This window comes from Mesorhizobium sp. WSM4307 (assembly GCF_007003945.1).
In the GTDB taxonomy this organism is placed as follows: domain Bacteria; phylum Pseudomonadota; class Alphaproteobacteria; order Rhizobiales; family Rhizobiaceae; genus Mesorhizobium.
The window spans coordinates 53,716-107,833 of sequence record NZ_VFTB01000012.1 but is presented as its reverse complement, the minus strand read 5'-3'; the positions used below and the strand labels follow the sequence as shown (position 1 = coordinate 107,833).

Here is a 54,118-nt window from a genome sequence, read left to right as displayed (position 1 = left end):
GGCATAGAACACGGTCTGCAGCGCGGCCTCGGCAAACCAGATCGCCAGGCCGGCGAACACGGTGCCTGCGATTGTGAAGGCCGCGTCGCTGACGGAGACGATCACCTGCTGGCGGCGCGCGAAGAATGCCGTGCGCATATGGCTGCGCAGCGACCAGGCACCGACGAAGCAGCCGGCCGCAATGCCGCTCGGGTCGCCAAGGAGGCGCATCAGGACAGCCGTGCCGATGGCCATCAGCAGCGACACCACCAGCGCCGCGGATCCGAAGGCCACGTCATGGGCATCGACGCCGGCGCTGTTGCTGCTCTTGCCCATCCATATCGAGGCCGGAACCGCGGTGAGCGACCTGATGTAGGACAGGCCGACGCCGCCCATCACCATGGCGATGGCGAAAAGGCCGTAGCCTTGCGCCGACAGCATGTGCAGCAGCGCGATGTTGAGGGCGAAATGAAAGCCGCTCTGCATCGCCTCGCCACCGATCATCAGCACGAGGCGCCGCACCAGATGGAGGGGGAACTTCACGGCCTTGTCTCCACCTGGCGGGTGCTGGCCGTCCGGCCCGGCCTTGCGATGGCAGCCTTCAGCTTGTCGGCGGCGATCGCCGCGATCGCGGCCGCGGCGACCGGTTCGCTGAACACCGTCTCGTAGCGCTTGCGCCCGGCGGCGACGAAACCGCACCACGTTTCAGGGGCGAGGATGATCTCCTGCAACTTCGCGGCCAACGCCGCGGCATTGCCTGGCGGAACATGCCAGCCGGTCTCGCCGTCGGCGACCACTTCGACCAGCCCGCCGATCGCCGACACCAGTGGCGGCCGGCCATAGGCCATCGCCTCGATGGCGACACGGCCGAGCGATTCCGGACGCCGCGACGGCACGGTGACGATGTCGGCCCAGCGATAATGCTCCGAAGGGTCAGGGATGAAGGGCAAGGCGCTGACCTGTCGGGCCAACCCCATGGTTTCGACCAGTTCCGCCAGGGCACGTTCGCGCTCGACGCTTTCGAAGGCGCCGCCAACCAGCCGCACCTCGATCCTTGACCTGAGTTCAGCCGGCAGCGAGGCGATCGCCTGCAGAAGCACTTCCTGGCCCTTGATCCGGTTGACGCGGCCGAGCAGCAGCACCCGCAGTGGGCGCTTGCCGTCATAGGTCATCGCCTCCGCCGCCGCCGGACCGGCAACGCCGTTATAGACGACGTAGGAGCGCGCCGATCGCGGCTCGCCGAACGTGTCGCGCGTCGCTTTCGAGTTGAAGATGAGATCGGCATGGCTCCAGTGCATGAGCCCGACGAGGATCCGGCGCAGCACGCCTTCGGGAATTTCATGGATGTGCAGCAGAGCCTTGGAAGGCAGCAGGCGCGAGGCCAGCGCATAATCGGCGACGATCGAGGTGTTGACATAGACGAGGTCGCAAACGCTGAGGCGCCGCCATGCCCGCCACAGCGCGACCGGCAGCCGCGCCATCTCGATGGTCGCCAGCCTCAGCATCGCCTGGCGCCTGAGCACCCAGAGCGGCTCGAAGACGATGCGGCTGGCATGGGGCTGAAGGATTTCGACGATCGGTCCGCTGCGCGGCAGGACCACTTCGATGTCGGCCGACGGAAACGCGGCGCGCAGCGCCGCCACGCTCTCCGCGAAGCTGCGGTCGGAGCCGTAGAGTTCGTAGCCCTGATGGATGCAGGCAATCCGCATCTTCACGCGCATCTTTCTGCCAGGGGTGGTGTGACGATTCCGCCGCCTGACCATACCGGCGACCGGAAACGTCAAGCCCAACACCCCTTTGGACTTCACTGGTTTTAGTGCGGTCATGAAACGGATCTGGATCCGGTTCACCACACCAACGCTGCACGCCTTCCGCCGATTCCGGCGCGCAGAAGTCCATCAGCAAGGTTCATGCCGGGCTAATATATCCATTCGCGGGCCGACTGGCCCCGGCATCGCCTCGTTTCGGTACACATACGTTCGGAAAGTTGACCGATAGTGAAACAACGCCGGCGGCTGGAACAAATATTTTACAACCCGAATGCGACAATGGCTGGAATCGGGCCTGGCAGGCATTTTGCAGGGCCGGGTTTTGAGACGGGACAGCCTTCCATAGCGGGTCGGACGGATTTGAAAGCGCCAGCAGCCATGAAACCGGAACAGCCTTCCATCCTGATCCTGGGAACGCGCGGCATCCCCGCGGCCCATGGCGGCTTCGAGACCTTCGCCGAGAGGCTGGCGCTTTTTCTGGTCGCACGCGGCTGGAAGGTCGGCGTCTACTGCCAGGAAGAGGTCGAGCGGGTCGACCAGAGGGTGCGCCTCGACAGCTGGCGCGGCATCGACCTCATCCACGTCCAGGTCGCGTCGAAAGGCCCGCGCGCGACGCTGGAATTCGACTGGCAATGCGTGCTCGACGCCGCGCGCCGGCCCGGCGTCTGCCTGGTGCTCGGCTATAATGGCGCGGTCTTCCTGAGCTGGCTCAGGCTGATGCGGCGCAAGGTCATCACCAATATGGACGGCATCGAGTGGCGCCGCCCCAAATGGGGGCGCGCGGCGCGCACCTGGTTCTGGCTCAATGAGTGGATCGGCGCCTGGGCTTCGCACAGGCTGGTCGCCGACCATCCGGTCATTGCCGATCACCTGGCGACGCGCCGGCCGCGCAGCGCAATTTCCACCATCGCCTATGGCGCCGATCCGGTGACATCGGCACCCGAGGCGCCGGTGCGCGCGCTCGGCCTCGAGCCTGGAAAATACCTGATCTCGATCGCGCGCATCGAGCCCGACAACAGCATCCTGCCGATCGTCGAAGCCTTCTGCAGCCGCAAGCGCGACATGAAGCTGGTGGTGCTGGGCACGCTGTCCGACCAGATCCCCTATCACGTCGCGGTCCGCAAGGCAGCGAACGCCTCCGTGGTGCTACCCGGCGCCATCTACGACCAGGCGGCGGTGAAGGCGCTGCGATACCATGCGCGCGCCTATATGCATGGCCACACGGTCGGCGGCACCAACCCGTCGCTGGTCGAGGCGCTGGCCGCCGGCAACATGGTGATCGCGCACGATAATCCCTACAACAGATGGGTCGCCGGAGCCGCCGCCATCTATTTCACCGACACGCAAGGCTGCGCCGAGCGGATGCAGCAGGCGATGGAGGACGACGCGCTGGTCAAGGCCTGCGGCGAAGCCGCCAGGACACGCGCCCGCGAAGCGTTCCGCTGGGAGGATGTGTTGCTGGCCTACGAGAATGAGGCCTACCGGCTTCTCGGCGTGAGCGCCGCGAGAACGGCCGCGATCGAACGCCCCTCGCCCGGCGCGGTATGACGGGCTGGTCGCGCCGGCGGCTTCTCACCACCGCGCTGTCGACGGCGCTGGTGCCTGCCGCCGCATCGCTGGCGCCACTTTCCGCCTCGTCCGCCCTTGCCGCCAATGGCGCATGGCGTTTCCGCCGTGGCGTCAACGCCTGGCCCTGGTTCTCGCTGACACGCGAATTTCCCGCGCCGCGCACCGATTATGACTGGCCGCCCTTCCAGTCGCAGCGGCCGGTGCCGACCCCGGACGACCTTGGTCGGCTACGCCAAACCGGGCTCGATTTCATCCGCCTGCCGGTCGATCCCGGCCCGTTCCTGGCCGCCGACACCGCCACGCGCGGCAAGCTGCTGGACATGCTGGATGCTGCCGTCGCCGCCACGCTCGACGCCGGTCTCGGCATCATCGTCAACGTCCAGGCCAATGGCGCCACCCATTACTGGAACCCCGACCGTATGACCTCCAGCACCGAGGCACCGGCCTTCGAGCTCTACCGGGCGCTGGTCGGCGAGCTTGCCGGCAGGCTGGCGCGGTTCACACCGGGCATGGTGGCGCTGGAACCAGTCAACGAACCGGCGCAATCCTGCGATTCCAACGTCTGGTCGCAGGTCCAGGCATCCCTGCTGACCGCGGCCCGGGCGTCATCCCGGACCTTGCCGCTGGTCGTCACCGGCGGCTGCGGCTCGATGGTGAGCGGGCTGGCGGCACTCGATCCGGCGCCGCTGGCGGCCTTCGAGCCGATCCTGTTCACCTTCCACTTCTACGAGCCCTATCTGTTCAGCCACCAGGGCGCGCCCTGGATGCGCGAGCCGGTCTACCGTTCGCTGAACAATGTGCCGTGGCCGGCCTCCGCCGGTTCGCTCGAACAGACGCTCGCCTCCGTCAGGGCGCGCATGGCGCAGGATGCCGAGACCCCGGAAGCGGACAAGCAGGCCGCCTATGCCGAAACCGAGCGCGTGCTGAAAGTCTATTTCGACGCCCGGCCCGACCGCTGGTTCATCGACAAATATCTCAGCCAGGCGCGCGACTGGGCCGACAGGAACGGCATCGCCCCGGAGCGCGTCATCATGGGCGAATTCGGCGCCCTGCGCACCGACGCCCGCTACACCGCCGCCCCCAACCCCGACCGCGCCCGCTACATTTCCGACGTCCGCCAGAGCGCCGAGGCGGCCGGCTTCCCCTGGGCCTTCTGGGACCTCTTCGACGGCATGGGCATGATGGACGACACCACGCGGGCGCTGGATCCGGCGATGGTCGAGGCGCTGGGGTTGAGGATGCCGCAGTAGACATCACGTTCTACACAGGCAATCGTCGCGTTCTGTCGTAGAGCGCTACCTTGGCGCCCTTTGCGCCGTTCGCGGCATCACCGCCGGCCGGTACAGCACCAGCGCGATCACCACGAATTTGGTCATCAGCGTCGTCTTCGACGCCAGGCTTTCGGAGGTGTTGAGCAGGATCAGCCAGCCCAGCATCAGCAGCCAGATGCCGGCATGGCAGCGGCGCGCCACTTCGTGCATGAACAGCGCGAAGCCGACAAACAACAGCAAGGTGAAGAAGGCGCCCTGGTAGAGCACCATGCGGATGACCGGGTTCTCGATGCCCTGTTCGAGGCCGCTGATGCGGCGCAGGCTTTCGATGAGGTCGATATCGGGCCCCACGATCAGGTCGCGCAGTTCGAAATGTTTGAACAGTTCGAACATCTCGACCCGGGCATTGGCACTGCCGGAGTCCGACACGAAGCGCTCGAGCAGCGCATCGAAAAAGCCATATGCCGCCGCGACCGCGATGACCACCGGCACCAGCGCGGCAAGGATCAGGCCGAGCGCCGCGCCAAGCAGGTTGACGCGCCCCGAGCGCAAGCCGCGCAGCCCCTGGATGAGCAGGTAGCAGCCGCCGAGCACGATGGTCAGCACCATAGCGGAGCGGCCGCCAAAGGCGACGAGGGCCGCAAATTGCAGGCCGATCAGTCCGAGCCGCAGCGGCATGGACAGGGATCTCGAACCGGAGAGCAGCGCCAGCACATAGATCGAGGTGACCGTGGCATTGGACAGCGGATGACCCTGAAGCGCCGTCGAGCGCAGGTCGCTCATGAACACCTCGCCGTCGAGGCGATAGGGGAAGAGCAGCGTCTTGGTGGCGAACTCGAATAGAGCGAGCAGCGCGTTCACGGTCATGATGGCGTGAACGACGGTCTGCATCCGGGCGAATGTCTTCTCGTCGTCCTCGGCCAGCATCATCACCAGCAGCGCCGGCGCCACGAAAGTGTCGATCATGCCGGCCATACCGGGACGCTGCCTGGCGACGACGACCACCAGCAGCACGATCGAGATGACCGCCATCAGCGTGCTGGCCGGCCGCCGGTCGGCGACGGCCACCATATAGCCGACCGGGTTGCCGAAGGTGCAGGCGCGCCAGGCAAACACCAGCACGAGCAGATAGGTCGACGGATGGATCTTGGTCGCCGGGTTCCCGGTCAGGCCATCGTAATTGTAGCCCACCAGCCAGAGCATGCCGCCGGAGATGGCGAACAGCAAAGCCACCGTCATGACCAGGCCGAAGCGCGTCACCCAGTCGACGGTATCGCCGGCGCGGCCTTGACCCGAACCGGCCCAGCCGGCTGCCGGGTTGGCCGTCCGGGTGGCGGTCCCGGTCGCGGCCATGTCAGGCCGCCTCGTCGACCAGCAAGGCGCCGGTCGGCAGCCGCCCCATGACGGAAATGGCCTGCGAGGCTGCCGTGACGTCGCGCATCGGTGTCGAGTTCAGCGTCGCGACCATCACGATCTCGTCGACCATGGCGACCAGCGGCGAGGCGTTGAGATTGTCGGCCAGCGCGCCACCGTCGACGACGACGAGGTCGAAGTTGCGGCCCGCCTGGGCCAGCATGTGCTGCGTGAAATACACGCCCTGCGCCTCGGAGAAGACGGCCTTTTGCCGGCCCCTGCCCAGCACAGCGACATTGCTGCCCGGGGTGTGCTGGCTAAGTGCCTCGAAGGCATATTCGCCGCGCAGCACGTCGAGCAGGCCGGGCTGCGGCTCCTTCTTGCCGCTGCCGGCATTGGTGTCGATGAACAGGACGCGGCTGCCCCTGGCGGCCGCGGCATTGGCGAGCAGCCGCGCCACCCGGCCGCGATGCGCGGCGTCTTCCGGCGGCGACGTCAGCAGGATGGACGGCACCAGCGGCCAGTTCGGCGGGCGCCGGCTGGAGGCGAACAGCCGCCTCAGCGCCAGGCCCGCGACCGCATCCGTCTTCTGGCCGGCCGCGGCGGCGCCGCCGCCGAAAGGCCACCAGCGGCGGCCACTGCCCGCCTTTGCCGGCAGCACGCCGAACACCGGCGCGTCGATGGCCGATTGCATCTGTGCGCTGGAAAGCACGGTCGGCGAGGAATATTCCGCGATCAGCGCCAGCGCGGTGCCCAGCCCCAGCCCGCCGAAGAGGGCGCCGAGAACCAGCAGCGGCAAGGGCGGCCAGCTCTTCTTCAAGGCGGGCATGGCGTTGGAGATGATGCGCGCATTGGTGCTGTCGACATTGATCTGCTCGCGCGTTTCCTGCGCCCGCTGCAGATAGGTGGCGTAGACCGAGCGCACCGCCTCGAGGTCGCGCTGCAATTCGCGCAGCCTGACCGAGGCCTGGTCGGTGTCGAGCGACTTGCTCTTCATGCCGGCGACCTTGGCCTCCAGTGCCTGCTGGTTGGCCAGCGCCCGCTCGTAGTCGGTTTCGGCGGCAGCGCTGATGCGGCCGAGTTCGCGCGCGATGAGGGCGCGCGTGTCGCGCAGCTGCTGCTGGGCGGCGATCATCGAGGGGTGGCGCGGCCCAAGTTCAGTGCCGAGCTGCGAGACCTGGTCGACAAGCGTCGCCTCCTGCGCCCGCAGGCTCGAGATGACCGACGAGCGCATGGCTTCCGAAGTGGCGTCCGGCGCACCGCCGGAGCGGCGCAACTGGTCGACCTGCGCCTTCAGCGCCGCGGTGCGGCTCTGCGCCGCCGAAAGCTGCGTGTTGATCTCGGTCAGTTCCTGGTCGCTGACCAGATTGCCCGCCGCCATCACCATGTTGTGGGCGGATTTGTAGGCCTCGACGGCGTTCTCGGCCTGCTGCACGCGCTTGCGCTGCTCCTCCAGCCGCGCGGTGATGGAATCGGAAGCGTCCGTGGCCATCTTCGCGCGCGCGCTCGCCTGGTCGGCCAGGTAGGCCTGCGCGATGGCGTTGGCGAGCTTCGCCGCCTTGTCGGCGCTCTTGGCGGTGACGATCACGTCGAGCACCAGCACCTTGTCGGCACGCTTCACCGCCAGCCGCCGGCGCAGCGCGTCGAGCGTCTTGCCTGTACTGTCGGTTTCGGCCGACCCCGAGCCCAGCACGCCGCCGAGCAGGCGGCCCAGCAATCCGCCCTGCCCGTTGAATTCCGGATCCTCGGTCAGGTTGGTCGCCTCGATGGCCCGCAGCAGCACGCCCGTCGACTGGACGACGCTGACCTGGCTTTCCACCATGGTGATGCCGCCATCGGGCGGAACGCGGCTCGGATTGACGTCGTTGGTGACCACCTGCAGGTCTTGCGGATCGATGAGGATTTCCGCCACCGAGCTGTAGAGCGCCGGCGTCATCAATCCATAGACCAGCGCCCCGAGTGTCAGCAGCGCGGCGGTCAGCAAGATGAGGAAACGGCGGCGCACCAATATGCGCTTCACGTCACCCAGCTCGACGGTCGAGGATGCATAGGGCGCCGTCGTCACTGGCTCCGGCGCATATTGCATCGCCTCCGGAGCGGGTTGTTGCGGCAACGAGAGCAGGGATGATTGCAAAGGTCGCTCCGACAACACTCCGTGTGCCTGCAAGTGTAAATTGCAGCTTCGACCTAGCTATTCCTCCAACTGTTAAAACACTGTTAATTATGTTGAGAGCTCTTCTGATTTTTGGCACGGAGTTTGCCTAATAAAGGCACGTGCATGTCGACACGGGCGCTGGTGAGCAGGAGACGGATGGAAATGGGGCAGCAGATCAGTCCAGACCATCCGCGCGGCCATCTCTCCTGCCCTATTTTCGAACATCGGCCAGACACCGATGAAGATTCTAGGGGTGCGACATGCAAGTGAGCCTGCGCCTGGACAGCGAATGCGTCCGTGCTTTTCATCTGCTGCTGGCGCAGCGCCTGGCGGCACTGGCCCAGGTCGAGGTGTCCGTCGATGCCAGGCCGGCCGGAAGCGGCATTCCAGGCAGCGCCGCGGCATTGTTCCAGCTTGAGACAGCCATCCATGGCCTGCCGGCGGACGGGCTGGCCAAGCGCCAGCCGCTGTCGGCGCTGGCACCCTATCGGACGCAGCCGCCCGCCTCTGCCGATCTGGTGATCGACCTCTGCGGCGACGTGAAGCTGGAAGGAACGCGGGTCTGGCGCGTCACCTATGACGGCGCCGCCGGCGAAGCAGCCTTGCTGGCGCTGATCCTGGACGGACGTACGCCGATTGCCCGCATCGAGGAGAGCGGCGCCACCGTCGCCGAAGGACGCCTGGGCACCGAATATGGCGGCATCGCGTTGGCCTCTTTCCAGGACATGCTGGCGCGCACCGCAAGCCTGATCCTCGCGGCAATGCCCCCCTCGGCAGTGAATGGTGCGGCGCGGGCCGCCCTGCCGGTGCTGCCCGAACCGGCGCAGACCGGTGGCCCGCCACCGATACCCTCCACCACCAAGCTCGGCATCAGGGCGGGCAAGGCGCTGGCGCGGCGCATCGTCCAGAAGATCTACCATCTCTGCTACAACGCCCCCCACTGGAAGGTCGGCTGGCGCGAGACCAAGGGGCAGGATCTGTTCGATCTGCGCGCGCATCCGGCAACCGGCTGGCAGGTGCTGCCCGACGACGGCAGCCGCTTCTACGCCGATCCGTTCCCGATCCTGTACCAGGGACAAGTGACCCTGTTCGTCGAGGACTATATCCATCGTCTCGGCCGGGCCATCATCTCCGCCGTGCCGTTCGGTCCGTCGGGGCCGATCGGGCATCCCGAGCCTGTGCTCGACCTGCCCTACCACCTCTCCTACCCCTTCGTCTTCGAGCGCGACGGCGAGGTCTGGATGGTGCCGGAAAGCTGCGCAAACCGCACCGTCGATCTCTACCGCGCCACCGCCTTCCCCGGCGGATGGGTCAAGGAAGCGACGCTCTTGTCCGACGTCGTCGCCAGCGACGCCACTCTGGTCGAGCATGGCGGGCGCTGGTGGCTGTTCGCCACTGTCCGGGACGGCGGCGGCGGCGCCTTCTCCGATGCGCTGCATCTGTGGTCGGCGCCCGACTTCCGCGGCCCCTGGACACCACATCCCAAAAACCCCGTGCTGGTCGACATCGCCTCGGCGCGGCCGGCCGGCCGCATGGTCAGGCGCGGCAACGACCTGCTGCGTCCGGTGCAGGATTGCCGCAGGAGCTACGGCGCCGCCCTTGGCATCGCACGCGTCGCTCACCTTGATTTGAACGGCATGGAGCAAGTCGTCGAGACCATCTTAACTCCTGGCGCGCTATGGAATGGGCGCAAGCTGCACACGCTCAACGAAGCGGGCGGCCTGGAGTTCATCGATGGCTCGGCGATCGCGCCGCGCTGGAAACAGAAGCGTTCGCCGTTAACGTAAACAATCGTTACTACCAGCCACCCGCGCTGGTTGCTTGAGGTTGATATGGGGCCGGAAGATATTTCCACTGCGGACTATGACAGGCGCTAGATGACCAGCAGAAAGGCAAAGACATGACCACCGCCGCGGCTGGCCCGACCGAAGTCGACGTAGCGATCATCGGCGCCGGAATGGCCGGCACCACCCTGGCAACGCTGTTGGCAAACGCCGGCCGCAAGGTGGCGCTGATCGATCCGCACCGCGTTCATCATGACGAGTTCCGGGCCGAGAAGATCGGCGCGGACCAAATGCAGCTGTTCGAGAAGCTCGGGCTCGACAAGATGGTCATGCCGCTCGTCACCCCGTTTACCGGCGTCGATGTCTTCCGCCTCGGCCAATTCTTCGCCCGCGAAAAGAAGTGGGAGTACGCATTTTCCTATGGCAGGTTGATCAACGGCCTGCGCGACGCACTGCCGCCGCAAGTGCCGATCACCGTCGGCAAGGTGGCCGAGGTCTCGACCGGACCTGACCGGCAGCGGCTTGTGCTGGCCGACGGCGCCGTCATCGATGCCCGCCTGCTGGTGGTGGCCACCGGCCACAGCGAATCGGTGCGGCGCACCATCGGCGTCGAGCGCATCGAATTGTCGAAGGCGCATTCGCTGTCGATGGGATTCGACCTCGCTCTTGCGCGGCGTGACTGCGCCTTTGGGGCGATCACCTGCTACGGCAAGCGAGCCTCTGACCGTGTCGCCTATCTCACCGTCTTTCCCATCGGCGACAAGATGCGCGCCAACATGTTCGTCTATCGCACCGTCGCCGAACAATGGACGCGGGACTTCCGTGCCGATCCGCAGACAATGCTCCGCGAGCTCATGCCCGAGATCGCGGCGCAATGCGGTAACTTCGAGGTGGCGAGCCCGGTCGAGGTCAGGCAGGTCAGTCTGACCACGACACAAGGCCATCGCCGCGACGGGGTCGTCTTCATCGGCGACGCATTCAGCACGACATGCCCGACGCCCGGCGTCGGCATCGGGCGGGTCATGATCGATGTCGATCAGCTCCATTCCGTTCACATTCCGCGCTGGCTGGAGACACCGGGCATGGCGGCCGACAAGATCGGCGCTTTCTATGACGACCCGGTCAAGGTGGCCTCCGATAAGGCAGGCATGCGGGTAAGCTTCTACGCCAAGCAGATCACCACCGAGACCGGACTGGAATGGCGCGTGCGGCGCCTGCGCAACAACACGGCGCGTCAGCTGATGATCATCGGCCGCAAGATGCGCCATTTGGGACCGCGGCGGGAGCCCGGAATGGCGTGAGGGTCCTCCGCTTTCTCCCGCCATCGAAGGCAGAGGCGTCTTGCCTTCTGCTTTCCCTCGGGAGAAAGGGAAGCGCGCCGGCCTTGTGATCGCGGGCGCAGCAACGGTAGCAAACGAGCGCTAAGAGGCCGAAGGGGGCTGTCCCGCCAGCCTCAAAGGCCTACAACGCGCGAACGCTTTGATGCTGTTGCTTGCATCCGCCGCCCTACGCGGCGGGCCACATAATCCGAGGAAACCCTCACCCCAATTGCAGCCCAGCCTTCCTCGCCGCCTCGCGCAGGAACGGCAGGCCGACACCGATCACATCGTCCGGGTTCTCCGCCACCGGCCGCCAGACGGCGAGCCCGCCGGCGATGTCGACATCGACATGATTCATGCTTTCGAGCGTGATAGCGCCGGAGTAGCCGATGTCAGCGATAGCCTTCATGCATGCCGACCAGTCGAGCATGCCCCGTCCCGGCACGCCGCGATTGGCTTCCGAGACGTGGACATAGCCGAGATAGGGCGCCGCGGCCCTGAAGCCGCCCTCGAAACTCTCCTCCTCGATATGCATGTGATAGGTGTCGAGATGGATGAAGATGTTGTCGGCGCCGACGCGTTCGATGATGCGCGCGGCGTCGATGCCGCGGTTGATCAGATGCGTCTCGTAGCGGTTGCAGGGCTCGATGCCGAGCCTGAGCCCATGCGCCTTGGCGGCCTTGGCCGCGCGCACCAGGAACCGGCACATGCCGTCGATCTCGCCTTCGGTTGGCGCCCGTCCCGACGTCTTGCCAATCGTGCCATAGGTGACGCCGCCAAGGGCGCTGCTGCCGACCGCCTGGCAGACGCCGAAGGCCGGTTCGAGAAAGGCCAAAGCCTCGTCCGGCCGTGCCACAACGTCAAGTGAAGCCGGCAGGCCAAGCGATGGAATAAGCTCGACATTCCAGCGTTCGGCAAACGCGCGGGTGCGTCTGGTGTCGATCTCTTCGGGACGCAGCAACGGGATTTCGAGCAGGCCGATGCCGAGGCCCTTCAGCCGCTCCATCCGCGGCTCGATCAGGTCGAGGTCCCAGACCGGGGCGATGGCGAAAGTGTGCAGTCCAAAAGTGTTCATCTCAGCCTCTGTGATCGTGCGCGGTCGCGATGCTGTTGTCGCCGAGCGGCTATTGCGGGTTTGCGGAATGCGGGCCGTTGGCTGGCGAGCCAACGGATTCCCGCATCAGAACCTTGCAAGGTTCGAGCCGCGCCGTCGGCGGCCCCTCCTCGCCTTCGATCCGGGCAAACAGCGCCTCGATGGCATGGCCGGCGATCTGGCGCACCGGCTGCACCACGGCGGCGATGGCCGGCCATGTCACCTGCATCCATTCGGCATCGTCGAAGCCGACCAGCGAAATGTCGTTGGGGCAGTGCCAGCCGCGCCGCCGGAACTCCGACAGCGCCACCAGCGTGCCCTTGAGGAACAGCGAATAGACGGCCGTCGGCCGCTTGCCCCGGCCTTCGCCCCTGTCGAATTCGCCCTTGTCGAAATAGTCACGCAGCTGCGCCCTGAGCGGCTCGACATCGGTTTCGGCAAGCACGACATCGATGCGCACATCCGGCGCCAGGTGCAGCGCGGTGGTGCGAAATCCGTCGAGACGGGCGCGCACCGTCGCCGCCTGCTCGCCGAGGCCGACGACAAGGATGTGACGGTGGCCCTTGCCGATCAGTTCGCGCGCCACATCGGCGCTGGCCGCGGCGCTGTCGGCCGACACCGTGTCGAAGGCGTCGTCGCAGAGCACCCGGTCGACCAGCACGCCGGTCATGCCGTTGGCCTTCATGAAGGCGGCGGCCGGGCCATGCTCGTTGCGCACCGGCGCCAGCACCACGCCGGCGACCCGCCAGTCATGCATGCGGGCGAGGATTTCCGTTTCGCGCGCTTCGGATTCGCGGCTCGACGCCGCCACCAGCGTGTAGCCGCGCTGCTCGGCGAGGCTTTCGAGCTGGGTGACCATCTGGCCGAAGAACTCGCTTTCGAATTCCGGCATGATGGCGCCGATGATGCGGCGCTTGGCGCGGCGCATGTCGGAGGCCAGCGGATCGACGCGGTAACCAAGCTGTTCGATGGCGTCGAAGACGCGCTGCGCATTCTCGGGCTTCACCGTGGTGACGCCGGCCATGACCTTGGAGACGGTGGCCGCCGACACGCCGGCGCGGCTGGCCACGTCGTGGATCGACGCACGCCGTTGCTGGTCCTGCCTGTGCGCCATTGCTCCTCCTCCCGAGGCGCAGACAGAGGCATTTCTGTCCGCTGGAGAAACGAGTAAATCGATTTTTCTCGGTTGTAAATCGGTTCATCGGCGGTATTTTAGCGGCAGAGCCACATGTCGCCCAAAATGTAATACGGCTTTGGGACAATGACTTGGGCAAAGCAAGAATGCGCGGCGTCGGGATCGCGTCGGGAGGAATCGTCGTGCCAAACAAGGATTTGCCGCTGGTGATCAGCGCGCCGGAACCGCGCTCGCTGGAGCTGATCTTTACGCCGCCGCAGCTGGCGCGCTTTCGGGCGAAATACCGCATCGTCGAGACCACGGCCGAAGACGTCGCCGAACTGCCGGCCGACGTGCTGGCGCAGGCCCGCTATATTGTCGGCCAGCCGCCGATCTCTTCCGAGACGCTGGGGCGGATGACGGCTCTGCGCTGCGTCTTCAATGTCGAATCCAACCTCCTCGACAACATGCCTTACGAGACGCTGTTCGTGCGCGGCATCCATGTCGTCACCACCGGCCTGGTCTTCGCCGAGCCGGTGGCCGAGCTTGGCCTTGCCATGGCGCTCAACCTTGCCCGCGATATCGTCGATGCCGACCTCGCCTTCCGCCGGGGCGAGGAGCTGTGGGGCGGCGACGGCAATCAGACGGCGCGGCTGCTCTCCGGCGCCAATATCGGCATCATCGGCTTCGGCGATCTCGGCCGCGCGCTGAACCGGCTGCTGACGGGTTTCCGCACCCGCACCAAAGTCTTCGATCCCTGGCTGCCGCCGTCGATCCTGATCGACAATGGCGTCGAGCCGGCCTCGCTGGACGAGGTGCTGACATCGAGCGACTTCGTCTTCGTCGTTGCCTCGGTGACCTCCGAGAACCAGGGCTTTCTCGGCGCGGACGCTTTCGCCAGCATGCGCAAGGGCGCCGCCTTCATCCTGCTCAGCCGCGCCGGCGTCGTCGATTTCCCCGCCTTGATGGCGGCGGTGAAGAGCGGCCACATCGTCGCCGCCAGCGACGTCTTCCCGGAAGAGCCGCTGGCGAGCGACCATCCGGTCCGCACCCTGCCCGGCTTCCTGCGCTCGGCCCACCGCGCCGGCGCGCTCGACGTCGCCTTCAAGCGCATGGGCGACATGGTGCTGGAGGACATGGACCTGATCGACCGCGGCCTGCCGCCGCTGCGCTCCAAGCGCGCCGAGCGCGAAACGGTCTCGCGCATGCGCTCCAAGCCGGTGGACCGGAACTGACGGGGCGGGCGCACCAGCTTGGTGGCGGGAGATTTGACTGATCCGGAAAGCCCACAAGCCGACGCGCGTCTCGTCGTGATGGAACAATCGTCCCCCTGACAGGTTTTGCAATAGGCCGGGCGGTGGGACGCCCGACCTACTCCAGAAGGCCCGTCACGATTCGCGTCGGTGGCGGGCCTTTTCGTTTTGCTGCGCACTCCATGGCATGAGGAACCTTCGCAACAAAGCGACGTTGGTCCTCGCCGGTCAGGCAGACAATTCGCAAAAAGGAACATTCCATGGGAAGCACAAGTGACAAGGCCTCTGGTCTCGCCAATCAGGCCGTAGGCAAGGCCAAGGAAGGCGTCGGCAAGGCCGTCGGCAATGACCGCCTGCGCGCCGAAGGCGCCGCACAGGAGGCCAAGGGTAAAGTCCAAAAGGCTGTCGGCGACGCCAAGTCCGCCGTCAAGGACGCGACCAACAAGACGGCCGCCGCCATCAACAAGAACCTCTAAGGTTCTTCGCTTTTCCAAAGACAATTGGAGGCCGCCGTTCGAACCGGCGGCCTATTCATTTGCGGCCGGATATCGCGCCCTACCACAATCGCCAGGTCGTGGTTCTTCAGCCCGCGGACTGGGCGGCCTGGATCAACCTGGCAAAGCCGGAGGCCGAACTGTTGCGTCCACTTCCGGCTGGAGCGCTTCTGGTGGAGACAGTGCGCTCCGAAAGTGCGTAACCGCCCGCAAAGCGAAGGCCGGCAAAGTCTACTTGCGTACGATCCAGTCCAGAATGTCCGGATCGATATCGTCAAGCCCGGTCAATTCACGCGCCAGCAGCTTGGCGTGCATGCGCCATTCGCGTTCCGCGATGCGATTTTCCGCGACCGATTTTCGGAAGGCGCCGCGAAGGATCTCGCAGTCCAAGGCGGTTACCCTACTGTCTGAGTGGACCTCAGCCATTTCAGTCTCCGCGTCGAGGGCGGGAGCACCTGAGTTGGCTACCAAGCATCCGTATGCCGTGTAGAACGGACGACGCCGTAAGCCTACGCTTTCCTATGGAAATAGCGAGTCGAATCGCGGCGCGCCTGGCTTGGCCACCCCTTCACATTTGATGTTGAAAACGGCTTCGGACGAGCGTTATAAAAATCGACGTTCCCCATTGCTTTCTAGGGAGGTTGCGATGGATAACGCAATGCCGAACGGCAAGGTTTGCCCTTGTGTGGAAGTGGTCGAGGCCTGCGGCGAATGGTTCGTCCGCGTGGTCGAGGAAGACCAGGACCTAACCCGATCTTTTGATATTGAATCCTCTGCCTTGGCCTTCGCGGAAGGCCAGAGGATGCGCTTGGGCCTTGCCGACTTCATACGGCTTTAGGGCCCTTCGGCTTCAATATCCGCGCTTCGCGCAACAGCGATGTCCAATTGTTCGGCCCGAGAAAGGCGACAAGCTCGCGGGCCTGCGCGTCGGTGATTCCGGTTTTGTCGACCAAACGGCGAACAACCTCGTCTGTCGCGGCCGGTGGTTTCTCTTGCTTGTCAGTCATTTTCGGATGTCCCTTCCGTGCGCCCCAACGGCCGGCCGCACGCAATGGTTCCTGACCTGAATAAGGATTATCCCGTTGCTCCGCGCCGCTGCGCACTATTGGCCGAAGGTCCCATTCGCGGCGCCGCGATGTTGTGCGAGATTGTCGCAATATAAGCGATTGCTTGAATAATGGTTCGAACGGCTGTCGAGGGGCGGTGTCGTGCCAATTCGCAAGTATCTTGCCGCGAATCTGCGACGGCTGGTCAGCAGCCATGCGTCGGTGGCAGCGGTATGTCGCGGATTGAACATGAACCGCACGCAGTTCGAACGCTATCTGCAAGGCAAGAGCGTGCCCAACCGGGCCACGGCCAGGCTGATCTGCGCCTATTTCCGCATCGACGAGGATGAATTGTACCGCGCGCCGGAAGTCCTCGCGCCTGGACACAAAGCCCTGTTGCCAATCCACCAGGCGCTCTACGAGAACATGGTGCGCGGCCCGGCTCCGGCCATCGCCGGCGGCACCTACTTCACCTACTTCATGGTTCCGGACCGTCCCGACCTTGTCATGCGGTCGGTCACCTTCGTGCGGCGCGAGGCCGAGCTGGTGACCTTCAGGCGCGTCACCCGCTGGGCCGAGGGCCTCCGCCGGAGCGGAGCGCGGGCGCCGGGCTGGCACTATGGCGTGGCGATCTCGCAGCTGAACTGGATCTATTTCGCCGGCATCAACCGCCGCCAGACCGGCGAGCCATCCATCGTTGCCGTGCAGTGGGCGCCGTTCTCGGAGCCGGTCCTGGTCGGCAACGCCTTCGTCCTGACCGGAACGAGGCCGGTCTGCGTAAAGGTCATCATGCGCCGGGAGGTCGGCAGGATCAGCCTGAGGCAGACGTTGCGGATGACCGGGCTCGTCAGCCTCGATGACCCGCGCCTCGACCAGCTTGTGGCCAGCCTTGCGCGCGAAGGCTAGAGTGCCGTCCGAACCAACGGACGTTGACCCGGGTCAACGGACGTTGACCCGGGCTAACAGGGATTCGCGATGCTCAACAGCTTCGACTATGGCGGCAAGGAAGCCGATACCGTGCATGCGCTGGAGGAGGACATCATCTTCGGCCGGCTGGCGCCCGGCACGCGCCTTGTCGAGGATGTCCTTTTGGCCCGCTTCCCGGTCTCGCGCCACACCATCCGCCAGGCGCTGTACCAGCTGGAAAAGCTCGGCATCGTCACGCGCGAGCGCAACAAGGGGGCCATGGTGCGCCGGCTCTCGCCGGAGGAAGTGCGGCAGATCTACGAAGTGCGCGAAATGCTGCAGCGCCAGGCGGCGCTGATGATCCCCCTGCCGGTCAGCGAGGTGCTGATCGCGCAATTGGAGGAGATCCACCGCATCTACAGCGGCCATGTCGATGCAGGCTATCTCAGGGGCATCCACGAGGCCAATGACCGCTTCCACCTGACCATGTTCTCGGCCTGCGGCAACGCCTATCTCGTCGCCTCGATCGAACACTATATGCGCCTCAGCCTGCCGGTGCGGGCCAATTCGCTGGCCGACAGGGAAAAGCTCGACATCTCGCGCCAGCACCACGCGATGATGATCCAGGCGCTGAAGCGTCGGGACAATTGGGTGCTGGCGCAGCTCTGCGTCGACCATCTGCAGCCGAGCAAGGTGTTTTATCTCCAGGAGATCGAGACGGCGCCGGCTGGCTGAAGCAACGACCGTCCATCCGTAATGGCGCAAAAGAACAAGGAGATAGTCGCCGAACGCTGTCTCTACCTGATCTTGACGACGACCTTGCCCTTGGCACGCCCCGCTTCGACATAGGCCAATGCCTCGTTGGTCTTCTCGAACGGAAAGGTCCGATCGATGACGGGGCGTATGATGCCGGATTCGATGAGCGACGTGATCTTGCCCAGCTGATCGCCTTGCGCCCACATCAACAGGAAAGAATAGCCGACACCGGCGCGTCTGGCCTTGCTGCGTATGCCGCGGCTCAGCAAGCGCAGGATCAGCTTCAGGACTATGTTCAGCTTCTGCTTTCCCGCAAATTCGGGATCCGGCGGGCCGGAAATGGAGATGAGTTTCCCGCCCGGCTTCAGCACATGCAGGGATTTTTCGAGCGTTTTGGCGTCCTGGCTGTTCAGGACGACGTCGTAGCCTTGCAGGATTTTCTCGAAATCGTCTTTCTTGTAGTCGATGACGATATCGGCTCCCAGACCTTTCACCAGATCGGCATTCGCCGCGCTCGCCGTCGTCGCGACGGTCGCGCCGAGATGCTTCGCCAGTTGGATGGCGAAGGTCCCCACTCCGCCCGAGCCGGCCTGGATGAACACCTTCTGGCCCTTCTTCAGCCCGGCTGTCTCGACCAGCACCTGCCAGGCGGTCAGGCCCACCAGCGGAATCGAGGCGGCTTCTTCCATGCTGAGGTTTTTTGGCTTCAGCGCCACATCGGCTTCATCCATGGCGATGGATTGGGCGAACGTGCCGATCCGCCCGTCGCGCGACCGCGCATAGACTTCGTCACCGAGCTTGAATTTGCGGACTTTCGATCCGGCCCGCACGACGATCCCCGCCACGTCATGGCCCAGGATGAACGGCGGGCGATAGGGCAATATCAGCTTGAACTCCCCGTCCCGAAGCTTGGAATCGAGAAGGTTCACCCCGGCGGCGTGAATTTCGACCAGGACATCATTGTCCCGCAACTCGGGTTCCGGCATCTCGGCGAGCCGCAGGGCGCCCTTCTTTTGATACTTGTCGACAACAAAGGCTTTCATCATGGTCGCTTTCTAAAAATGATTTTCTGTGGCCGGCACGAACGGCCAAGCCGCAAGGCGTCGTCGATCGCCGGACAAGATCGGCGATGTTGCTGTTAAATCCGCGGCTTCGTTCAGACAGGCAGGCGAAATTGCTTGCGCAAGATTTTGTCGAACATCGCTGTCGGCGCGAACCGGCGCAGCATGCTTACCTGCCGTGCTGCCTTGCCGGCGGTGTAGCGCCGCAGCGGATGCCGGTCGGTCGCAGCGCGCAGAACCACCTTCGCCACCACCTCCGGCAGATCGGCCTTGGGCATCACGTCGCGAAGCAATGCCTCGACACCGGCCCGCGCCTCATCATATTCCTTCTTGACGGAATCGGGCTCGAATCCGTTCTGGTCAAAGACGGTGCGCACGAATGCCGGTTCGATGACCGAGACGCGAATATTGAAAGCGCGAACCTCATGGTCGAGCGATTCCGAATAGCCTTCAAGCGCGTGCTTGACGGCTGAATAATGGGCCGAATATGGCGCCGGGACCAGCCCCAGGATCGAGCCGATATTGACGATGCGCCCCTCGCCCAGCCGGCGCATCGACGGCAGCACCGCGTGGGTCATCCGCATGACGCCAAACAGGTTGACGTCGAACAGCGCCTGCGACTGCGAGATCGAGGACTCTTCCGCGCCTCCCAGCAGCCCGATACCGGCATTGTTGACCAACAGGTCTATCCGGCCGGTCTTGCCGAGGACAGTTGAGACGAGGGACGCGACGGACGCGTCGTCGGTCACGTCGCAAACCAGCATCGATATCCCGTTCGAGGCCTGGTTGGATGCCTTGCGGCTGGTGCCGAAGACAGTGAAGCCGGCGCGTGCCAAAATCTCCGCGCTGGCACGGCCAATGCCCGACGAGGCGCCGGTCACGATCGCGGTCTTTTCCGAATTCCGGTTCATTCTGAAGGCTCCAAACGTAAGAGGTCTTGCCTGTGGTCGGCGATTGCATTATGGTTGTAATATCACATTATGATCATAATGCAATAGTGAAATGAGAAGGAACCATCATGCGCTATGACAAGGGCCGGAAGGACGCATCACGCAGCCGGATCATGGAGGTCGCCGCCAACCGTTTTCGCGGTGACGGCATCGCTGCGTCCGGATTGGCAACCATCATGAAAGACGCCGGGCTGACCAACGGGGCTTTCTATCCGCACTTCCAGTCAAAGGCCGACCTCGTCCGCGAGAGCATGGCATCGGCACTGGAAACCCAGTCGCAGCAATTGCAGCAGGCACTGGCCTTAGGCGGCCTGGAACTGGCGATGGCGATGTATCTGTCGCCCGAGCACCGGGATCATCCGCCGACCGGCTGTGCGTCCGCCGCGCTGTTGCCGGAAATCGCGCGTCAATCGCCCGAGACGCGCGCCCTCTACACCGAAAAGCTGCTGACCCTGGTGCACCAGTTGGCCAAGGACCTGCCGCCGCGCACCCGCGATCGCGAAGGCGTGGCGTTGGGCGTATTCGCCGCGCTTATCGGCACCCTTCAATTGGCCCGTGCAGTGGAAGGAACGGATTTGTCGGACCGCATCCTGGCCGCGGGCGCGGATGCGGCGCGTGCGCTGATCCAGCCGAGGCAGAAGCATGAAGCATCCTAAAGCCATCGACGATCAGCTATTGCCTCGAAATGTCGAGGGCGGAAGGTCAGAACCGGCCGGCGGCGAAAGGCGCAAGTCTTTCGCTGTTGGCCCGCCGGTCGGCGATGAGGTCGCCAACCAGCCGCGCGGTGACGGCCGAGAGCGTCAGCCCGAGATGGCCATGGCCGAAGGCGTAGATCACGTTCGCATTGCCGGGCGACGGGCCGATGACGGGCCTGGAATCCGGCAGCGAAGGGCGGAAGCCCAGCCATTTTGACGACGGCCGGCCGAGCGCGGGGAAGAATTGGCGCACGCCGCGATCGAGCAGGGCCAGCCGGCGCGGATTGGGCGGCGAGGCCAGGCGGCCGAGTTCGACGGTGCCGGCAACGCGCAGCCGGCCGGCCATCGGCGTCATGTAGAAGCCGAGATCTACCGGGCACACCGGGCGCGTCAGCAGCGGCATTTCGGTCGGAAATTCCAGGTGATAGCCGCGCTCCGTTTCCAGCGGGATGCGGTCGCCGGCCCGCGCCGCCAGCGGGCGCGAGAAGGCACCGGCGGCGATCACCACCTTGTGGGCGCGCAGCCGCAGCCCGGGACCGCTGAGGTCGACACCACTGGCATCGGCTCGCAGCCCTGTCACCTCGCCCCGCAGCAAGGTGGTGCCCCGGTCCGTCGCCGCCTTGAGCAGCCGCGCCATCATCGTTGGGGGATCGGTCAGGTTCATCGATTGCGGAAAGAACAGCCCGCCGCCCCGCACCGCCGGCAGGTTCGGTTCCAGCGCCGCCACTTCTTGGGGGTTCAGCACCGCCTGGTCGATGCCGAATTCGGCGCGCAACGCCCGGCTCGACGCGCCGCCGGCAAGATCGCCCGGGCGACGATAGAGATAAAGGCAGCCATTGCGGCGCAGCAGATCGGCGGCATCGGCCTCGTCAGCCATCTCCTCCCAGGCCGGCAGGGAATCGGCCAGCAGCCCGGCCATCGCGACCGCATTGGCATGAGTGGCGGCCGGCAGCGATTGCCTGACGAACCGCAGTAGCCACGGCGCCAGATGCATGAGCGCGCTCAAGCGCAGCGAGAAGGGACTGTCGGCGTCAAGAAGCAGTTTCGGCAGCGCGCGCAGCACAGCGGGATTGCCTACCGGCATGCAGGCATATCCGGCCAGCGTGCCGGCATTGCCAAACGAGGCGCCCGAGCCCGGTTCGTTGCGATCGATGAGCAGGACTTCGCGGCCGTCGCTGGCCAGCCGCAGCGCCGTCGCCAGCCCGACCACGCCGGCGCCGATCACCGCGATCTCGACACTCTTCGAAACTGTCACTTGTTGTTCCCCCATGCCTGTCCTTGTTCCAAAACCGCAGCGCGCTTTCAGGCGGCGGGCATCAGACAAAGCCCGGCAATTGCAGATGCCCGGCCGACAGCAGCTCGGCCATGGTGGTCAGCGCGGTGCGCAGATCGTCCTGTGAGCGCGCCGCCCCGACATTGATGCGCACGCCGTGCTGGACCGGCTCGCGGCCGACGGCGAAGGCATCGCCCGGCAGCAAGGCGACGCCGCGTTCCAGGCAGGCGCGGGCAAAGCCGGCGCCGCGCCACGGCTCGGGCAGGCGCAGCCAGGCATGGGTGGCGCTCGGCTGGCTCTGCACATCGTAGCGGCCGAGGATTTCGCTCAGGATCGCCTGGCGCTGGCGCAGTTCCTGTTTCTGCACCTCGATGATGCGCACTGCTGCCCCGTCCTCGATCATGCGCGCACCGATCAGCGCGGTCAGCGGGCTGATGCTCCAGCAATTGATGCGCAAAGCCGCCGCCACCTGGCCGGCAATGGCGCGCGGCGCGACGACGAAGCCGAGCCGCAAGCCGGGCGCCAGGCATTTCGACAGAGCGCCGATATGCACCGTCAGCTCCGGCTCCAGGCTGGCGAAGGAAGGCAAGGCCTCGTCGGCCAGCGGCCGGTAGACGTCATCCTCGATGATCAGCACATTGTGGCGGCGCGCCACGGCCGCAAGCTCGTGGCGGCGCGCTTCGCTGAGCGTAATCGTCGTCGGATTGTGCAGCGTCGGCACCAGGAATACCGCGCGGGGGCGCAGCTGCGCGCAGGCGGCGTCGAAAGCATCCGGCCGCATGCCGCCGCGATCCATGGCGACGCCCCTGAGATCGAGCCCATGCACCCGGCAGAGCGCGTTGATGCCCTGATAGGTCACCTCGTCTGCAAGCATCACCTCGCCCTGCCGCGTCACCGCGCCAAGCAGGCAGTCGAGCCCATGCTGGGCACCGGCCGCCAGCACCACCCGGCCGGGATCGCCGTCGCCGGCAACGGGCTTCAGCCAGTCAGCGATCGCCGCGCGTGCCCAGAGCGGCCCTTCCGGCGGATGGTAATCCTGCAGCGAGGCATAGTGCGGATCCCTGGGCAGACGCGGCAAGAGAGCCGCCAGCGCGTCAAGATAGGCCGAGGTGGCCGGCCGGTTGACCGAGAGGTCGATGATGCCGCTTTCGTCGCTCGGCGCCGAGACGAAGCCGGGCCGTTCGCCGGCCTGCCTGGCGGCGACCGTGGTGCCCCGCCCCGGCCGCGCTTCCAGCAGGCCGCGCTGCTGCAGCGTCGCCAGCGCCCGCGTCACCGTGGTGACGTTGATGCCGAGCGCCCGTGCTATGTCGCGCTGCGGCGGCAGCCGGTCGCCAACCGCGAGCGTGCCGGCGGCAATGCGCTCGGCGATCGCGTCGGCGAGACGGCGATAGACCGGATTTTCATCCTCGGTAAGGCGGAGATCGCTGAGCATGCTGGATGGATTCGGGCCTTCGGCTTTGTCGAGGGATTAGCATAAGACAATTCGCCGGACAATAGCACTTGTGTGACATCAATCCGGCTTTGTCGGTTAGGAAATATCACACAATCGCAACAAATATCGGCTTGACGCCCAAAGTTGTATGCATCTATGCTCGAATTCAGATTGATTGTGTGAGCATACAAGTTTGGACGACCCGCCGAGATGCGGGCTTCCAATGGGACGGAAACATGCATCACAAGCCGCATAGTGCTTCAGCAGCCACGTTTCGGAATCGCGCACGATGAGCGCCGCCCGTCAGGCCGCTTTGCCCTCATCGCCAGCCTCGGCCTTCGTCGATTTCGTCGATGTCGAGAAATCCTATGACGGCCGCGCCTTCGCGGTGACCAGACTGAACCTCGGCGTGGCGCGCGGCGAATTCCTGACGCTGCTTGGCCCTTCGGGTTCGGGCAAGACGACGACGCTCAACATGCTGGCCGGCTTCGAACGGCCGACCAGCGGCACCATCACGCTGGAAGGCAGGCCGGTCGACCGGCTGCCGCCCTACCAGCGCAACATCGGCATGGTGTTCCAGAACTACGCGCTGTTCCCGCATATGAGTGTAGAGGAGAACGTCGCCTTCCCGCTCTCCGTCCGCCAGGTGAGCAAGGCCGACATTGCCGGCCGCGTCGGCCGCGCGCTGGACATGGTGCGGCTGAAGCAATTCGGCGACCGCAAGCCGGCGCAGCTTTCCGGCGGCCAGCAACAGCGCGTGGCGCTGGCACGCGCGCTGGTGTTCGAGCCGAGCCTGGTGCTGATGGACGAGCCGCTCGGCGCGCTCGACAAGAAATTGCGCGAGCACATGCAGCTCGAAATCAAGCAGATCCACACCATGCTCGGTGTCACCATCGTCTACGTCACCCATGACCAGAGCGAGGCGCTGACCATGTCGGACCGTGTCGCCGTCTTCAACAATGGCGCCATCGCCCAGCTCGGTTCGCCCGACGATCTCTACAACGCCCCGCAAAGCTCCTTCGTGGCGAGCTTCATCGGCGAGAACAACACGCTGGAAGGCGTCGTCGACCGCGTTTCGGGCAAGGAATGCCGTGTGCGGCTCACCGGCGGCGGCGAGCTGACCGCGCTCGCCATCGGCGTGGCGCAGGGAGCCGCCTGCCATGTCGCCATCCGCCCCGAGCGGCTGAGCCTTATGCCGACGGGCGCCAACGCCCTGCCCGCGACGGTCGACGGCCGCATCTATCTCGGCGACCACCTGCGGCTTCTGGCCAGGCTCGGCAACGACCAGGTGCTGACCGTCAAGGTTGGCCCCGAGGCGACCATGGCCAATGGCGAGGCCGTCACGGTCTCCTGCGCGCCCCAGGACTGCCGCGCCTTTCCCACCGATGCCGGAACGGGCGCCGCCAGGATAGGTCCATCCTGAACCAAGCCAAGAACAGATCCATCTCAAAAACAGGGGAAGAAAAATGAAAATCGCAAAGACCCGGATGCTCGCTTTCGCCGCGGCCACCGCACTGTTCAGCATCGGCCACGCGGCACTCGCCGATGAATTGTCGATCATGGCCAGCGGCGGCGCCTGGCAGGATGCCCAGCGCAAGGCCTGGTTCGAGCCGTTCAGCAAGGAAACTGGCGCCAAGATCCTCGAGCAGGAATATCTCGGCGATCTCGGCAAGGTCAAAGCCATGGTCGACACCGGCAACGTGCCGATCGACCTGGTGACGGTCGAAACCGCGACCGTGCTACAGGGCTGCGACGCCGGCATTCTGGAGCGTCTCGACTATTCCAAGATCGGTCCGCGCGACAAATTCATCGAGGGTTCGGCGCTCGATTGTGGTGTCGGCCTCGATGCTTACGGCGACATCCTCGCCTATGACCCGACCGTGCTGAAGGAGGCGCCGACCTCGGTGCTCGACCTCTTCGACACCAAGAAATTCCCGGGAAAACGCGCCATGCGCAAATTCCCGGCGCAGAACCTGGAATGGGCATTGATGGCCGACGGCGTGGCGCCCGCCGACGTCTACAAGGTGCTGGCGACGCCCGAAGGCGTCGACCGCGCCTTCAAGAAGCTCGACACCATCAAGAAGGACATCGTCTGGTGGGATGCCGGCGCGCAGCCGTCGCAGTTGCTCGCCTCCAAGGAAGTGGTGATGACCACCGCCTGGAACGGCCGCATCCAGAACGCCATCGACACCGACAAGAAGCCCTTCAAGATCGTCTGGAACAACCAGATCCTCGAATATGACATGATCGCCATTCCGAAGGGCGCCAAGAACCCGGATCTCGCCTACAAATACCTGGCCTATATCTCCAAGCCGGAAAACAATGCCAAGCTCGCCAGCTACATCACCTATGGGCCGGTGCGCACCGACGCGGCCTCCTTCGTGGCGGCCGACGCCTTGCCGAAACTGCCCAACGCGCCCGACCATCTGGCCGGCGCCTACCTCGTCGCCGACACCGAGTTCTGGGGCGACTATGGCGAGGACCTGGTCAAGCGCTTCAACGCCTGGCTGGCGCAGTAAGCATGTCGGCGCTGCAGCCCAGCGAACTCGACCGGCCCGCGCTGGCCCGCGGCCAGCCGGCCGCCGGCGCGGATCCCGGAACCGCGTCGGCGGCGCTGCACCGCGCCGAATTCGGCGACCGGCTGCGTTCGCTGGCGCTGGCAGCGCCCCTGCTCCTGCTGCTAGCCCTGAGCTTCGGCATCCCGATCGTGCTGCTGCTGTCGCGCGCCGTCTACGACCCGACCATCGCCGACGCACTGCCGCGCACTAGCGTGGCCCTCGCCGGCTGGAACGGCCAGGGCCTGCCTGCGGACGCCGCCTTCACAGCACTCGCCGCCGATCTCAGTGAAAGCCAGGCCAAGGGCACCGCCTATGAACTGGCCAAGGCGCTGAACGCCCGGCTGCCCGGCGCCCGCAGCCAGGCGCTGAAGACCGTGCGCCAGCTCGAAGGCGCCGCCGGAAAGTCGCCGCTCGAGATCATGAAAGCCGTGCCTTTCTGGTCGGCGCCCGCCACATGGCCGACCATTGCCAACGGCACCCACGCCATCACCTCGTTTTACCTGTTGAGCGCCCTCGACCTCCGATGGAACGCCGATGGCGGCATTGAGCGGGTGCCGCCCGAACAGGCGATCTTCCTGCAGGTGTTCCTGCGCACCTTTTTCGTCGCCGCCGCCGTCACGATTGCCACTCTGCTGCTCGGCTTTCCTCTCGCCTATCTCATTGCGAGCGTGCCGAAGGGGCTGGCGGCGATCCTTATCGTGGCGGTGCTGTTGCCGTTCTGGACCTCGATCCTGGTGCGCACGGCCGCCTGGACGGTGCTCTTGCAGAAATTCGGCCTGGTCAACGACCTGCTCCTATGGCTCGGCTTCGCCTCCGAGCGGCTCGATTTGATGTACAGCCGCATCGGCCTGATCATCGCCATGACGCATATCCAGCTGCCGTTCACGCTGCTGCCGATCTACTCCGTCATGCGCACCATCGCGCCCTCGCAGATGAAGGCCGCCTATTCGCTCGGCGCCAAACCCTTCACCGCCTTCCGCCGCGTCTACCTCCCGCAGGTCTTTCCCGGCGTCATGGCCGGCTGCCTGCTCACCTTCATCCTGTGCCTCGGCTACTACATCACCCCAGCGCTGATCGGCGGCGCCAGCGACCAGCTGATCAGCAATTTCATCGCCAATTACGTCAATGTCGAACTGAACTGGGAGATGGCGGCGGCGCTCTCCTTCATCCTCTTGGTCTTCACCCTGGCCCTGTTCGGCATCTTCGCCCGCATCCTCGGCCTCGAGCGCCTGAAGATGGTGTAGCCATGCTGCTCTCGCCTTACCCCACTCCTGGTGAACGCATCCGCGTGGCGCTGCTCTGGCTATGGTGCGGGCTGGTCATCCTGTTCCTGCTGGTGCCGATCCTCATCCCCGTGCCGCTCTCGTTCAACAGCGGCGCCTTCTTCGTCTTCCCGCTCGAGGGCCTGTCGACGCGCTGGTATGAGGTGGTGGTGGGCACGCAGCGCTGGCAATCGGCGATCGGCAACAGCCTGATCGTCGCCTTCGGCACGACGCTGATCGCCACCACGCTGGGCACGCTGACGGCGATTGCGCTGTCGAACGAAAAATTTCCCGGCCGCCGCATCGTCATGCCGCTGCTTCTGTCACCATTGATCGTGCCCGTGGTGATCACCGCCGTCGGCTCGTACCTGTTCTACGCCCGCATTGGGCTGGCCAGCACCTATACCGGCATTATCCTGGCGCATACCGCGCTTGCCAGTCCCTTCGTCGTCGTCACCGTCGGCGCCAGCCTCACCGGCTTCGACCGCAATCTGATGCGCGCCGCGGCCATTTCCGGCGCGAAACCGCTGGCCGCCTTCTTCCGCGTGATGCTGCCGCTGATCCTGCCCGGCGTGCTTTCGGGCGCCGCCTTCGCCTTCGTCACCTCCTTCGACGAGGTGGTGGTGGTGCAGTTCCTGGCCAGCGCCGGCCAGCGCACCATGCCGCTCGAAATGTTCATCGGCCTGCGCGAAAAACTCTCGCCCGCCATCACTGCCGCCGCGACGCTGATGATGGCGCTGTCGATCGTGCTTTTGGTGGTGGCGAACCTTCTGGCCCGGCGCGGCCAGGGCCGCCGGGCAGCAAGCGGCTGAGACCCGCATCGGCGACAGCCGGCGCCGGAACGGTGAAACTTTTCGCATGCCTTTCCCGTTGCTTTAGCGATCGCCTCGCGGGCGATCGCAGACCTCCGATCAATGCCCCGCCGGTCCTGCCGGTGGGGCCTTTTTGGGGCTGACGGCGCGGAACAATCCCAGAGCCGGGAAGTTTTGAAATCGCTGGACGCTGCGACGTCCGACCGACCTTCGACGCCGGCCACGGTCCACGGGGGGGGGGGGCAGGTTACTGCGTGGCTATTCGACAACAAAATGGGCTTTCGCTTGTGCGTATGAGTGAAAACTCGACAATTTTCAAGCTTTCGTATGACATATTCAAGCTTTCGTATAATATATTTTAGAAAAGTAGAGCTCATTTTGCCCGGAAATTTGGAACTTTTACCCAAATCCTGCCGTTACGCTCTTGATCGTTGCTTAGACGATCACAAAGCAACAGGGAAGGATCCTATCATGAAAATCAAGATGATCTGCCTTGGCGCCATAGCGCTTTCGATGGTCGCCGGCTCGGCTCTCGCCGCATCGGGCGGCAGCGGCACGTCCGCTCTCGACGATCCGGCCAAGATGCAGCCCTTCTACACGGACTCCACCATGAAGAAGATGCGCAGCGATGACGAGTTCACCAAGGCCTGGAAAGCACTGACACCCGAAGACCAGAAGATGATGATGACGGCCTGCGCCGACGAGGTCAAGAACGCCAACCCCACCAACACCCATCCGGAATTCTGCAGCAACGTGAAAAAGATCGGCGGCAGCAAGTAGACGATGCCTCCATACCGTTGAAAAGCAGCCCCGTTCGCGGGGCTGTTTTGTGGACGGCGGATTTGAGCGGTCGCCGCCGCAAACCCTTGCCGCCTCAACGCCCCCTCGGCGATAATCCGCCATCTCGCGGAGAACACCGATGTCGCTCAGCCCTTTATTCAACGCCTCGCCCGTCATCCAGCTCCACGCGCTGATCGCCATCGCCGCATTGCTGCTCGGCGCCGCGCAGCTCTGGCGCACCAAGGGCGACCGGCTGCACCGCGCGCTTGGCAGCGTCTGGGTGGCGCTGATGGCGACGGTCGCCGGCTCCGGCCTGTTCATCTGGACGATCCGGCTGTGGGGGCCGTTCAGCCCGATCCACCTTCTGTCGCTGCTGGTGCTGGTGATGCTGTGGCGTGGCGTGCGCGCGGCGCGCGGCGGCAACATTGCCGCCCACCGCCGCATCATGCAGGGCACCTACATTTTCGGCCTCATCATCACCGGGCTTTTGACCTTCATTCCCGGCCGCACCATGTATGCCGTCGCCTTCGGCCCGCAGGGCGCGACAGCACAGAAGCTGGCGATTTTCTCCGCTTTGGTTATCCTCGCGGCAGCGGCAGGCCTCTACGCCGCGCGCAGAGCGCGGGTGCCGGGCTGAGTGTCGGTCGGCGAAGCCGCCGTCCTCTCCAATCCTTTCCTTGTTCTGGCCATGTTGCACTGCGAAAAGCATATTGCATTGCGATATCGGCCGACCAGGCCGCGATGCGGGGCGGGCTTGAAGTAACGAAGGAGCTGTCGTGGCGGCATCGTTTCGGCCTGATATACAAGGATTGCGCGCGCTGGCGGTCGGCGGCGTCGTGGCCTATCATTTCGGCCTCTCGGCCCTCCCCGGCGGCTTTGCCGGCGTCGACATCTTCTTCGTCATCTCCGGCTGGCTGATCACCACGCACCTTATGGGCGAGATCACCGAGACCGGCCGGCTTGACCTCTGGCGCTTCTATGCGCGGCGCGCCCGGCGCCTCTTGCCGGCGGCCCTGTTCGTGATCCTGGCGACGCTTGGCCTCGGCTATTTCATCCTGGCGCCGCAAGAGCAGGCGCTCTATTCGCGCGGCGCCATGTTCGCCTCGGCCTATGCCATCAATCTGTGGCTGCTGCGCTGGTCGTTCGATTATTTCGCCGCGGACGCCTTGAGCAACCCCTTCATCCACTTCTGGTCGCTGTCGGTGGAAGAGCAGTTCTATCTCGTCTGGCCGGCGCTGCTGCTGTTGGCCGCCTGGCTGCGCCCGGGTCGGCGCATGGCTGTCGTGGTGATCGGCGTCGCCGGCCTCGCCTCCTTCGCCGCCTGCCTGTGGCTGACCAGCCTCTCGCCGGCCTGGGCCTTCTACTTCTCGCCGCTGCGCGCCTGGGAGTTCGCCGCCGGCGGCATGGCGACGCTGGCCCCGGCGGCCTTGTGGCAACAGCGGCCATGGCTGCGAACAGCGCAGGGCTGGCTCGGCCTGGCGCTGATCGCGACGGCCTATCTCTGCTTGAGCGAAGACCTGCCCTTCCCCGGCTGGTACGCGCTGCTGCCGGTGGCCGGCACGGTGCTGCTGCTGCTGAGCGGCGCCGGCGAAGAACACAACCAGCAGGCAGCGGGCCCGGCCCGTCGGCAGGCCCTGACGCCCGCCGCCGCGCTGTCGCTGCCGCCTCTGCAATGGGTCGGCACGCTCTCTTATTCGCTCTATCTCTGGCACTGGCCGGTCATCGTCTATGCCGGCATGCTGGTGCCGGATCTCAGCGTCCTCCAGCGCCTCGGCTGCGGCGCGCTGGCGCTGGCGCTGGCATTCCTCACCTATCATTTGATCGAGAACCCGGCGCGGCGCGGCGGCTGGCTGACGGCGGGCGCGCGTGCGGTTCGTTTTGCCGCAATTCCCCAGGGAAAACCGCTTCACACTTTTCCCGGAATTGCTCTGGTTCCCGCGCTGGCGCTGACCGGCGTGGGCGTGGCGGCGGCCTATGCCAATGCGCATCTGGCGACTCGCAACATCGACCCCGCCCAGCGCGGCATCGAACAGGCCGCCGAACAGCCCTCCATCGCGCGTTCCGTGGACAAGAACTGCCTGCTCGACTTCCACACGGTGAAGCCGAAACCCTGCACCTTCGGCCCGGCCGACGCCGCCCACACCATCGTGCTGTTCGGCGATTCGCACGCCGACCATTGGTCGACCCCGCTGGTCGAGGCTGCCAGGCGCAACGACACCAAGGTAATCACTTATCTCAAATCCTCGTGCCGCGCCTCGCGTCTGTCGACCTTCAACACCGTGCTGAAGCGCGACTACACCGAATGCGACGCCTGGCGCGAACAGGCGATCGCCGACATCATCCGCCGCAAGCCGCGCCTTGTGGTGATCTCGGAATTCTCGATCGGCAATCTGACGCGCGACATGCCCGCCGACGGCCGCAAGGCCGAGACGGCGCGCTGGCAGGCCGGCCTGCGCTCCACACTGCATGCCTTCAGCCAGGCCGGCGTCGAGACCGCCGTCATCCGCGACACGCCGATCGGCGACAGTTTCGCCGATTCCTGCGTGGCGCGCGCCCTATGGTGGCGCGAGGCGCCCTCGCGCTGCGACACGCCGCGGGCTGAGGCCGCCAATGACGGCGCGGCGGCGCAAGAGCGCGCCGTGGTCAAGAGCGTGCCCGACACGCGCTATGTCGACCTCACCGACCGCTTCTGCGGCCCCACACAGTGCCACGTGTTCATATCAGGCAAACTGGCATTCCGTGACCGGCATCATCTGGCGACGGCCTTTGCCGAGACCTTGGAGGGGCCGCTGGAGAAGGCGCTGTTCTAGAGCAATTCTCCGTTCGGAATTTCAAGAAAAACAAAGAGATAGATCGGGTCGGCCTTTCCATGGACGATAACCCGCTCCAATGCATGTCGTGCAAAAGTGGATCCAGCTTCAACGCGGCGCGCCTTAGGTTTGAGGTCGAGACAGCGGCGTCTGACCGCAACAGCCCGGCGATTTGGCCCGGCAGCGCATTGACGAGGTGGCGGTCGAAGCCTTAAGCCCGCGCTCACCCGGCCCCGCGCAGAAGAGAAAGACATGACAGACCCGATCGTGAGAGACAGCAACGGCAGCCAGTTGAACGAGGGGGACTCCGTGACCCTGATCAAGGACCTGAAGGTCAAGGGCACATCGGAGACGATCAAGCGGGGCACGCTGGTGAAGAACATCCGCCTCACCGGCAATCCAGGCGAGATCGAATGCAACACCAAGCAGGTGAAGGGCCTGGTGCTGAAAACCGAATTCCTGAAAAAGGCGTGAGCCGCCGCGTTGGGGGGGGGCGCTAAGTCGGCGCCCTCGCAGACCCGGATTGGCCTTGCGGCCCCAAGGGCGGACCTGCCCGTTGGCCAGCCTATCCCGACGACGCGCTCGATCCTGCGCATTCCCCCGCCTGTCGCCGTCACGGTGAGAAACATTGGTTTACCGGCTTCATGGGAACAGGGCCGCGCCGGCGGCGTTTATTAGGCAGACCTTGAAGAGGAGGTTGTCATGAAGAAACTCTTGCTCGCATCCGTGATCGCGATTGCGTCGGCCGTGTCGGTGATTTCACCGGCGAATGCCGCCAGCATCACGCTTGGCATCGGCAACGGCTATGACGACGACTATTATGTTCCCAGATATCGTCATCATTATCGCGACTATAACAACGACGGCTACTATGGCCGATACAGTATGTATGACGAAGGCTACCGGCCGCGTTACTACGGCATGTACCATCACCGTTACTACGGCATGTACCATCGCCGCTGTCACACCGAGGTGATCAGGCACTGGCGTCACCACCATCGCGTCATCGAAACAGTCCGCGTGTGCAGGAACTGACTTGCGACTTGATCCGGCTGGCACCATGCCGGCCGGATTGCCCTTTGACATTCGCTTGCGCATCGCTCCCGGATGACAGCGGCGCTATCCGCGCCCCATCATCATCCCATAATGCACCGCCAGCAGGTCGAGCCCCACCTTCAACAGCTTCGTCACCACATCGCGCCCCTCGCCCGTCTGCTCCGCCAGGCTCTTGATCGAGCCGCCCGCGCAGCAGACTTGCCGCACCACCGCCACGACCTCCCAATGCCCCAGCGCCCTTGTGGCGGCGGCATGCGCGCGGCCGGCGTCGAGCACGCTGTCAGCGATGCCGCCGCCATGGCGGCCGCTATCGACGCGCTCGCTCCAGCGCATCGGCTTCACGCTCGCCTGCTGGCTGCACTGGAAATCCTCGCGGTAGCGCTGGCCGGCCTCGCGCTGCTGGCGCGACAGCGAGGTGATGCCGACGAGCGGGTCGACATTGCGCACCCGCACGATGCCGCCGGTGGACGTGTAGCCGTCATTCGACACCTCGTAGACGCGCCGCGCTTCAGCCGTGCCGGCGGCCAGCCGCTTGCGGCCGAAGGTGTCGTCGCTAAGCGCGAAATCATGGCCGAGCTCGCGACGTATGCGCACTTGCTCTGCCTCGCCCTTCGGCAATTTCGGCGCCTGCGGTTTGGCGGCTTTGGCTTTTTTGGGCATGGAGTGGCTCCTTGGGTTTGGGGTGTGGTGTTTTTGGAAAGGTCGGCGGGGCAGCGCCCCCCTCTGCCCTGCCAGGCATCTCCCCCACGAGGGGGGAGATCAGATGTCGTGTCGGCTTTCGCCAATCATCAGCGTTGCAGGAAAGGCGGCGCCGGCGACGCTGCCAATCTCCCCACCCGTGGGGGAGATGGCCGGCAGGCCAGAGGGGGGCGCTGTCCCACCGACCTGTCTGATCATCCCGTCACCAGATTCGCGGGCGCTTGCACCGCCCGCCGCGCCATCAGCTCGCGCATCGTTTTCCGCTCCCGCACTTCGATGCAGAGCTGCGCGCTCGACGGGCAGAACTGGGCGTTGCCGATCCTCACCTCGCCGCGCACGAAGCGCTGGATGGCGGCCTGCAGATCGGCAAGCTCGGCGTCACGCACCGCGCCGAGATAGCCGCGCATCTGCATCTCGACGTCAGTCAGGGCGGATTGCGGGAAGCATGAGAACATCGCGGCCAGCGCCTTCGTCGCCTGCTGCAGTTCGGCTGCGGTCATGGCTGCGGATCTCCTCGATGATGGCGTTGGCGGCGTCGGCATGGGTTCTCGGCCGCTGCCAGCCGGGCGGTTTCTTGGAACTGGCCGCGCGCGATGAAGAACGCTGCGCACCGTCGCGACAGAACGGCTCTCGTTGTCCTTGCGCCGAAACATGCCTGTTGTTTTCGCCTAAAAAAGCGGAAGCTTTTTCACTCTGGTTTCTGGAGTCTGGAGAATGCCGCGGCAAAGCGCCGGCACTTGCCGCCCCATGCGCCTTTGTTTTCAAGGCGGTGACGGCACCGCCGCGTGCGCCGGCGGCGGCCCTCGCCTCGCTTTTGACCTGCGCCTTGTGCAATTCCCTGGTCAGCCTCTTGTGGCCGATCTCGCCCGCCTCGCGCTCGAAGAAACCCAACAGATCGGCGCTGATGGCGCGCCATCTTTTCAGGGAAAGGCGCGCGACCCGCGCGAGCTTGGCGTCGTCATCGGGCAGCCGGCCGCCGGCGTTCCACATCGCCATCAGGATGAGCATGTAGGCGCCGATCTGCTCGGTGGAGAGTTGCAAGGTGTCGCCGACGAAATCGGAGACGTAGAGCTGCATGAAGGGCCGCTCGCTCATACCATGCCTGCACGCAAGCTAATGGAACCAGCCGCCGGCCCGCACGTTATGACGCGTCGATGCAAAGGGGAGGTTTGCCGATGACGGCGTTCATGCCGATTACGCTGCGCTTTTGCAACAACAAGACCATGCTGGTCGGCTCGGTGGCCGACGCCGAAACGGCATTGCGACAGCAATGGCCCGACAAGACCGCACCCGCCTACATCGAAGCCGCAAGGCTGGTCCGCCTGGCGGTCGAGGGCAGTTGCTGCCCGCGCACCGCCTTCGAGGCCTTCAGCAAGGCCGCCAGGCAACAGGGCATCTTGGTGGTGAAGCCGAGAAGCCGCGCGCATGACTGGCTCGACGCCGCCGCCGGCCCGTGACGCCGGGGCGATGCAACCGCGTGGCGGCCTTGCGCGTTTATAAGCGCGGGCTTTATAGTCTCGCTGAGATCGAAGGTGAACGCCGTGGGTACGCTGAAAACCGGAGTGCCGCTCAAAGTAAGCCTGGAAGGACATGTCGAGGAGATCGACAGCGTCAGCGATGCCGCCGATTTCCTGCAGCGCTGGCCGATCGAGCGGCGCGGTCACGTCTACCGCAGCGCGCTCAACGCCTGCAGTGCCGCGATCGCCGCGCAGATCTCCGAATCCGATGCGATTAAGGTGTTCACCGGCTTTGCCCGCGTCTCCGGCATCCTGGTTGCCGAAGGCGGCCCGGCCATGCGGCTCGAGGCACGCAGCGTGCAAAGCCGCATGCCCAAGCAGGGCCGGCAGATACCGAAATAAGCTCACTGGCAAACCCGCCGCTGAAACCGCGCCTGGTGGTAGCCGCAGTAGCTTTTCTGCGCTTTCGTTCGCATGCCGCAGCACAGCATGTCGGCGCCGGGCCGGCCGCCCGGCGCCTCGTTCTCCGGATCCTCTTCCAGCGTGAGATCGAGCGGCGCGCGGCAGCGGTCGAACAGGCAGTCGATGAAGCGCATCGCCACACCATGCGGCTGGCGGCCGATCGGCCCGCGCTGCGGCGCCGGCACCTGTAGACGGTAGGCCTCGCCATCGGCGATCAGCACGCCCACCTCGCGCACGAACAGGCGCGGCGGCAGCCACGCTGGCGAGGGATCGCGCCTGGTCCGCGCCTTGTTCCTGCGCGCGCCCCCGGCGGCATGGACGCCGGCGCGTTGTTGCGCCACTGCCTTGCCGCTGGGCTTGCCATTTGCCTGCTTTGCGGCCGCCGGCTTGCATATTGCTTGCTCGCCGGCGGCTTGTCTCGCGGCCGGCGGCATCCCACGGCCATTGGCAAAGCCGATCGCGCCCAGCATGGCGTTGCGGTGGACGATGCCGATGATGGCGTTGCGTGACACCGGGCTGTCGCGCAGCGCGCTGAACGCCGCCGCGATCCTCGAGGCCGAAAGCCCCTCCTCCAGCCAGCGGGCGATCTCTTGCAGTTCGGCGTCGCTGTAGCTTGCCATCTCCAGGCTCCATCCAGGGGTCCGCCTTCGGCAGCGCTCGAGAGCGCCCCGTCGGCCAGGCGTCAGGGTTCGGCCCGGTCCGGGCCACGGTCAGGGTGGTTCGGTGCGAAAGCCGGCTCGCGGGCCGGATCAGCCGGAGCGGATCGCGTGCCCGGCGGCCAGGCGCGCCAGTCGCGCCCCGGCGGTCTTCCTGTCGGGAGCGAAAACCGCCCTGCCCGTCATCGGTTCGAGCAGGATGACGGTGCCGTCCTGCCTGCTGATGCAGGAGCGCGCATAAGGACCGGCGGACAAAACGGGCCGGTCGAATTGGGGGCCGGAGCCGAGGGGAGCGGCGGCTCCGGCCGTTCCGGCCGCCGGGGACGGGCGGGCCGGACCCGAGGCATCAAGGCGCTCGGGCTTCGCCCCGGCCGGGGAGGAGGACGGCCGGGACGGAAGGGCGGCGACATAGGTCGCCTTGTTTGCCTCGCGTGAGGCCGGCGCTACCGCGCCATGAAAGCTGGACAGGTTTTGCATGGCCGGATATAAGCATAACTCAAAAATATATGCAAGCCATTCTTTCATAGACGAGAGCCGCTTTCATCGCTCACATGGGTGCCATGGCCAAAACGGAACTGTCGATCAAGGTCGGGGCGGCGATACGCCAGGCGCGCAAGCAGCGCGGCCTGGTCATGCGCCACATTGCCGAGCACAACGACACCGATGTCGCCGCCGTCGGCAATTGGGAAACCGGCCGCAACCTGCCCAAGACCGAGAACCTTCTGAAGACCGCCGCCTTCCTGCGCGTCGACCCCGTCGCGCTCGGCCAAGGGCAGGTCGTCTTCCTCGACGATGCCGGCCCGGTGGCCGACGCCGAGATCGTCACCGATGCCGGCCCGATGCCCGCCGGCTCAATGGATATCGAGGTGCTGGGCGCCGCGGTCGGCGGCGATGACGGCGACTTCACCTTCAACGGCGAGCCCGCCGGCTATGTCCAGCGCCCGCCGGGCGTGCGCAACCTGCCGAAAGTCTTCGCGCTGCATGTGCTGAGCGACTCCATGGTGCCGCGCTACGAACCCGGCGACCTCATCTATTGCGGCGGCCGCGACGCGATCCCCGGCGACCATGTGGTGATCGAGACGTTCCCGGAAGAAAACGAGCGCAACGGCAAGGCCTTCATCAAGAAACTGGTCAAGCGCACGGCGGGCGAGCTGGTGGTCGAGCAATACAATCCGCCCAAGACGCTGACCTTCAACCGCTATGCGATCAAGCATGTCTGGCGGGTCATCCCGCTGAAGGAATTGCTGGGATATTAGGCCCTCTTTCCTTCTCTCCTTGTGGGAGAAGGAAGAACCAGCCCCCTCAAGCCCGCCTCGCCCCCTCCACCAGCACCTCGCGCTCGCTCAGCATCTGCGCTTCGCTGCGCACGCGCTGGCGCTCGTCGAGGAAGGCCGCCTGGATCGAGATCGCCGTGCCCGGCAGCCCGTCGGCGCGGCAGGCCGAGCAGACGATGCGGCCAGAAAGCTCCGCCAGCGGCGTGCTGCCCGTCACCCCGAAACGCCGGAGTTCATCCGGTTTCCACCATCTGTTGCGGCCGCAATCGGCGCACTCGACCGATATCGAGACGACATGCGCGATGACTGGTTTCCTGCCCGGCAATGCCATTGCCACTCCACCCCATTTGTTCCTGATTTGTTCGCATAATCCTGCGTTTTAGCCCTGGAGTCGAGTCGCAGTTTTAACACTTTCCCAAAAGTTTCCCTTTTATCAATTTTTGAGTTATGCTTCCAAAAACTCACAAACGTGAGTCGCCTGCCGCACCAGACCCGGGAGCAATGATGGATGCCGCCGATTTCGCCCGCGCCTGCGGTTACACCGGCGACAGCCCTGCTCTGCTTGAAGCCTTCGAGGCGATCCGCCGCAACGGCATCGCGCAGGCCCGCCAGGAGCATTTCCGGCGCAAGGCCGTCATCGACGAGTTGAAACAATCCGAACCGCTGTTCCTGGCGGCGATCGGCCCGGCGCTGTCGGCGCAGGAGGCCATCGAGGACACTGCCCGTTTCATCGCCTGCTGGCGCAACATGCCGCGCTGGCGCCAGGAACGGCGCCTGCCCGACCTCGTCCGGGCGAGGCAGCAGCGTCTCGTGGCCCGCTTCTTCCGCCGCCACGGCCATCGCCTGTGGGCGCGCGAAGCGGCCTGAAGACCGGCCATGTTGGACCAGCCATTTGCGGGTTCCAATCGGTTCTGTTTCTTTCTAGATTGTGCGTGGGTGGCTGTTCGACGTGCATGATTTGGAATGTTCAGGACTGCCCGCTCAAAAGTTCAAACCTGGATCACGGCCGGCGCGGGGACCATCGCTGCGCTGTTCGTTGCCGGTCTGATGGGCGCTTTCGGCGCCCTGCCCGCCCACGCTCCGCCGCAATTGCCGCTTGATGCCGCCATCGATGCCGGGCGCTGGCGCGTCCAGCCGGTGCGCGCCTATGTCAGCCACGCCAGAACCTATGGCGTGCTCTTGAAGCCCGGCCAGAAGGCGCTGGTGCTGGAGGCCGACATGACCAACCGCACCGCGCAATCCGATAAGGCCTATTTCGATGTCTTCAAGCCGGACGGCATCACCTTGCCCGACCCCATGCCGACGATCGCGCTAATCCGTGATTCGACGCTGACGCCGGAACTCCATCCCGGCATGACCGAGCGCATGGCCTATGTCTGGCCGCTGGCCGGCGACGCCGCTGTCCCGGCCAGCTTGAGCTTCGGCGTCACCGCCGAGATCTTCAACCCGCGCGACAACCTCTACGGCATGCCCGGCTGGTTCAATCCCTACCGGCTCGGCACCATCACCTTGCCGGTCGCCGACGTGCCGGCGCCGGGAACCGGCTCATGAGAATCCGCATCCTCGGCAATCTCGTCATCCTCGCCAGCACCGTAGCGCTGAGCTACGGCATGCAGGTGTCGAAACCACATTATGCCGACCTCACCGCGCCGATCCCGGTCGATGGCGCCATGCGCGACACCGTGCGCGCGCGCAGCTTCGATGTCCGGCTCGACAAGGTCGTCTTTGCCCGCGCCCTGAAAACCAACCAGTTCGGCCAGGAAAGGTCTTTGACCACCAGCGGCCTGTGGGCGGTGGTATCGACCAATCTCACCGCCACCGCCGCCTCCACAACGGTTGCCGAGGGCACCTGGCAAGGCCCGACCGGGCTGCGCTACCACCAGACGGAGCGGCTCGGCTACCGCCAGGACATGCCGCCGCATGGCGTCGATCCGGGCCTGGAGAAGCGCGGCCTGTTCGTGTTCGAAATACCGCCCGACCAGATCCGCGGCGCCAGCCTGCTGATAGCAGCGCGCCAGTTCGCCCCGCTCGACGCCCAGGCGCGCATCAGCCTCGATGGGGTGCCGACAAGCGCCGACGGCCAGCCGGCGGATGTGCTGCCGGAATTCGACTTGGATGCCCCGCAGGCCCAGACACTTCAAGGCAAGTCATGAGCGCCGTTTCTACCGGACCGATCGCCGGCGAAGACCGGCAGCCCGAGAAAAAATGGCGGCGGCGCAGCCTTGTGGCGCTTGCCATCCTGCTGCCGCTGACGCTGGCCGAGACCAGCTATGACAGCCTGCGCGAATGGCTGCATGGCGAGGATCTCATCGCCCGGGATGTCGATTTCGGCCAGGCCGTGCCGTTCGGCGGCAGCGACTGGAAACTGGCCGATCTGCGCGGCGGCAAGGCCGGCCGCCTGCCCGACCACGCCTTCGCCGTCATCGCCACGTTCTCGGTCAAGATAGGTGACCCCGACCTGCAAAAGCAGTGGCTGGGCTGTAAGCTGATGCTGACCGACGCCGCCGGGCGCCGCTGGCTGCCGGATGCCATCAGCGGCGTCAGCCTGCCGGCGGGCGTGATGAACTGCACCTCGGCGATCTTCTCCGGCGCCAGGAAGGGCGACACCATCATCATCGGCGACACTTTTATTGTGCCGGAGGATGCGGTGAAAACCATCCGCCCGGCCGTCGGGTTGGGCAGCGAGCGGCCGTGGTTTCTGCGCTTCCAGCGGCCGCCGAAATAGCTACTTTCTCCCCGTCACTATACGGGAGTTGAGAAGCGGTCCGCGAAGCGGACGAAAAGCCAATTGCTTGGCTTTTCGAGTGACGAACGCCCGGCAGGGCAATGAGGGGCAGCGCCAACGCTCCGGTAAGTGGCTGATTTGCCCAACGTCGCGGTCAGCACCGGCTTTGCGTATCCAAGCTCAATTCTTTCACGTCAGCGCCGCCCCTCATCCGCCTGTCGGCACCTTCTCCCCGTGAACGGGGCGAAGGGAACTCAGCGAAAACGCCGTCTCCAGCACCGCGGCCAGAAAACATATCCTGATCGGCTCGATCAAAATGCCGGTGGAGGAATCCTGGAACGGGCTGCCGAACAGCAGCGTCACCCCGTGCGAGAAAATCTGCCAGACATCGAGTTCGTGCGGCCCGATCAGCCGCGTCGCGCCGAGCCACAGCCAGGCGGCGCCCCAGTCGATGAGGCGATAGCCGACGATCAGCGTGCACAGAAGCAGCAGGCTGGAACTCACCGTCAGCCGCACGCCATTGGCGATCGGCAGATAGCGCGAGCGGTAGCCGGCGATGAAATGCTCGACGAAGTCGCGCAGGAATTTCGGCAGGCCGGCATAGCGCGCGCCGAAGCGCTCCACCCGATCGTGCACGCGCATCAGGGCGGCATCGTCGCGCACGTCATAGCCGTAGATCAGCGCCGCCATGACCAGCCAGATCAGCGGCAGGAGCATGTAGAAGAACAGGTTGACGGCCACCGTCGAGGGCGCGATCGAGGTGATTTCGACCGGCACCATCGGGGCCGCATTCGCCCCCGGCACCGGGCTCGCCAGCCCGTCGGCGGTGGCCTGCAGCACCGACCAGAAGGAGCGGCTCATCAGCCATTGCAGCGCCGTGTCCTTCCAGCGGCTGATCACATAGAGACCGACGAAGATCCAGTTGGTCTCGCAGATCACCACCACGATCTGCCAGAACGAGGCGGTCTTGGTTTTCGTCTGCATGAACTTGGCCAGCCGGCGGATCAGCCAGGACACCGCCACCGAGATCAGCAGCCAGCGCGAATCCAGCACGTCGAGCACATTTCCGGCCTGGCCGAAATCGGCCTGGTCGAGCGTGGCGCGCGAATATTGCCGCACGATATCGCCGAGAAACCCCCAGGCCGCGTAATAGGCGAAGAAAGGCAGCAGCGCGATGGTGATCATGCGCACCAGCCGCGAGCCGCGCCGGTCGGCAGTGTCCTGTTGCTTCGCGGCCTTGTCGGCGCCGCGCTGTGCGGCCAAGACATGCGGCAGGCCGGGGCGCAGCACATGGAACGTCGCCACCGTCACCACCAGCTGCGCCAGCGCCACCAGCGTCAGCATGGCAAGCCCGGCGAAATGATTGGCGAGCGCCACTTTCGCCGCCAGCTGCAGCAGGAGATCGCCGGCCAGCACCCCGGCCAGCACCAGCGCGACAAGCTGCGGCCAGAAGCGCCGCAGCAGCGAAAAACTCAAGCTGATCGGCCTGATGATATCGGCAAACATGAGGTCTCTCACGATGCCACCCGCCCCAGGCCTTTCTAGCAAGGCCCGATCGTTTTGCAACCGGGCCGGGAAATGGATGGTCGTGCTGCGGTTTGATCAGGCCAGGCAGTTGGTGCCGGGTTCGGCGCGGATTATCGAGGAGCAGTTGCCGGGGTGAAAGTGCTGGTGCGAGGCGCCCTCTGTCCGGCAGGACAGAGGGGGTGAGCGCAGACCTCTTGCCCTTACCTTCGCACCCGCGACTTCAGCCACCGGTCAAACGCCACCGCCAGGATCAGGATGAGCCCGATCACGATGCTTTGCGTGTAGGACGAGACATTGTTGAACTGCAGCCCGTTCTGCAGCACACCGATGAGCGCCGCGCCCACCACCGTGCCGCCGACCGAGCCGATGCCGCCGAACAGCGAGGTGCCGCCGATGACGACGGCGGAGATGACCGTCAGCTCGTAGCCGATGCCGGCGACCGCTTCCGAGGAATTGAGCCGCGCCGACAGCACGAAGGCGGCAAGCCCGGCGAAGAAGCCGACGATGACATAGACCGAGACAAGGATGCGGTCGACGCGCAGGCCCGAGAGCCGTGCCGCCTCTGCATTGCCGCCGACGGCGTAGACGGCGCGTCCGTAGCGCGTGTAGCGCAGCACGATGTGGCACAGGATCGCGGCGATGGCGAAGATGATGGCCGGCACCGGCACCGGGCCGATCAGCCCCGTGCCGAACCAGCGCATCGAGGCGTCGAAACCGGAGATCGGGCCGCCATTGGAGATGGTCAGCGTCAGCCCCCGAAACACCGTCAGCCCGCCCAGCGTGACGACGAAGGGCGGCACTTTCAGTCGGGTGATGGCAAGCCCCTGCACGCCGCCGGCGGCGGCGCCGACGATGACTGCGGCGAGCAGCGCCGCGAACCAGCCATAGCCCTGCGTGCCTGAGGTCGACAGCGACAGCGTGTTGGCCGCACCGCCCTTGGCGACGACGGCGGCGACCATGCCGCAGAAGGCCAGCAGCGAGCCGACCGAGAGGTCGATGCCGGCGGTGAGGATGACGAAGGTCATGCCGAGCGCGATCAGCCCGGTGATCGAGATCTGCCGCGTGATGTTGAACAGATTGATCGGGTCGATGAAGCTTGGCTTCAGCACGGTGAAGACGACGACCAGCGCCGCCAGGAACAGCAGCGGCCCGAAACTCATCAGCAGCCGCGCGATCGTCGCGCCGCCGCGCTGGCTCTGCTCTTCGGCGATGCTCATCGTGCCTGATCCTCCGCATCCTGCCCAAGCGCATCTTGGCTGTCGAGCGCCATCAGTTCCATCAGTTTTTCCTCGTTTGCCTCGACGCCCGGCATCTCACCGGTGATGCGGCCCCGGCGCATGGTGACGATGCGGTCCGACACCGCCAGCACTTCGGGCAGCTCGGACGAGATCATCATCACCGCGATGCCGCGCGCCGCCAGTTGCACCAGGATCTGATGCACCTCCGCCTTGGCGCCGACATCGACGCCGCGCGTCGGCTCGTCGACGATCAGCACTTTCGGGTCACGCGCCAGCCAGCGCGCCAGGATCACCTTCTGCTGGTTGCCGCCCGACAGGCCCTCGATGGCCTGCTCGGCCGAGGCCATGCGGATCGACAGCATTTTCCTGAAGCCCGACAGCGCGTCGCGCTCGCGCCGCTCGGCCATGAAGCCGAAGCCGTTGCTGAACGTGCCGAGCGAAGCGACGGAGAAATTGGGCAGGATGCCGAGTGCGGCAAAGATCGCCTGGTGCTTGCGGTCTTCCGGCACCAGGCCGATGCCGAGCGCGATGGCATCCGCCGGTGAGGCCGGCGCGATCTGTTTGCCGTCGAGCGTGATGGTTCCGGCGGCGATGCGGTCGGCGCCGAAAATGGCGCGCGCCAGCTCCGTGCGGCCCGAGCCGACAAGCCCGGCGACCCCGAGGATTTCGCCGGCCTTGACGTCGATGTCGACGCCGTCGAGCACGATGGCGTGCGGCGCCTCGGGGTCGCGCACGGTGCGCAGGCCGCGCACCGACAGCACGACATCGCCGGCCACCGCGCGCTGCACCGGCCGTGCATAGAGTTCGGAGGCGGCGCGGCCGACCATCTTCTCGATGATCCGCGGCAACTGGATCGGTCGTCCCTTGTCGCGGTCGAGATGCCCGGCCAGCCGGCCGTCGCGCAGCACCGTCATGCGGTCGCAGATGGCGGAGGCCTCCTCCAGCCGGTGGGTGACGAACATGATGGCGACCTTGTCCTGGCGCAGCCGGCCCATGATCGACAACAGACGCTGCACCTCGGTCTCGGTCAGCGCCGAGGTCGGCTCGTCCATGATGATCAGCCGGCTTTTGAGCGACAGCGCGCGGGCGATCTCGACCAGCTGCTGCTCGGCCACCGACAGCGCCGAGACCGGCGTCATCGGATCGATGGAGAGGCCGACGCGGGCGATGATGTCGCGGGAATCCTGTTCCATGCGCCGCCAGCTCACCAGCCCCAGTGGCCCGACCGGCGCGCGGCCGATGAAAATATTCTCCGCCACCGTCAGCGTCGGGATCAGGCTGAGTTCCTGGTAGATGGTGACGATGCCGAGCCGCTTGGCATCCTGCGGGTTGGACGGCGCGTATTCGGCGCCGTCGAAAATGATGCGCCCGCTGGACGGCGGCATGACGCCCGACAGGATTTTGAGCAGCGTCGATTTTCCCGCGCCGTTCTCGCCGAGCAGGCCGAGGATTTCGCCGGGGCGGATGTCGAGCGAGACGTCGCTCAGCGCGGTCACGCCGGCGAAGTGCTTGGTGACGCCCTCGACGGCAAGCAGGACAGGCGCGGCTTCAGCTGGCAAGGGTTGCTCCCGTATTGCGGTAAGTGGCGGGAGCGCGCCCGCCTTCGGCGCGCTGTCCCGCCAGCCTTGCTAATGAGCCTGTCTCCGCCAAGTTCTACTTCGTCTCGCTCAACCTCTCGGCCTTGTCGAGATTGTCCTTGCCGATGACGATCGGCGTCAAAAGCACCAGCTTCTCCTTCGGCTCGGTCTTGTTCTTGGCGTAGGCGACAGCGATCTGCACGGCGGTGCGCGACTGCTGGCCGGGGAACTGTTCGACCGTGCCGGCGAGCTTGCCGTCGCGCACGGCAACCAGCGCTTCCGGCAGCGCGTCGAAGCCGTAGATCTTGACGTCGGTGAAGTTGCGCGCCGCGCAGGCTTCGAGCGCACCGAGCGCCATGTCGTCATTGGCGCAGATGATGGCGTCCGGCTTGCCATTGGCGGCGAGCCCGGCTTCCGTCACCGACAGCGCCTCGGCGCGGGCGAAGTTCGCGGTCTGCTCGAAGATGATCTGATACTTGTCCTTCAGGGGATCGAGCACATTGTGCACGCCCTTGTTGCGATCGATCGCCGGACCGGCACCCGGCTGGCCCTGCAGGTGGAACAGCTTGGCGCCGTTGGGGAACGCCGCCACCATGGCCTGCGCCTCCGCCTCGCCGCCCTTGACGTTGTCGGCGCCGACATGGGCGAGAATGCCCTGGACACCGTCGACGCGGCGGTCGATCGTCACCACGGGAACACCAGCCTTGACCGCTTCCTCGATGGCCGGCGCCAGCGCGTTGACGTCGAGCGGCGAAATCACGATGGCGTTGACCTTCTGCACCAGCGCCGCCTCGATGTCGGCGGTCTGCTTGGTGGCCGAATTCTGTCCGTCGCTTTCGGTCAGGTTGACGCCCTGGGCCTGCGCTTCGGCCTTGATCTCGTTCAGCATGTGCACGAAGAACGGAAAGCCGAGATTGGGCACCGAACCCAGTATGGTCAGCTTATCCTCGGCGAACGCCGAACGTGCGGCCAGCATCATGGCGCCCGCGGCCACGGACGTCATCAGGAATTCACGTCTGTTCATGGTTGATCTCCTCCACAAGAACGCACGCCCCGGAAACCGGGACGGTTTCAGGAAGGATCATGCGTCGGTTCAAAGTGTTGGAGCATCCTCCTTGCGCGGGACAGCGCATGCCGCTCCAGCTGATCGCCGTGCAAAAACCGCCTCCCATCGGCATCAGCCAAGGGATGCTAACCCAGGGTCAACCATTTGTGCAACATCGATATAACAGCGCTGGGGGCGAATTATCGGAATTGTCGGAATTTTGGCCAACCCGACCTGCCCGGCTTCCATTCCGGGGCCGCGGCCCTAGTTTGACCCCCGAGTCATTCCTGAAGCTCAGTCCTTCCCGAAAATCCGTCCATCCCTGGAGAAACCATGAAGCCGCACGTCATCTGCCATATGCTCGCCTCGCTCGACGGCGGTCTTCATCCGAGCCGCTACACGGCCAGCCCGGACGGAACTCGGGCCGAGTGGTCAGGCCTCTATGAGCAGATCCACGGCGATCTCCAGGGCGACGCCTGGATTGTCGGCCGCGTCACTATGGCCGAGATGAGCAAGGCCGGCGCGCACCCACCGGCGCGAATCGGCAAGGTCGAGCGGCCGCATCATTTCGCGCAACGCGACGCGGGCACCTATGCCGTGGCGCTCGATGCCTCCGGCAGGCTCCATTTCGCCAAGCCGGATGTCGGCGGCGACCATGTCGTGGTGCTGCTTGGGCGCGACGTCTCCGACAGCCATCTGGCCGAGCTCGCCGCCGACGGCGTGTCCTATATCGTGTCGGAAACGGCCGAGATCGATCTCGCCGCCATGCTCGAAGTGCTCGGGCGTGAGCTCGCAATCCGCCGGCTGCTGCTCGAAGGCGGCGCCGGCATCAACGGCTCCTTCTTCGCGGCAGGGCTTGTCGATGAATTAAGCCTGCTGGTCGCGCCCGCGCTCGATGCGCGGGCGCGAAACCAGGGTTTTGTGGAATTCGGCGAAAGCGGCCTCGCCGGCAAGATGCAGCTGTCGCTGAGAAGCTGCGAAACCCTGGCGCATGGGCTCATCCATTTGCGCTACGCCGTCAGCCCTGGCTGAGGCCGCAGCCCATCAGGGGCGCATGGCGTCGAGATCGGCGATCAGCGTCGGGCCGGTCGGGTGCCAGCCGAGCCGTGCCTGGGTCAGCGCGCTGGAGGCTGGCAGGTCCATGGGGGCGAACATTCCCATCCAGCCGAAATGCTCCGCCGCCTTTTCCGGCGCGATCGAGACGACCGGCAATTTCAGGCCCCGGCCAAGCGCCTCGGCGATGGCGCGCACCTCGACGCCTTCCTCGCCGACCGCGTGATAGCGCGCACCCGGCTGGCGCTTTTCGACGGCAAGCCGGTAGAGCCGCGCGGCGTCGGAGAGATGCCCCGCCGAATAGCGGTTGCGGCCTTCGCCGACATAGGCCGAGACGCCCTTTTGCCGCGCGATCTCGATGAGCGGCGAGATCAGCCCCTGCTTGACCGGATTGTGGACCTGCGGCAGGCGCACGACCGACAAATTGATGCCGGCCTCCAGCAAGGCATTGCCGGCGAGTTCGGAGGCGATGCGCGGATTGGGGTGGCTGGCGTTGAAGACGTCCTCGACCGCCAGCTGGCCATGTCCGGGGCTGCCCATGCCGACGCCCGAGGTGATGACCAGCGGCCGGTCGGATCCGGCGAGCGCCTCGCCGAGCGCCGCGATGACTCGGGCGTCCTTTTCGCAATTCTCGGCAAAGCGCGAAAAATCATGGTCGAAGGCGGTGTGGATCACGGCATCCGCCTTTGCCGCGCCGCTGCGCAGGCTCGCCGGTTCCTCGAGGGTTCCGCGATGCACTTCGGCGCCCGCGGCCGCCAGCGCGTCGGCGCCGGCATCGGAGCGGGTGACGCCGATCACCTGATGGCCGGCCTGGATGAGTTCGGGAACGAGCGCCGAGCCGATGAAGCCGGTGGCGCCGGTCAAAAAGATACGCATGCAAAATCTCCTGCACAGTTGCCCGCGCAGTATCTCCGGTCTATTATTCCATTAAAGTAGTGATCTTATCATGGTATAATGGCTAACAGGATGCCCACCCCCGGTTCGCTCGCTGCCTTCCTGAAAGACCGCCGCACCCGGCTCGATCCCGCTTCGTTCGGCTTCTCCGGGCGCCGGCGCACGCCGGGGCTGCGCCGCGAAGAGGTCGCCCAGCGCTCCAACATCAGCCCGACCTGGTACACATGGCTGGAACAGGGCCGTGGCGGCGCGCCTTCGGCCGATGTGCTGAACCGCATCGCCAAGGGGCTGCTTTTGACCGAGGCGGAGCGCGAACATCTCTTCATGCTCGGGCTCGGCCGTCCGCCCGAGGTCCGCTACCGGGGCGACGAGGGCGTCAGCCCCCGGCTGCAGCGCCTCATCGACACGCTCGAGGCCAGCCCCGCTTTGGTCAAGACCGCCACCTGGGATGTCGTCGCCTGGAACCGCGCCGCCGAGATCGTGCTGACCGACTACGGCACCATCCCCGCCGGCCGGCGCAACATATTGCGCTTCATGTTCCTCACGCCCCACATCCGCGCCAAGCAGCATGATTGGGAAAACCTTGCCCGTTTCGTGGTCGGCGCGTTCCGGGCCGATGCGGCGCGCGCCGGCGCGGTCTCCGAGGTCACCCTCCTGGTGGACGAACTGTGCAGCGGCAGCGCCGAGTTCGCCACGCTGTGGCAGGAGAACGACGTGCTCGCGCATGGCGACGGGACAAAGCGCCTGAAGCACCCGGAACTGGGTGACATCGAGCTGGAATATTCGTCCTTCGCGGTCGATGGCCGGCCGGACTTGAACCTGACGGTCTACAACCCGGTCGACGGCAAGGTCGCCGACCGCATCCGGGCTTTGGCCAAGCGCCCGAGGTAACCACCGGCGCCGCTGCGATGGCGCCCTCTTCAACGCCGCTCGCACACCGCCTTCAGGATCTGCAAGGTCGGACCCCAGTAGAGATTGGCGTGCGGACGGATCGCCGGTTCGGCGAAGTCGCTGAGCGTCAGCGTCAGCAGTGTTCCCCCATCCGCCGGCGCCAGGGCGAAACTGACCAGCGTGTGGTTTTCCGGCACGTCCGCCAGGCGCGAGGCCGACAGCGTGCTCCAGTAGCTGTAGGAGAACAGCCGCTCCGGCTCGAACGCGCGGACAATGCCACGGTTCTCGAACGCCATGCCATGCAGCAGCCCGCCTATCACGATCGCGCCGCCGGCATGCCCCTCCAGGCTGACGGTCAGCTCCTCGTCGGACATCCATTGCGGGATCATCGCGGGCGTCGTCAGCACGCGCCAGACCCTGGCCGGTTCGGCGGCTATGGCGACGGCCTTGACGATCGGCGCGGAGGGATCGGTCATCCCTGCATTTACCGCGACTGCCGGGGGAAAGTGTAGCGCAATATCGGTTGCCACTTCCGCGCAATGTCAGCCGGCAGCAATCTGTGCCTTGGCGGGAACGGCGCCTGCTGGATCAATTCTTGCCGGTCTGAATAATCGTGCTTCCACAAATTGATCACCGGCCGGCCATCGCGACTGATATGCTGGACGGTGTCACCAAAAGTGAGGGCCGGCCCGATGGAAAAAGAGGCATCGCAGTTGCACTGGAACGCAGCATATGAATCGAAGGGCGAGGACGGCGTCAGTTGGTTCCAAGATAATCCCGAGCCCTCGCTTTCGTTGATCAAAGAGATTGCCGAGCGCAGCTCTGCCATCGTTGACGTTGGCGGCGGCGCCTCTCGGCTGGTGGATAATCTTCAAGAACAACAGTTTGAGGACGTCACTGTCCTGGATCTGTCCGCTACGGCGATCGCGGCGGCTCGCGATCGGCTGGCTGGGACAGGCGGGCACATCGATTGGATTGTTGCCGACATTCGCACGTGGTCGCCGAGGCGACTTTACGATGTCTGGCATGACAGGGCTGCCTTCCATTTCATGGTCGACGAAGCCGATCGTGACGCTTACCTCGTCACACTCAGGCGGGCACTCGCACCCGATGGCTACGCGATTATCGCGACGTTCGCACTCGACGGGCCGGAGAAATGCAGCGGCCTGCCCGTTCAACGATACGACGCAAGCAAGCTCGCCCAAGTCCTTGGATCCGGCTTTGCACTTGTTCGCACACTCGACCATCTGCACCTGACGCCATGGGGCTCCTCTCAGTCCTTTCAGTTCAGCGTTTTCAGACGAGCACCTGACATGTAATCCGGCGCTGCCGTAAAACTGTCCGCGCCCGGCGCAGCCGCATTGGCCATGCCGCCCTTTTCACCCTTGCGCGACTGCCGGCTGATCAGCGCGACGGCGGCGAAGGCGGCGATGCCGAACAGGCCGACCACGACGTTGAGCCACAAGGCCGGGAAGACGCCGAGGCCCGATATCATCAGGGTCAGGCCGAACGGGGCGAAGGCGGAGCTGAACTGGCGCGCTGCCGTGATCCAGCCGACATAGGAGCCGTAGCGTTCCTGGCCGAACAATTCGAGCGGCAGCGTGCCGCCGACAATGCTCATCAGGCCCGAGCCGAAGCCGAAAAGCACGGCAAACAGCATGGCGCCGGAAACGGAGGGCGCCACCATGAGCAGCACCGCAAGACCGCCGGCCAGTGTGGCGGTCGCGCCGAGCGCCAGCGATGTCTGCGACAGGCCGCGGCCGAACAGCATGTTGACCAGCCGGCTTGCCACTTGCGACGGGCCGAACAGGCTGGCGACCAGCACCGAGGCGCCGCCGAGGCCGACCAAAGTGAGCAGCGGCACCATCTGCACGAGGATTGCCGAGAGCATGAAGCCCTCTATGGCAAAGCCGGCCAGCACCAGGACGAACAGGAGCGACCATCGCCGGCCGGGCGCTGACCCCGACAGGCTCGCCGTGACCGGAACGATCCTCTCCCGCGCCTTGCCGATACGGCTGGAAAGCCGGGCCAGCCACCAATGGATCGGCAGGCAGACAAAGGCGTTGAGCGCGGCAAACAGAGCGAGAACCTCGCGCCAGCCGAGGTGCTGGTGCAGCAGCGTCGTCAGCGGCCAGAACAGGGTCGAGGCGAAGCCGGCGATCAAGGTGAGATGGGTGATGCCGCGCCGCGCACCGCCGAGCTGTACGATGGCGACGAAGGCCGTGCTGTAGAGGACGAAGCAGGAGGCGAGTTCCATGGCCAGCACGCCTATGGCAAAGCCGGCGCGCCCCGGCGCCAACGCACACAACAGCAAGGCGCCCGCCGCCGCCAGCGAACCCGGCACCATCAGGCGCCCCGCCCCGACCCGGTCCGCCAGGCTGCCCGCGAACGGCGCCAGGATGGCGCTTGCCAACAGCGACACCGACAGCACGGCGAACACCCATTGCTGCGACCAGGCGAGTTCCGCCGCCACCGCCGGCGCCAGGATGCTGTAGCTGTAGTAGAGCGTGCCGTAGCCGACGATCTGAGTGGTGCCCAGCGCCCAGATGGCGGAGGCAGGAATCTTGGCGTCGCTCACTCGGCGGCTTCCATCTTGCCGGCGCAGCCGCAACCGCTTTTGCCGGCGGCCTTGGCGTCGGCATCCGCTACGCAGCAGGCATCGATCGCCGCCGGCGCCGGCCCTCCGCAACAGCCCCGCGAAGCGCCGCCCGCCGGCACCGTGCAGACGCCGGTTTCGGGCAGCACCAGTTGCACCGCGTCGGCCGCCGCCATGTCGCCGGCGAGCGCCGCCGCGACCGAGCGCACCTGTTCGTAGCCGGTCAACAGCAGGAAGGTCGGCGCACGGCCATAGCTCTTGATGCCGACCGTGTAGAAGCCGGGCTCCGGATGGCTGAGTTCGCGGTGGCCGTGCGGCGGCACGTCGCCACAGGAATGCTCGTTGGGATCGATGAGCGGACCGAGCGCCTTGACGCCTTCCAGCCACGGATCGAGATCGAGCCTGAGCTCCCGGGTCAGCGACAGGTCCGGGCGCTGCCCGGTCGCGGCGATGATGCGGTCGACAGGGCCGAGTTGAGCCAGGCCATCCCCGCTTTGCCCCTCGACGATCAGCCTTCCGTCATGCTCGCGGATCGCAAGCGTGGCAAAGCCCGTCACCAGCTGGACGCGGCCGCTTTCGGCGAGGTCGCGGATATCGGCGCCGAGTTCGCCGCGCGCCGGCAACTGGTCGGCGTCGCCGCCGCCATAGATGCGCACGAGGTCGGTTCCGCGCACCGCCCAGATGAAGGCCGTGCCGGGCGCGGCCTCCGCCAGCCTGGCCAGGTCGAGCAAGGCATTGGCCGCCGAGTGGCCGGAACCGGCGACCAGCGTCGTGCGGCCGGCATAGAGCGCGCGGTCGCGGCCAAGAATGTCGGGAATTCCATACGCGATACGGTCGGCAAACTCCGCCTCGCCCTCCGCCGCGATGCCGCCGGCGCCGAGCGGGTTGGGCGTGCGCCATGTCCCCGAGGCGTCGATGACCGCGCGGGCGCTGTCGCGCCTTGTCCCATCGGCGGTTTCGACGACGAGCATGAAAGGCCGCGTCCCGCGCTCGCTGCCGCGCACCTTGTCGGCGCCCCAGCGCGATATGGCCACGACACGCGCCTTGGTCTCGATCGCCGGCGCCAGTTCCGGCAGGTTGGCGAGCGGCTCGAGATAGTGCGCGACGAGTTCATCGGCAGTGGGAAAGGCTTCCGCGTCCGGCCTCCGCCAGCCATGGCCTTCGAGCAGCCTTCTCGCCGCCTCATCGACGCAATAGCGCCAGGGCGTGAACACCCGGACATGGCCCCAATCCCGCAAATTGGCGGCGACACCATCGCCAGCTTCATAGACCTTTACCGGCAGGCCCCTGGCGATGAGATGAATGGCGGCGGCCAGGCCGACCGGACCGGCGCCGATGACGGCGATGGGCAGATCGTTTTGCATCAGCTTCTATCCTTCCGGTATTATCGAAATAACAGGCAAAAATTCAGGCAGCCGCGTCTTCCGCTGCCGGATTGCAGGCGGCATCGGCGCAGCATTCGTCGGCCAGGAAGCCGATGAGATCGTTCATCATGGGATAGTTGGCGCGACAGATCAGCGTCGTCGCCTGCCGCTCCTGGCTGACCAGCCCGGTCAGGATCAGGCGGTGCAGATGGTGCGACAGCGTCGAGGCGGCGATGCCGAGGCTCTCCTGCAGGAAGCCGACCGGCCGGCCCGCTTCGCCAGCCCGCACCAGGATACGATAGAGGTTCAGCCGCGTCGGATTGCCGAGCGCTTCCAGTTGCTTCGCTGCTTGTTCGAGTTTCATGGAAATAGCATGCGGCCGGCGACGGAAACCGTCAAGTCCTATTTCGAAGAATATCGAAATAGGCTTCAGACGACCCGCTTGCCGCTTGCGTCGACAACGACCTCGCCGTCCTCCTTGGTGAACGGGCCGATATCCGGATTGGGCAGGATATCGAGCACCTTTTCGGACGGCCGGGCCAGCACGACGCCGAGTGGTGTCACCACGATCGGCCGGTTGATCAGGATCGGATGCGCCAGCATGAAATCGAGGATCTCGTCGTCGCTCCATTTGGGATCGCCAAGGCCGAGTTCGGCATAGGGCGTGCCCTTCTCGCGCAGCAACTGGCGCGGCGTCATCGCCATCGCCTCGATCAGTTCGACGAGCCTTTCGCGCGACGGCGGCGCCTTCAGATATTCGATCACCCGCGGCTCCTCGCCGGACTGGCGGATGATCGCCAGCGTGTTGCGCGAGGTGCCGCAGGCCGGGTTGTGATAGATGGTGATGGTCATTGCACGGCCTTCATCTCAGTGACGGTCTTGTCGGTGAAGGTCTTGGGTTCGGCCAGCAGCCATCCGGCCAAGGCCAGCGCCAGCAGCGCGCCCGCCAGTTCCGCTGCCATGAAGGCCGGCACATCGGAGGGCCGGATGCCGGCAAACGTGTTGGAGAAGGCACGCGCAATGGCCACCGCCGGATTGGCGAAGGAGGTCGAGGCGGTGAACCAGTAGGCCGATGTGATGTAGAGCCCGACCAGCCAGGGGATGGCATCGCCCCGGAAGCGCAAGCCGGCAAGGATGGTGAAGACCAGGCCGAAACTCGCGACCAGTTCGGCCAGCCACTGCCCGTGCCCGCTGCGCACCGTCGCCGACACCTCGAGCAAGGGCAGGTCGAACATGGCATGCGCGACCAGCGTGCCGGCAAGGCCGCCGAGAATCTGGACGGTGATGTAGCCCAGCACGGCCAGCCAGCCGATGTCGCGCCGCAGCCCGAAAACCAGCGTCACGGCCGGATTGAAATGGGCGCCGGAGACCGGCCCCAGCGTGGTGATCAGCACCACCAGAATGGCGCCGGTGGGAATGGTGTTGCCGAGCAGGGAAAGTGCGACATCGCCGGTCAGCCGGCTGGCCATGATGCCCGAGCCGACCACCGTGGCAACCAGCATGGCGGTGCCCAGCGCTTCGGCTGCGAGGCGGCGTCGAAGGTCGGTCATGTCAAGCTCAACATTTGCAGGTCACGGCCTGGAGGATCGGCTGGCAAAGCTCCGGCGCGCCATTGCAGCAATCCTCCATCAGATAGGCGAGCAGATCGCGAAACCCGGTCATGTCGGCGGTATAGCGGATGCTGCGCCCGTCGCGCTCGGCACGCACCAGTTCGGCCTGGCCGAGGATCTTCAGATGCGCCGACATGGTGTTCTGCACCGCACCCAGCCGCGTCGCGATCTCGCCCGCCGGCACGCCGTCGGTCCCGGCCCGCACCAGCAGCCGGAACACCTCCAGCCTGGTTTCCTGGCCGAGCCCGGCGAGCGCCTGCAATGCTGTTGCCTTGTCCATCAATCCACATATCCAGATTTATGGATTAGTGGCAGTAGACCATGACAGTGGTGTGACGGCGATGGCTCACGCTTTGCGCCGGGAACCCGTCGTGCGTGGTTCGCTCAGATGCGGGCGCCAGCCATGCACGCGATCCCGCCCGGCGGCCTTGGCGCCATAGAGGGCCTCGTCGGCGCGCCGCAGCAGATCGGCGATCTCGATCTCGGCACTCCCGTCGAAA

The 54,118-nt window shown here is 65.6% G+C and carries 60 protein-coding genes and 1 pseudogene (2 of these 61 running past the window's edge); 30 read left to right on the top strand and 31 right to left on the bottom strand.

The annotated features are described in order from the left end of the window. Together FJV83_RS27630 and FJV83_RS27625 are read right to left on the bottom strand one after the other, a co-directional pair. Positions 1-522, bottom strand: the start of a protein-coding gene (locus tag FJV83_RS27630) for a hypothetical protein (RefSeq protein ID WP_179296010.1). The gene continues 780 nt to the left of window position 1, outside the view; only the first 522 of its 1,302 coding nucleotides appear in the window; it begins with the start codon at positions 520-522; the stop codon falls past the left edge of the window. Continuing rightward, on the bottom strand, positions 519-1,688 hold the full coding sequence (locus tag FJV83_RS27625; protein ID WP_142885583.1) for a glycosyltransferase: 1,170 nt from the start codon (positions 1,686-1,688) through the stop codon (positions 519-521). Before FJV83_RS27625 ends, FJV83_RS27630 begins: the two co-directional genes overlap by 4 nt. Before the next feature lie 438 nt (positions 1,689-2,126). Between FJV83_RS27625 and FJV83_RS27620 the strand changes: the two genes are divergently transcribed. Then, a complete protein-coding gene (locus tag FJV83_RS27620) occupies positions 2,127-3,296 on the top strand; it encodes a DUF1972 domain-containing protein (protein ID WP_095775074.1) in 1,170 nt (389 codons plus the stop codon). Beyond that, positions 3,293-4,567, top strand: a complete 1,275-nt coding sequence (locus tag FJV83_RS27615) for a cellulase family glycosylhydrolase (protein WP_142885497.1) — start codon at positions 3,293-3,295, stop codon at positions 4,565-4,567. The genes FJV83_RS27620 and FJV83_RS27615 overlap by 4 nt, the downstream gene beginning before the upstream one ends. A gap of 45 nt (positions 4,568-4,612) precedes the next feature. Here FJV83_RS27615 and FJV83_RS27610 read toward each other — a convergent pair whose 3' ends face one another. Next, positions 4,613-5,941, bottom strand: coding sequence for a VpsF family polysaccharide biosynthesis protein (locus FJV83_RS27610; RefSeq protein WP_142885496.1), 1,329 nt, complete (start codon positions 5,939-5,941; stop codon positions 4,613-4,615). Between the two features lies 1 nt (position 5,942). After that, the gene (locus FJV83_RS27605; protein ID WP_142885495.1) at positions 5,943-8,027 is read right to left on the bottom strand and encodes a Wzz/FepE/Etk N-terminal domain-containing protein; all 2,085 of its coding nucleotides are present in this window, start codon (positions 8,025-8,027) and stop codon (positions 5,943-5,945) included. 329 nt (positions 8,028-8,356) lie between these two features. Here FJV83_RS27605 and FJV83_RS27600 point away from each other — a divergent pair, with 329 nt between their 5' ends. After that, on the top strand, positions 8,357-9,883 hold the full coding sequence (locus FJV83_RS27600; protein WP_095775070.1) for a formyl transferase: 1,527 nt from the start codon (positions 8,357-8,359) through the stop codon (positions 9,881-9,883). Positions 9,884-9,996: 113 nt separating this feature from the next. Beyond that, complete coding sequence (locus FJV83_RS27595; RefSeq protein WP_095775069.1) at positions 9,997-11,181, top strand: NAD(P)/FAD-dependent oxidoreductase; 1,185 nt, start codon at positions 9,997-9,999, stop codon at positions 11,179-11,181. Between the two features lie 238 nt (positions 11,182-11,419). Here FJV83_RS27595 and FJV83_RS27590 read toward each other — a convergent pair whose 3' ends face one another. Beyond that, on the bottom strand, positions 11,420-12,274 hold the full coding sequence (locus FJV83_RS27590; RefSeq protein WP_142885494.1) for a sugar phosphate isomerase/epimerase family protein: 855 nt from the start codon (positions 12,272-12,274) through the stop codon (positions 11,420-11,422). A 49-nt stretch (positions 12,275-12,323) separates the two neighbouring features. Beyond that, on the bottom strand, positions 12,324-13,406 hold the full coding sequence (locus tag FJV83_RS27585) for a LacI family DNA-binding transcriptional regulator (RefSeq protein WP_142885493.1): 1,083 nt from the start codon (positions 13,404-13,406) through the stop codon (positions 12,324-12,326). Between the two features lie 203 nt (positions 13,407-13,609). Between FJV83_RS27585 and FJV83_RS27580 the strand changes: the two genes are divergently transcribed. From FJV83_RS27580 to FJV83_RS37115, 3 genes and pseudogenes are all read left to right on the top strand, one after another. Beyond that, complete coding sequence (locus FJV83_RS27580; protein WP_142885492.1) at positions 13,610-14,641, top strand: hydroxyacid dehydrogenase; 1,032 nt, start codon at positions 13,610-13,612, stop codon at positions 14,639-14,641. A 278-nt stretch (positions 14,642-14,919) separates the two neighbouring features. Beyond that, positions 14,920-15,135, top strand: a complete 216-nt coding sequence (locus FJV83_RS27575; RefSeq protein ID WP_019859538.1) for a CsbD family protein — start codon at positions 14,920-14,922, stop codon at positions 15,133-15,135. A gap of 65 nt (positions 15,136-15,200) precedes the next feature. Further along, positions 15,201-15,356, top strand: a pseudogene (locus FJV83_RS37115) (SOS response-associated peptidase); the annotation flags it as partial. A 28-nt stretch (positions 15,357-15,384) separates the two neighbouring features. Here the strand turns inward: FJV83_RS37115 and FJV83_RS27565 are convergent. Then, entirely contained in the window at positions 15,385-15,579 is a 195-nt protein-coding gene (locus tag FJV83_RS27565) for a hypothetical protein (RefSeq protein ID WP_142878311.1), read from the bottom strand. A 220-nt stretch (positions 15,580-15,799) separates the two neighbouring features. Between FJV83_RS27565 and FJV83_RS27560 the strand changes: the two genes are divergently transcribed. Next, positions 15,800-15,991 carry a hypothetical protein gene (locus FJV83_RS27560; protein ID WP_245437921.1) on the top strand — a complete coding sequence of 64 codons (192 nt, stop codon included), beginning with the start codon at positions 15,800-15,802 and terminating at the stop codon, positions 15,989-15,991. Here FJV83_RS27560 and FJV83_RS36545 read toward each other — a convergent pair. Further along, the gene (locus FJV83_RS36545; RefSeq protein ID WP_185973355.1) at positions 15,978-16,415 is read right to left on the bottom strand and encodes a hypothetical protein; all 438 of its coding nucleotides are present in this window, start codon (positions 16,413-16,415) and stop codon (positions 15,978-15,980) included. The genes FJV83_RS27560 and FJV83_RS36545 overlap by 14 nt on opposite strands. On the opposite strand from FJV83_RS36545, the gene FJV83_RS27555 reads away from it, so the two are divergent. Then, the gene (locus FJV83_RS27555) at positions 16,362-17,105 is read left to right on the top strand and encodes a helix-turn-helix transcriptional regulator (protein WP_142885491.1); all 744 of its coding nucleotides are present in this window, start codon (positions 16,362-16,364) and stop codon (positions 17,103-17,105) included. The genes FJV83_RS36545 and FJV83_RS27555 overlap by 54 nt on opposite strands. A 69-nt stretch (positions 17,106-17,174) precedes the next feature. Then, positions 17,175-17,840: a GntR family transcriptional regulator gene (locus FJV83_RS27550; protein ID WP_142885490.1), complete on the top strand. Its 666-nt coding sequence runs from the start codon at positions 17,175-17,177 to the stop codon at positions 17,838-17,840. A gap of 62 nt (positions 17,841-17,902) precedes the next feature. On the opposite strand, the gene FJV83_RS27545 is transcribed toward FJV83_RS27550, so the two are convergent. Continuing rightward, entirely contained in the window at positions 17,903-18,904 is a 1,002-nt protein-coding gene (locus FJV83_RS27545) for an NADP-dependent oxidoreductase (protein ID WP_142885582.1), read from the bottom strand. A gap of 113 nt (positions 18,905-19,017) precedes the next feature. Further along, positions 19,018-19,833, bottom strand: a complete 816-nt coding sequence (locus FJV83_RS27540; RefSeq protein WP_142885489.1) for an oxidoreductase — start codon at positions 19,831-19,833, stop codon at positions 19,018-19,020. Between the two features lie 107 nt (positions 19,834-19,940). Between FJV83_RS27540 and FJV83_RS27535 the strand changes: the two genes are divergently transcribed. After that, positions 19,941-20,528: a TetR/AcrR family transcriptional regulator gene (locus FJV83_RS27535; RefSeq protein WP_142885488.1), complete on the top strand. Its 588-nt coding sequence runs from the start codon at positions 19,941-19,943 to the stop codon at positions 20,526-20,528. A gap of 46 nt (positions 20,529-20,574) precedes the next feature. Here FJV83_RS27535 and FJV83_RS27530 read toward each other — a convergent pair whose 3' ends face one another. Then, the gene (locus FJV83_RS27530) at positions 20,575-21,822 is read right to left on the bottom strand and encodes an FAD-dependent oxidoreductase (RefSeq protein ID WP_142885487.1); all 1,248 of its coding nucleotides are present in this window, start codon (positions 21,820-21,822) and stop codon (positions 20,575-20,577) included. Positions 21,823-21,883: 61 nt separating this feature from the next. Continuing rightward, on the bottom strand, positions 21,884-23,272 hold the full coding sequence (locus tag FJV83_RS27525) for a PLP-dependent aminotransferase family protein (RefSeq protein ID WP_142885486.1): 1,389 nt from the start codon (positions 23,270-23,272) through the stop codon (positions 21,884-21,886). Between the two features lie 289 nt (positions 23,273-23,561). Between FJV83_RS27525 and FJV83_RS27520 the strand changes: the two genes are divergently transcribed. The 9 genes from FJV83_RS27520 (at position 23,562) to FJV83_RS27480 (ending at position 32,529) form a co-directional block, all read left to right on the top strand. Further along, positions 23,562-24,695, top strand: a complete 1,134-nt coding sequence (locus FJV83_RS27520) for an ABC transporter ATP-binding protein (RefSeq protein ID WP_142885485.1) — start codon at positions 23,562-23,564, stop codon at positions 24,693-24,695. Between the two features lie 43 nt (positions 24,696-24,738). Continuing rightward, on the top strand, positions 24,739-25,791 hold the full coding sequence (locus FJV83_RS27515; RefSeq protein WP_095775059.1) for an ABC transporter substrate-binding protein: 1,053 nt from the start codon (positions 24,739-24,741) through the stop codon (positions 25,789-25,791). Between the two features lie 2 nt (positions 25,792-25,793). Then, positions 25,794-27,074 (top strand): ABC transporter permease, encoded by a 1,281-nt coding sequence (locus FJV83_RS27510; protein ID WP_142885484.1) that lies wholly within the window; start codon positions 25,794-25,796, stop codon positions 27,072-27,074. A gap of 2 nt (positions 27,075-27,076) precedes the next feature. Further along, positions 27,077-27,904, top strand: a complete 828-nt coding sequence (locus tag FJV83_RS27505) for an ABC transporter permease (RefSeq protein ID WP_142885483.1) — start codon at positions 27,077-27,079, stop codon at positions 27,902-27,904. Between the two features lie 471 nt (positions 27,905-28,375). Beyond that, entirely contained in the window at positions 28,376-28,684 is a 309-nt protein-coding gene (locus FJV83_RS27500; RefSeq protein WP_095789253.1) for a hypothetical protein, read from the top strand. 139 nt (positions 28,685-28,823) lie between these two features. Then, positions 28,824-29,321 (top strand): DUF2306 domain-containing protein, encoded by a 498-nt coding sequence (locus FJV83_RS27495; protein ID WP_142885482.1) that lies wholly within the window; start codon positions 28,824-28,826, stop codon positions 29,319-29,321. Positions 29,322-29,460: 139 nt separating this feature from the next. Beyond that, positions 29,461-31,494, top strand: a complete 2,034-nt coding sequence (locus FJV83_RS27490; protein WP_142885481.1) for an acyltransferase family protein — start codon at positions 29,461-29,463, stop codon at positions 31,492-31,494. Positions 31,495-31,746: 252 nt separating this feature from the next. Next, a complete protein-coding gene (locus tag FJV83_RS27485) occupies positions 31,747-31,968 on the top strand; it encodes an alkylphosphonate utilization protein (RefSeq protein WP_095776030.1) in 222 nt (73 codons plus the stop codon). A 228-nt stretch (positions 31,969-32,196) separates the two neighbouring features. Continuing rightward, a complete protein-coding gene (locus tag FJV83_RS27480) occupies positions 32,197-32,529 on the top strand; it encodes a hypothetical protein (protein WP_142885480.1) in 333 nt (110 codons plus the stop codon). Positions 32,530-32,613: 84 nt separating this feature from the next. On the opposite strand, the gene FJV83_RS27475 is transcribed toward FJV83_RS27480, so the two are convergent. The 3 genes from FJV83_RS27475 to FJV83_RS27460 form a co-directional block, all read right to left on the bottom strand. After that, positions 32,614-33,210 carry a DUF6456 domain-containing protein gene (locus FJV83_RS27475; protein WP_142885479.1) on the bottom strand — a complete coding sequence of 199 codons (597 nt, stop codon included), beginning with the start codon at positions 33,208-33,210 and terminating at the stop codon, positions 32,614-32,616. Positions 33,211-33,443: 233 nt separating this feature from the next. Further along, positions 33,444-33,749: a hypothetical protein gene (locus FJV83_RS27465; protein WP_142885478.1), complete on the bottom strand. Its 306-nt coding sequence runs from the start codon at positions 33,747-33,749 to the stop codon at positions 33,444-33,446. Beyond that, the gene (locus tag FJV83_RS27460) at positions 33,670-34,344 is read right to left on the bottom strand and encodes a DUF1376 domain-containing protein (RefSeq protein WP_142885477.1); all 675 of its coding nucleotides are present in this window, start codon (positions 34,342-34,344) and stop codon (positions 33,670-33,672) included. Before FJV83_RS27460 ends, FJV83_RS27465 begins: the two co-directional genes overlap by 80 nt. Positions 34,345-34,424: 80 nt before the next feature. On the opposite strand from FJV83_RS27460, the gene FJV83_RS27455 reads away from it, so the two are divergent. After that, a complete protein-coding gene (locus FJV83_RS27455) occupies positions 34,425-34,706 on the top strand; it encodes a DUF982 domain-containing protein (RefSeq protein WP_095789250.1) in 282 nt (93 codons plus the stop codon). Positions 34,707-34,781: 75 nt separating this feature from the next. Then, positions 34,782-35,108 (top strand): DUF982 domain-containing protein, encoded by a 327-nt coding sequence (locus FJV83_RS27450; protein ID WP_179301167.1) that lies wholly within the window; start codon positions 34,782-34,784, stop codon positions 35,106-35,108. Between the two features lie 2 nt (positions 35,109-35,110). On the opposite strand, the gene FJV83_RS27445 is transcribed toward FJV83_RS27450, so the two are convergent. After that, the gene (locus tag FJV83_RS27445; RefSeq protein WP_142885476.1) at positions 35,111-35,788 is read right to left on the bottom strand and encodes a GcrA family cell cycle regulator; all 678 of its coding nucleotides are present in this window, start codon (positions 35,786-35,788) and stop codon (positions 35,111-35,113) included. A gap of 129 nt (positions 35,789-35,917) precedes the next feature. Beyond that, on the bottom strand, positions 35,918-36,301 hold the full coding sequence (locus tag FJV83_RS27440) for a hypothetical protein (protein WP_246691928.1): 384 nt from the start codon (positions 36,299-36,301) through the stop codon (positions 35,918-35,920). 74 nt (positions 36,302-36,375) lie between these two features. On the opposite strand from FJV83_RS27440, the gene FJV83_RS27435 reads away from it, so the two are divergent. Continuing rightward, on the top strand, positions 36,376-37,080 hold the full coding sequence (locus FJV83_RS27435) for a helix-turn-helix transcriptional regulator (protein ID WP_095776039.1): 705 nt from the start codon (positions 36,376-36,378) through the stop codon (positions 37,078-37,080). A gap of 46 nt (positions 37,081-37,126) precedes the next feature. On the opposite strand, the gene FJV83_RS27430 is transcribed toward FJV83_RS27435, so the two are convergent. Further along, complete coding sequence (locus FJV83_RS27430) at positions 37,127-37,429, bottom strand: hypothetical protein (RefSeq protein WP_095793853.1); 303 nt, start codon at positions 37,427-37,429, stop codon at positions 37,127-37,129. Between the two features lie 173 nt (positions 37,430-37,602). Between FJV83_RS27430 and FJV83_RS27425 the strand changes: the two genes are divergently transcribed. From FJV83_RS27425 to FJV83_RS27410, 4 genes are all read left to right on the top strand, one after another. After that, entirely contained in the window at positions 37,603-37,965 is a 363-nt protein-coding gene (locus FJV83_RS27425) for a hypothetical protein (RefSeq protein WP_142878297.1), read from the top strand. A gap of 96 nt (positions 37,966-38,061) precedes the next feature. Continuing rightward, the gene (locus tag FJV83_RS27420; protein WP_142885474.1) at positions 38,062-38,649 is read left to right on the top strand and encodes a hypothetical protein; all 588 of its coding nucleotides are present in this window, start codon (positions 38,062-38,064) and stop codon (positions 38,647-38,649) included. Beyond that, the gene (locus tag FJV83_RS27415) at positions 38,646-39,251 is read left to right on the top strand and encodes a hypothetical protein (RefSeq protein WP_142878295.1); all 606 of its coding nucleotides are present in this window, start codon (positions 38,646-38,648) and stop codon (positions 39,249-39,251) included. Before FJV83_RS27420 ends, FJV83_RS27415 begins: the two co-directional genes overlap by 4 nt. After that, a complete protein-coding gene (locus FJV83_RS27410) occupies positions 39,248-39,823 on the top strand; it encodes a hypothetical protein (RefSeq protein WP_142885473.1) in 576 nt (191 codons plus the stop codon). Before FJV83_RS27415 ends, FJV83_RS27410 begins: the two co-directional genes overlap by 4 nt. 207 nt (positions 39,824-40,030) lie before the next feature. Here the strand turns inward: FJV83_RS27410 and FJV83_RS27405 are convergent, their stop codons facing one another. From FJV83_RS27405 to FJV83_RS27385, 4 genes are all read right to left on the bottom strand, one after another. Beyond that, complete coding sequence (locus FJV83_RS27405; protein WP_142885472.1) at positions 40,031-41,329, bottom strand: hypothetical protein; 1,299 nt, start codon at positions 41,327-41,329, stop codon at positions 40,031-40,033. A 221-nt stretch (positions 41,330-41,550) separates the two neighbouring features. Continuing rightward, the gene (locus FJV83_RS27395; RefSeq protein WP_038648308.1) at positions 41,551-42,567 is read right to left on the bottom strand and encodes an ABC transporter permease; all 1,017 of its coding nucleotides are present in this window, start codon (positions 42,565-42,567) and stop codon (positions 41,551-41,553) included. Beyond that, a complete protein-coding gene (locus FJV83_RS27390; protein ID WP_142885471.1) occupies positions 42,564-44,147 on the bottom strand; it encodes a sugar ABC transporter ATP-binding protein in 1,584 nt (527 codons plus the stop codon). The genes FJV83_RS27395 and FJV83_RS27390 overlap by 4 nt, the downstream gene beginning before the upstream one ends. Before the next feature lie 94 nt (positions 44,148-44,241). Further along, a complete protein-coding gene (locus FJV83_RS27385; RefSeq protein WP_095776046.1) occupies positions 44,242-45,189 on the bottom strand; it encodes a substrate-binding domain-containing protein in 948 nt (315 codons plus the stop codon). A gap of 354 nt (positions 45,190-45,543) precedes the next feature. On the opposite strand from FJV83_RS27385, the gene FJV83_RS27380 reads away from it, so the two are divergent. Then, positions 45,544-46,242, top strand: coding sequence for a RibD family protein (locus tag FJV83_RS27380; protein ID WP_142885470.1), 699 nt, complete (start codon positions 45,544-45,546; stop codon positions 46,240-46,242). A 12-nt stretch (positions 46,243-46,254) separates the two neighbouring features. Here FJV83_RS27380 and FJV83_RS27375 read toward each other — a convergent pair whose 3' ends face one another. After that, positions 46,255-47,139 (bottom strand): SDR family oxidoreductase, encoded by an 885-nt coding sequence (locus FJV83_RS27375; protein ID WP_095793860.1) that lies wholly within the window; start codon positions 47,137-47,139, stop codon positions 46,255-46,257. A gap of 78 nt (positions 47,140-47,217) precedes the next feature. On the opposite strand from FJV83_RS27375, the gene FJV83_RS27370 reads away from it, so the two are divergent. Beyond that, positions 47,218-48,048, top strand: a complete 831-nt coding sequence (locus tag FJV83_RS27370) for a helix-turn-helix transcriptional regulator (RefSeq protein WP_095793861.1) — start codon at positions 47,218-47,220, stop codon at positions 48,046-48,048. Positions 48,049-48,077: 29 nt separating this feature from the next. Here the strand turns inward: FJV83_RS27370 and FJV83_RS27365 are convergent, their stop codons facing one another. After that, a complete protein-coding gene (locus FJV83_RS27365) occupies positions 48,078-48,524 on the bottom strand; it encodes an SRPBCC domain-containing protein (RefSeq protein WP_142885469.1) in 447 nt (148 codons plus the stop codon). Between the two features lie 216 nt (positions 48,525-48,740). Here FJV83_RS27365 and FJV83_RS27360 point away from each other — a divergent pair, with 216 nt between their 5' ends. Next, entirely contained in the window at positions 48,741-49,367 is a 627-nt protein-coding gene (locus tag FJV83_RS27360) for a class I SAM-dependent methyltransferase (RefSeq protein WP_142877984.1), read from the top strand. On the opposite strand, the gene arsK is transcribed toward FJV83_RS27360, so the two are convergent. The 7 genes from arsK to FJV83_RS27325 form a co-directional block, all read right to left on the bottom strand. After that, the gene (gene arsK / locus FJV83_RS27355; protein WP_142885468.1) at positions 49,331-50,626 is read right to left on the bottom strand and encodes an arsenite efflux MFS transporter ArsK; all 1,296 of its coding nucleotides are present in this window, start codon (positions 50,624-50,626) and stop codon (positions 49,331-49,333) included. The two genes, FJV83_RS27360 and arsK, sit on opposite strands and share 37 nt — an antisense overlap. Further along, positions 50,623-52,008 carry an NAD(P)-binding protein gene (locus FJV83_RS27350; protein ID WP_142885467.1) on the bottom strand — a complete coding sequence of 462 codons (1,386 nt, stop codon included), beginning with the start codon at positions 52,006-52,008 and terminating at the stop codon, positions 50,623-50,625. The genes arsK and FJV83_RS27350 overlap by 4 nt, the downstream gene beginning before the upstream one ends. 43 nt (positions 52,009-52,051) lie before the next feature. Further along, positions 52,052-52,372 (bottom strand): metalloregulator ArsR/SmtB family transcription factor, encoded by a 321-nt coding sequence (locus FJV83_RS27345; protein ID WP_095776054.1) that lies wholly within the window; start codon positions 52,370-52,372, stop codon positions 52,052-52,054. 65 nt (positions 52,373-52,437) lie between these two features. After that, positions 52,438-52,860, bottom strand: a complete 423-nt coding sequence (gene arsC, locus FJV83_RS27340) for an arsenate reductase (glutaredoxin) (RefSeq protein WP_095776055.1) — start codon at positions 52,858-52,860, stop codon at positions 52,438-52,440. Beyond that, positions 52,857-53,558 (bottom strand): MIP/aquaporin family protein, encoded by a 702-nt coding sequence (locus FJV83_RS27335; protein WP_142885466.1) that lies wholly within the window; start codon positions 53,556-53,558, stop codon positions 52,857-52,859. Before FJV83_RS27335 ends, arsC begins: the two co-directional genes overlap by 4 nt. A gap of 7 nt (positions 53,559-53,565) precedes the next feature. Then, positions 53,566-53,898: a helix-turn-helix transcriptional regulator gene (locus FJV83_RS27330; protein ID WP_142885465.1), complete on the bottom strand. Its 333-nt coding sequence runs from the start codon at positions 53,896-53,898 to the stop codon at positions 53,566-53,568. Positions 53,899-53,964: 66 nt separating this feature from the next. Then, positions 53,965-54,118: the final stretch of a diguanylate cyclase gene (locus FJV83_RS27325; RefSeq protein WP_142885464.1), read on the bottom strand. It continues 1,760 nt past the right edge of the window; the window shows 154 of its 1,914 coding nt (coding positions 1,761-1,914); its start codon lies off the right edge, out of view; it ends in the stop codon at positions 53,965-53,967.

Coding starts and splice junctions, on each gene's coding strand:
- FJV83_RS27625 (WP_142885583.1), bottom strand. CDS start 1,688: ATGCGGATTGCCTGCATCCATCAGGGCTACGAACTCTACGGCTCCGAC.
- FJV83_RS27620 (WP_095775074.1), top strand. CDS start 2,127: ATGAAACCGGAACAGCCTTCCATCCTGATCCTGGGAACGCGCGGCATC.
- FJV83_RS27615 (WP_142885497.1), top strand. CDS start 3,293: ATGACGGGCTGGTCGCGCCGGCGGCTTCTCACCACCGCGCTGTCGACG.
- FJV83_RS27610 (WP_142885496.1), bottom strand. CDS start 5,941: ATGGCCGCGACCGGGACCGCCACCCGGACGGCCAACCCGGCAGCCGGC.
- FJV83_RS27605 (WP_142885495.1), bottom strand. CDS start 8,027: ATGCAATATGCGCCGGAGCCAGTGACGACGGCGCCCTATGCATCCTCG.
- FJV83_RS27600 (WP_095775070.1), top strand. CDS start 8,357: ATGCAAGTGAGCCTGCGCCTGGACAGCGAATGCGTCCGTGCTTTTCAT.
- FJV83_RS27595 (WP_095775069.1), top strand. CDS start 9,997: ATGACCACCGCCGCGGCTGGCCCGACCGAAGTCGACGTAGCGATCATC.
- FJV83_RS27590 (WP_142885494.1), bottom strand. CDS start 12,274: ATGAACACTTTTGGACTGCACACTTTCGCCATCGCCCCGGTCTGGGAC.
- FJV83_RS27585 (WP_142885493.1), bottom strand. CDS start 13,406: ATGGCGCACAGGCAGGACCAGCAACGGCGTGCGTCGATCCACGACGTG.
- FJV83_RS27575 (WP_019859538.1), top strand. CDS start 14,920: ATGGGAAGCACAAGTGACAAGGCCTCTGGTCTCGCCAATCAGGCCGTA.
- FJV83_RS27565 (WP_142878311.1), bottom strand. CDS start 15,579: ATGGCTGAGGTCCACTCAGACAGTAGGGTAACCGCCTTGGACTGCGAG.
- FJV83_RS27560 (WP_245437921.1), top strand. CDS start 15,800: ATGGATAACGCAATGCCGAACGGCAAGGTTTGCCCTTGTGTGGAAGTG.
- FJV83_RS36545 (WP_185973355.1), bottom strand. CDS start 16,415: ATGGCTGCTGACCAGCCGTCGCAGATTCGCGGCAAGATACTTGCGAAT.
- FJV83_RS27550 (WP_142885490.1), top strand. CDS start 17,175: ATGCTCAACAGCTTCGACTATGGCGGCAAGGAAGCCGATACCGTGCAT.
- FJV83_RS27545 (WP_142885582.1), bottom strand. CDS start 18,904: ATGAAAGCCTTTGTTGTCGACAAGTATCAAAAGAAGGGCGCCCTGCGG.
- FJV83_RS27540 (WP_142885489.1), bottom strand. CDS start 19,833: ATGAACCGGAATTCGGAAAAGACCGCGATCGTGACCGGCGCCTCGTCG.
- FJV83_RS27535 (WP_142885488.1), top strand. CDS start 19,941: ATGCGCTATGACAAGGGCCGGAAGGACGCATCACGCAGCCGGATCATG.
- FJV83_RS27525 (WP_142885486.1), bottom strand. CDS start 23,272: ATGCTCAGCGATCTCCGCCTTACCGAGGATGAAAATCCGGTCTATCGC.
- FJV83_RS27520 (WP_142885485.1), top strand. CDS start 23,562: ATGAGCGCCGCCCGTCAGGCCGCTTTGCCCTCATCGCCAGCCTCGGCC.
- FJV83_RS27515 (WP_095775059.1), top strand. CDS start 24,739: ATGAAAATCGCAAAGACCCGGATGCTCGCTTTCGCCGCGGCCACCGCA.
- FJV83_RS27510 (WP_142885484.1), top strand. CDS start 25,794: ATGTCGGCGCTGCAGCCCAGCGAACTCGACCGGCCCGCGCTGGCCCGC.
- FJV83_RS27505 (WP_142885483.1), top strand. CDS start 27,077: ATGCTGCTCTCGCCTTACCCCACTCCTGGTGAACGCATCCGCGTGGCG.
- FJV83_RS27500 (WP_095789253.1), top strand. CDS start 28,376: ATGAAAATCAAGATGATCTGCCTTGGCGCCATAGCGCTTTCGATGGTC.
- FJV83_RS27495 (WP_142885482.1), top strand. CDS start 28,824: ATGTCGCTCAGCCCTTTATTCAACGCCTCGCCCGTCATCCAGCTCCAC.
- FJV83_RS27485 (WP_095776030.1), top strand. CDS start 31,747: ATGACAGACCCGATCGTGAGAGACAGCAACGGCAGCCAGTTGAACGAG.
- FJV83_RS27480 (WP_142885480.1), top strand. CDS start 32,197: ATGAAGAAACTCTTGCTCGCATCCGTGATCGCGATTGCGTCGGCCGTG.
- FJV83_RS27475 (WP_142885479.1), bottom strand. CDS start 33,210: ATGCCCAAAAAAGCCAAAGCCGCCAAACCGCAGGCGCCGAAATTGCCG.
- FJV83_RS27465 (WP_142885478.1), bottom strand. CDS start 33,749: ATGACCGCAGCCGAACTGCAGCAGGCGACGAAGGCGCTGGCCGCGATG.
- FJV83_RS27460 (WP_142885477.1), bottom strand. CDS start 34,344: ATGAGCGAGCGGCCCTTCATGCAGCTCTACGTCTCCGATTTCGTCGGC.
- FJV83_RS27455 (WP_095789250.1), top strand. CDS start 34,425: ATGACGGCGTTCATGCCGATTACGCTGCGCTTTTGCAACAACAAGACC.
- FJV83_RS27445 (WP_142885476.1), bottom strand. CDS start 35,788: ATGGCAAGCTACAGCGACGCCGAACTGCAAGAGATCGCCCGCTGGCTG.
- FJV83_RS27440 (WP_246691928.1), bottom strand. CDS start 36,301: ATGCAAAACCTGTCCAGCTTTCATGGCGCGGTAGCGCCGGCCTCACGC.
- FJV83_RS27435 (WP_095776039.1), top strand. CDS start 36,376: ATGGGTGCCATGGCCAAAACGGAACTGTCGATCAAGGTCGGGGCGGCG.
- FJV83_RS27430 (WP_095793853.1), bottom strand. CDS start 37,429: ATGGCATTGCCGGGCAGGAAACCAGTCATCGCGCATGTCGTCTCGATA.
- FJV83_RS27425 (WP_142878297.1), top strand. CDS start 37,603: ATGGATGCCGCCGATTTCGCCCGCGCCTGCGGTTACACCGGCGACAGC.
- FJV83_RS27420 (WP_142885474.1), top strand. CDS start 38,062: ATGTTCAGGACTGCCCGCTCAAAAGTTCAAACCTGGATCACGGCCGGC.
- FJV83_RS27415 (WP_142878295.1), top strand. CDS start 38,646: ATGAGAATCCGCATCCTCGGCAATCTCGTCATCCTCGCCAGCACCGTA.
- FJV83_RS27410 (WP_142885473.1), top strand. CDS start 39,248: ATGAGCGCCGTTTCTACCGGACCGATCGCCGGCGAAGACCGGCAGCCC.
- FJV83_RS27405 (WP_142885472.1), bottom strand. CDS start 41,329: ATGTTTGCCGATATCATCAGGCCGATCAGCTTGAGTTTTTCGCTGCTG.
- FJV83_RS27395 (WP_038648308.1), bottom strand. CDS start 42,567: ATGAGCATCGCCGAAGAGCAGAGCCAGCGCGGCGGCGCGACGATCGCG.
- FJV83_RS27385 (WP_095776046.1), bottom strand. CDS start 45,189: ATGAACAGACGTGAATTCCTGATGACGTCCGTGGCCGCGGGCGCCATG.
- FJV83_RS27380 (WP_142885470.1), top strand. CDS start 45,544: ATGAAGCCGCACGTCATCTGCCATATGCTCGCCTCGCTCGACGGCGGT.
- FJV83_RS27375 (WP_095793860.1), bottom strand. CDS start 47,139: ATGCGTATCTTTTTGACCGGCGCCACCGGCTTCATCGGCTCGGCGCTC.
- FJV83_RS27370 (WP_095793861.1), top strand. CDS start 47,218: ATGGCTAACAGGATGCCCACCCCCGGTTCGCTCGCTGCCTTCCTGAAA.
- FJV83_RS27365 (WP_142885469.1), bottom strand. CDS start 48,524: ATGACCGATCCCTCCGCGCCGATCGTCAAGGCCGTCGCCATAGCCGCC.
- FJV83_RS27360 (WP_142877984.1), top strand. CDS start 48,741: ATGGAAAAAGAGGCATCGCAGTTGCACTGGAACGCAGCATATGAATCG.
- FJV83_RS27350 (WP_142885467.1), bottom strand. CDS start 52,008: ATGCAAAACGATCTGCCCATCGCCGTCATCGGCGCCGGTCCGGTCGGC.
- FJV83_RS27345 (WP_095776054.1), bottom strand. CDS start 52,372: ATGAAACTCGAACAAGCAGCGAAGCAACTGGAAGCGCTCGGCAATCCG.
- arsC (WP_095776055.1), bottom strand. CDS start 52,860: ATGACCATCACCATCTATCACAACCCGGCCTGCGGCACCTCGCGCAAC.
- FJV83_RS27335 (WP_142885466.1), bottom strand. CDS start 53,558: ATGACCGACCTTCGACGCCGCCTCGCAGCCGAAGCGCTGGGCACCGCC.
- FJV83_RS27330 (WP_142885465.1), bottom strand. CDS start 53,898: ATGGACAAGGCAACAGCATTGCAGGCGCTCGCCGGGCTCGGCCAGGAA.